Below are 57,525 nucleotides of genomic sequence, written 5' to 3' on the forward strand. Positions count from 1 at the left end.
CTCTTCCACAATTTTATGAGCATCGTTACGGTGTACTGGCACAATCTCTTCGATTTTGCGCTCCGCATCAAAAACAATGCGGGTTTCCGTGGTTTCGAAATCTATGGCGCCACGCTCTGTTCTCGCCTTACGCAGTAGCTTATATAGATCGTACAAGTTGTGCAGGTGTGGAAGTACGTCAGCATACTGAGCTGACAAGCGATAGCCCGGCTCGGAATCTGGACGCTCAAGCATATCGCTGACTTTGTTGTACGTAAGCCTCGCATGGCTACGCATAACCGCCTGATAAAAGGTGTATCCGCTGATGTTACCAGCCGCGCTAATGGTCATGTCTGCCACCATGCAGAGGCGATCCACATCGGGGTTCAATGAGCACAAACCGTTGGACAGTTTCTCCGGAAGCATAGGCACTACGTGATCGGGGAAATACACAGAGTTGCCCCGGCGCAAAGCCTCTTCATCCAGAGGTGAACCTGTACGCACATAGTGAGAGACGTCGGCTATCGCCACCACTAAGCGATACGCGCCCCGCCCTCTGGGCTCGCAATATATTGCATCATCAAAATCCCGGGCCGTCTCACCATCAATGGTAACGAGCCGCATATTGCGGATATCGACTCGGTTCTTTTTGTCCTTTTCCTCCACTTCGGCAGCAATGGCAGCCGCCTGCTCTCCAACCTCGGTTGGCCAACTATGGGGAATGTCGTAAGAACGGATAGCCACATCAATCTCCATCCCGGGGGCCATATGCTCTCCCAAAACCTCGACAATCTTGCCCGTGGGTTGGGTGCGAACCGTAGGCTGGCGCACAATATCCACGACAACATACTGCCCAGCATAGGCCTCACCCACATGCTCATCCGGTATCAGCACTTCGTGGTTGATCCGGGCATTTTCTGGCACAACAAAAGCAATTCCACTTTCTTTAAAGAAGCGCCCGACTGTTTGGTGAGTGCGATGCTCAATAACATCAACAATAACCCCTTCACGCCGACCCTTTTCATCTACCCGATCTACTCGGGCTGCAACACGGTCGCCGTGAAAAACTTGGCGCATTTGCCGCGCAGTGAGAAATAGATCCGACCCACCGTCATCCGGCACTAAAAACCCGAAACCGTCTTTGTGCCCGATAACACGACCGCTGACCAGATCAGCCTCTTCAATCGGCAGATACGCGTCACGGCGATTACAAATAAGCTGGCCATCCCGGCACATGGCAATAAGCCGACGCCTGAGTGCTTCGATACCTTCCGGGTCTATCTGACCAAGCTCGGAACACAATGTTTCGTGCGTTGCCGGCGCGCCCCGCTCTTTCAGGTGCGCAAGTATGAATTCCCGACTCTGAATCGGGTTGTCGTAATTTTGAGCCTCACGACCAGCATGAGGGTCTTTACGCTTTTTATTTCTGGAAACCATTAAAATCCTTGCTCAATGCGGCGCCACAGCGGCGCTGTTCATATTCATTTGCAATATAGTATACGTTGGTACAGGCAACCTGCCTAACAACCCACCTTTTATAGGCACAAATACCTGCCGCCTACATAAGGAAAAAATGTTTGACAGCTTAAGCGGGAATTACTAAAGTACGCGCCATCAGATGAGTCATCACTTTCATCTTTGGCAGAAGTCTCCGGTTTTCAACAAACTAAGGACAACTCTGCAAATCACCTGCCGAGGTGGTGAAATTGGTAGACACGCTAGCTTCAGGTGCTAGTGCTCGCAAGGGCGTGGAGGTTCAAGTCCTCTCCTCGGCACCATTTCTCTCCCTGAGAAATGTGAATTCCCATACTAATGAATTATCGTCGACAGACCACATCAGGCATTATTGCGTGCTTTATTTGGGCGCTTTTTTCTATGCGCAGGGTAGTTTCGCTAACCCCGCGAGGCCGCCGGTCATTCCAGCAGCTCGACAAGGTATTCCGATAGGTTTTGATAACGATAGGCTACCCGTGCAAATACGCCGGAGGGCACCCCCTCAAACTCGCGACCACAAGCACGACCGCCACCATAAGTCTTGAGGAATGCCTCTTGAATAAGATTGGGAGTGCCACCAAGAGGAGTTTCACTGGTCCTTGCGGGATAGTACAGCGCCCACTCAAACCCATTCTCAGCATCTACGTTACTAAGCTGTGACATTTGTGGCGCGAGGAATCCGTAACTGAGAGGCCGATTAAGGCCATCTCGGGTATCAAACTCGAAAGAAAGCCCAACAAACCCAACTGGCTGGGGCTCGTAGCCAGAGAATGCATACTCGTGGAACCCTGTAACTACCTGCGCTGCGTTCTCTGCATCCACTTTCTCATCAATCGTGCAGCTTTGGAGCCCGCCACTGTAGGTCATTGATTCCAGCTCACCACCGTCTTCCGTCAACTGGTAGCCGGTGAAGCCAGCAGGTGCATTGGAAAGCTCGGGTACCAAGGTTCGAATTGAAGTGCCACCTTGCGCAACCAATTCTTTCAGCTTGCCATTGTCAAAGCTCCAACTGTAGGTTACCTCCGGGTTCCCCCCCAACTCTGTCGACCCTGGCACTATGCCTTCATTCTGGTAGCAGGTGGTGACGGTTTCGAAACTGGCCGAGCGGTTAGCCCAATCAAATACCAAGCGCTCATCAACGCCGGGGTTGTCATAGGCAATTTTGCTTTGTGGCGACAAAGATGCTGAAGGTAACCACTGCGTGCTTAGTTGCGCCATATATCCATTAACGCTGACCAACCTTGCAATTTCTTGCATGGAGGGCACAAGACAACCTTCTGAAGATATGGATTGCAAGCGTCCGTCTTCGCTGTATTCAAATTCCAGCTCGGCAGAAATCAGTATGTCTGAACGGTTGGCTGGGAGCTTGTCTGAGCGGTCTGGTTGGGCATAGATTTGCTGGCTTGTTAGAAGCAGCGGATCACTCAATTCCAGCGGCACCTGAGGCAAGTCAATGAGGTCAACATCAACGTTGGCATAGTTGCCCTGAGCCGCTGAATCGACAGCGGCAATCACATCACCCGCGTTCTGTACCATCGATACGCCCAGTAAAAACGCCGCAGGGCGGGTAAGCAGGCGTTCGGTGCCATCACTATCAGGCTTGGCCAGCAGATCGTTATAGGCATCTGGAAATTGGCTGGCCATAAAGCGCGCCATAGCTCGCGCGTAAGCATGGGCCTGATCGTCTTCGGCAAGCACATAGTCTCGCAATAAGTTGATGCCTGCCAGACTGGCCAACGACGAATCTGCCGTCCCAAACAAGGACTCCAAGGCTATAAGGCGGCGGAACCGGGCAAGGGTTGTAAGCGGCGTAATATTGCGAACACCCGGCTCTGCCGAGAGCATAAACGCACGGGGAACAGCAACATCCCCGCTGCGAGTTTGTTCTACAGTTTTACCGGGAAGTGCTAGAGCATGGAGGGGAAATGCGCGCGGATCAATATCGGGCCCAATCTCCGGCTCAATCACGAGCTCTGATGTATCCAACGTAAACTGACCACCTTCGCCACTCATGGCAGTTGGCTCTCCGGAAGCCAAGACAACCTTGCGGCCGGAAGCCAGCTCATACTCCATTGGCCCAGATGTGTACTGGCTGTCGCCGTCCATATCCAGCCATACCCGAGCATTTTTCAGGTAGCCGTCTATCACCCTGCCGGTATAGGGTGCCGGATCGCTGTATTGCACACCGTCAAAGTCGCGCCCGTCTTCCGGCAGCTCATCAGACTCCTTGCCGCAACCGGCAATGGCGAGAAAAAGTACAGAAACAGGCAGGAATATAAGAGGTCTCATCACGGCAACCGTTTATCCTTGTTAGAGGTTGTGCCGTTACTTTAGGGGATGTGGCAGCCAGAGACCTTGATAGGTTTGGCAAACTGTAAAGATAGGTAACAAGAAAACCCCGGGAATGACCCCGGGGTTTCGTTTAGAGCAGCTTAAAACGCCCGCGCAACGATCTCTTTCATTATCTCGTTGGTTCCGCCGTATATACGCTGAACCCTCGAATCAGCCCAGGCGCGGGCAATCGGGTATTCCCACATATATCCGTAGCCGCCATGTAACTGAACACACTCATCCATAACCCGACACTGCAGGTCCGTTGTGTACTGCTTCAACATAGCTGCCGTAGGAATATCGAGTTTCTTATCAAGGTGAAGCTCAAGGCAACGATCGGTAAACACTCTGGCTGCGGTAATTTCTGCTTTCATCTCCGCCATTTTGAAACGCGTATTCTGAAATTTGATCACCGGCTTGCCGAAAGCTTTACGTTCTTTCACGTAATCCAGCGTCCACTGCCAAGCGGCTTCTGCGGCAGCAATAGCTGTTAGACCGATTTGCAAACGCTCGGCAGGCAACTCCTGCATCAACTGAATAAAGCCCTGCCCTTCTCTGGAGCCCAACAGGTGAGTAACCGGAACTTTTACATCCTGGAAAAACAGCTCGGATGTATCTTGTGCCTTCATGCCCACTTTATTCAGGTTCTGGCCTTTTTCAAACCCCTCCCAGGCGGACTCAACCAGCAGCAAGCTGATACCTTTAGCGCCTTCTTTGGGGTCGGTTTTGGTAACAACAATCACTAGGTCAGCCATCTGGCCGTTGGTGATAAAGGTTTTGGAGCCATTCAAAATATAGTGGTCGCCATCCTTTAAAGCAGTCGTTTTTACGCCCTGCAAATCGGAACCGGCACCCGGCTCACTCATAGCGATAGCGGTAATGATTTCGCCAGAGGCCATCTTCGGCAGGTAGTGTTTTTTCTGTTCTTCCGAGCCGTGATTCAGAATGTAGGGGGCAACGATATCGGAATGCAATGTCCAGCCAATGCCAGAAAGACCCGCGCGGGAGACTTCTTCCATAATCACCGCACTGTAGCGGAAGTCTGCACCTACACCGCCGTATTCTTCAGGCATGGTTGGGCACAAGAATCCCAACTCACCGGCTTTCTGCCATAATTCGCGGCTAACCTGACCATCTTTTTCCCACTGCTCGTGGTATGGCGCAGCCTCTTGCTCAAGAAATTTCCGCACAGAATCACGGAAGCCGTCAAGGTCTGCGTCGAAGAGCGTACGTGGAATCATGTTGAACCTCGGTCAGTGAACAGTGTTGTAATTAACGTTCACCAAGTCTCTTCTGGCAGCCACAATTGCTCAATGGTTAAAACCATCAATCCTGCTGACCAAAACCATCGTTGCGATCCACTTTGGCATTAACCCTAGCTTCGCCCCAACGGGGCATTAACCCTAGCTTCGCCCCAACGGGGCATTAAGTCCTGAGGTAAGTCGAGGTGGTCGAGAATACGGGCCACAATAAAGTCCACGAGATCCTCCACAGATTCCGGCCTATGATAGAACCCCGGGCTGGCGGGCATGATGACAGCACCCATTTGGGTAAGCCTCAGCATGTTTTCCAGATGCACTTGCGAGTACGGAGATTCGCGGGTCACTAGAATAAGTTGGCGCCGCTCTTTAAGAGCTACATCACCCGCACGCTCGATCAGGTTGTTGCTAGCTCCTGTGGCCAATGCGGACAAGGTTCCAGTGCTGCAGGGGCAGACCACCAAAGGTGCCTTTTCGCCAGACCCGGAAGCAGGTGGCGAAAACCAGTCTTCGCGCCCAAACACCAATATTTGCCCGGACTGGGCGGATGTGTATTCCGATAACACTTTCTGCATAGCTGACGGACTTCCCGGCAGCTTTAGTTCCGTTTCAGTCGCGATAACAATCTGTGCTGCCTTGCTCACCATTACGTGAACCCTGCAGCCTGCTGCCACCAGACACTGGAGCAGGCGCAACCCATACTGGGCGCCGGATGCTCCGGTGAACGCCAGATTTATAGTGCGAGCGTTCGGCAGACTATCGGGCGTATTTTGAGTCAACGATAAACCTCCTTGCGAGCCGGTTTAGCCATGAATACGTTCAAGCTCGGCTATAAGCTTACCGTGAATGCCACCAAAACCACCGTTGCTCATGATAACGATGTGGCAGGGGCTCGGCAGATCGGCCATTACACGCTCGATCAGCCCTTCTACACTAGTCTCTACAAGGTGCTTTCCGGAGTCCGGGTTATCAGCCTGCCATGCAGTGACCAACTCCGGTAGCCAGTCCATGTTGTTCAGATTGGCCCAATAGACTTTATCTGCCAACGCGGCACTCGGCAGTAACGTATGCTGGTGAATACCCTGTTTCATCGTATTAGAGCGAGGCTCGACAAGAGCAATAACCGGCTCCTCGCCCACCTGATTGCGCAACCCATCCAGCGTTGTCTCTATGGCCGTTGGGTGATGGGCAAAGTCGTCATAGACCTTCACGCCGCCAACATCTGCAAGCAGTTCCATACGGCGCTTCACACCGGAAAAACGACACAGTGCCGCCACCGCATGATCTGGCGTTACGCCCACATGCTTTGCCGCCGCAATAGCTGCGAGAGCGTTGCGAACATTATGCAGGCCCGTTTGGCTCCACTTCACCACGGCAACGGGCTGCTCATGGTGAACAACCATAAACCGACTGCCGTCCTCGGATAACAGCTCCGCACGCCAATCAATCGAAGCGGCCGTTTCACTACCGACGGCCATATCCTGCACCGGGCTCCAGCACCCCATAGCAAGTGCTTTGTCCAGATGCTCATCCAAACTCGGGCGAATAATCAATCCTTGGGAAGGAACCGTGCGAACCAGATGGTGGAACTGGCGTTCAATCGCCTCAACATTATCGAAAATGTCAGCGTGATCAAATTCAAGGTTATTCAGGATAAGAGTATGGGGGCGGTAATGAACAAACTTGGAACGCTTATCAAAAAAAGCACTGTCGTATTCATCGGCTTCGATAACAAAAAAGTCGCTATCACCGAGGCTGGCCGAGACCGGAAAATCCTTGGGCACACCGCCCACCAAATACCCCGGAGCAAGCCCTGCCTGATCTAAAATCCAGAGCAGCATGGCGGTGGTGGTGGTTTTTCCATGGGTACCGGCAACGGCCATAACCCAACGGTGCCGAAGCACTTCGCGGGCGAGCCACTCGGGGCCAGACATGTAATCAATGTTGCGATTGAGTACGGCCTCCACTTCGGGGTTGCCCCGAGACATCGCATTGCCAATCAACACCACATCAGGCTTTGGTTTTAGATGCTCCGCACTAAAGCCATCCATCAGGCTGATACCCTGCGCTTCTAACTGGGTACTCATGGGCGGATAAACGCCCTGATCAGAACCGGTAACCCTGTGGCCAAGCTCCCTCGCTAGAACAGCCAAGCTGCCCATGAATGTGCCACAAATCCCCAGTATATGAATATGCATTCGCCGACTGTCCTCTGCGTTGAAACCCGACAAGCCTCCCGTATCCGCCCCATCCCGTCAAGAGCATCGCTATCCGCATTTCCAGCCATGAAAATCGTCAGCATTTGACGTATCATCTGCGCCATTGTCGAACCAGCAGGAGGTTCCATCCCGAGATGGCCATCAAGAACGCATTCTACGCTCAGTCTGGCGGTGTTACCGCCGTCATCAACGCCAGTGCCTGCGGGGTCATCCAGACCGCACGCAAGCATCCGGACAAAATCGGCAAAGTGTTTGCCGGGCGCAACGGTATACTGGGTGCACTTTACGAGGAGCTGATTGATACCAGCCTCGAGAGTGATGAGGCCATTCAGGAGTTGATCCACACTCCCGGCGGTGCTTTTGGGTCCTGCCGTCACAAGCTGAAAAACTTCTCGGAAAATCGCCGGGAATACGAGCGTCTTATTGAAGTATTCCGTGCCCACGATATCGGCTACTTCTTCTACAACGGTGGTGGCGACTCTCAGGATACAGCCTATAAAGTCTCTCAGATGGGCGATAAAATGGGTTACCCCATTACCTGCATCGGCGTTCCCAAAACCGTTGATAACGACCTACCGTTTACCGACTGCTGCCCGGGCTTTGGCTCCGTCGCCAAGTACATTGCGACCTCCACTTTGGAAGCCAGTCTAGACATCAAGTCCATGTGCGAGACTTCAACAAAGGTGTTCGTTTTAGAAGTGATGGGCCGTCATGCAGGCTGGATTGCGGCCTCTGGCGGGCTTGCGGGTCAGGGCGAAGGCCAGCCGCCTCACATTATTTTATTCCCGGAAATTCCGTTTGATCGCGAGGCGTTTCTAGCGCGAGTCGATTTCTGCGTGAAGGAATATGGCTACTGTGTGGTTGTAGCATCTGAAGGCGCCCAGTACGACGATGGCCGCTTTCTGGCGGATGCTGGCGCGAAAGATGCCTTTGGGCACACGCAGTTGGGTGGCGTAGCACCCGCTTTGGCGAATATGGTTCGGCAGGCACTTGGGCACAAATACCACTGGGCCGTTGCAGACTACCTGCAGCGTAGCGCGAGGCACATTGCCTCAGCCACCGACGTTGAGCAGGCATACGCCGTTGGCAAGGCAGCGGTAGAAATGGCACTGGCAGGAAAGCAAGCGATCATGCCCACTATTGTTCGCGAAAAAACAAAGCCTTACGTCTGGTCAATTGGTGAAGCCCCGCTAAGCGAAGTGGCAAATCAGGAAAAGAAAATGCCTATTCACTACATCACAGATGACGGCTTTGGCATTACAGGAGAGTGCAGGGACTATCTCGAACCGCTCATTGCTGGCGAGAACTTTCCGCCATTCGAAAATGGCCTGCCTAAGGTTGCAAAACTCAAGAACACCCTGACAGAAAAGAAGCTGAAGACCAATTTTCAGCTCTGATTAGGCTCGCTTTACGTTACGTACCAGAAGGCCTTGTATTTATCTACAAGGCCTTTCATATTCATTTCAAGGTGAGCCTTAGTTGGCCTTCCCCGCCTCCAGTTCACGCACATAGCTAGAAAACTCGTCGTAGCCACCGATGTACCTGTCACCCACTAAGATCTGAGGAACCGTATAAACCGGGCGACCAACCTTGTCTGCAATGTCTTCTTTGGTCATGTCATGCTCGATCATATCGACCCAGGTGTACGGCATGCTGCGAGACTCGCACAAACTTCTTGCACGCACACAAAACCCGCAGCTTGAACGACCGTAAATTGTTACCTGCTCCATAAAACTCTCCGGAATACTTAGCCCGAGACACATCTTGGGCTATAAAAAAGGGTGTTAAAACTCTTAAAATCATGATGACATGATTGAGCAAGATTGAAAATTGAAGCTTTGAATGCCCACTATAGTATCGGAACATACGTAGGCGGCTTTAGCTGAAAAAAAGAGGAACACCCCATCACCGCTAGGAGAACTCTGTGGTTTACCTGACATTATTTCTGACCTCGTTTGCGGCGGCCACACTGCTGCCGGCCTATTCGGAAATACTGACAGGCACACTGGTTGTTCAGGGCTACCCTATGCTGTGGCTATGGGTTTGGGCCACGTTGGGCAACACCTTGGGGTCCGTGGTTAACGGTATTATTGGCAGGCAAATTGACCGTCTAAAGCACAAACGTTGGTTTCCGATTAGCGAGACCCAACTGCACAAAGCGAGAAACAGCTTTAACCGTTACGGCCAATGGTCTTTGCTTTTAGGCTGGTTGCCCATAGGCGGCGACGCGCTAACGCTGGTAGGGGGAGTAATGCGCGTGCCTTGGCTGAACTTTATTGTGCTAGTGGGCATTGGTAAGGGAATACGTTACGCCTTTGTGATCTGGCTGGTTGCCGAAGCATCGGGCCTATCATCTCCCTCGCCGTAGAGGTATTTGCGTAACACGGATTCACCATTGAACTCCGAATGCAGCACGGCAATAAAGGTATACACCCCAATAAGTTTACGGTTTAGAAATACAAACTCACTGGGCGGCACTCGAAAGTAACGACTTATGGCTGACCGTGCTGCCTGACGGGCAACCCTAGAAGGCAGATCGCTTTGCTTCCAGCGGTATTGGCCTTTGCTGTTAACAGCGTAGTCTGGCCAGCTTTCATGATCATGGGATAGCGGCTCCAGAACCGACATACAAACCTGACCAAACTTCTCTAGCACCTCTGTAGGCCAATCGGTACTCATAAAGCGCAACTTTACGCCACCATCGATCACTGCCTCTAAATCGTTTTCGTATGAGGCACGGATCATCTGGATAACCGGGTCGAGAAACTCTCGCGAATACGACTGTACCGCACCGAAATCCAGCAACACTATGCGATCGTGCTCAACGTCTTTGCCTTCCTCTCCGGCAATGCGAATGCGGTAATTGCCGAAATTGGGATCCGTTTGGATTTCGCCCCACTCAAACAACTCACGAAAGAAGAGCTCCAGCGCAGCTTTTCCTAGTGCGCTTCGGCGTTCTAGCGATAATTCCCGAACTACCTCAGCGCTGACGGAATGACCATGTTCGTAGGTAGACGCAATCACCTGCCCGCCGGAATACTCTGTTAGCACCCGGGGAACCACAAACCGAGGGTCATCTTTAAGCATCTGCCGGAATTTCTCGGTGGTGCGGGCCTCAAGGCGGTAGTCTACTTCCCGGTGCATCATCTGCCGCACCTCTTCCAGCCAATCCTCAAACTCAGGCCCAAAGCTTACCAATCGAGCTACTCTAAGTAGCTGAGCTACCGCGTTTAAATCGCTGTCTACCGCATCGGCAACGCCGGGATACTGAATTTTCAGCACCAACTCCAGACCATCGCTACGCCGTTTTGCACGGTGCACTTGTCCCAACGAAGCAGCACCAATCGGTTCGGGGTCTATATCCAGTTCGGCAAGTTGCTCACTGCCAATTTCGGCTTTGAGCACACGTTCAATGGCCGACCACTCCAGCGAAGTGGTCTGGTCTTCCAGAGTATGCAAGGCTTCGGTGACCTCTTCAGGCAAGAAGTGCTCACCATACAGCGCCATCACCTGACCGATTTTAACCACACTGCCTTTGAGTTTGCCCAACTCATCAACCAAAAGGTGGGCCTGCCTGGATAGCATGGCGCGGTGACGCTCATCCCGTTTATCTTTGCTGCTGAACCAATTGGTCGCCATGTGCGATGCTACACGCGTACCGGCAAAGAGCCCCGCGCGAGTAAGGCTCAGCCGGCGTTCGAAGCTGCCTGTTTTGATGCGGGAGACTGAATTACCTGAGCGTTTGGATGACATGTATGACCTGTCCGAATCTGAGAATTTAAAAACCCTGACTTAATCTCTGATTTGATCTCTTAACCTAACAGCTGCGGGTGACCACTGTCATTATACGGATACGACAGTGAACTGACCTCTCCAATTCGACTCAGATACTGCGGCGTGGCGGCCATTGTTCGCCGAGGCCCACCGGTTTATACCTGTTCGCCTGACCACAAGCCCTACTCACAAGTCAGGTCATTTACTGGCATTCGGCAGGTTCTAGCCCATGCTTTTACGTTTTGACACAACACTTGCATTGAATAGGGTCTATTGTTCAAAGAGCAATCAAAATACTGATTATTATCAAAAGAACCGGCTCACTCTATGCCAGACATCGCACCAAAGGTTCCAGCTAAGAAGCTGTCTCAGTATCGGGTATCAGGCGAAATACCGGTCCCGGTCCTGATCAACTGGCTGAGCATTGCCGCCGTGCCATTGCTGGCATTTTTTGCCTTCCGCTCTATGGGTCGGGGGGAGCATATTACATCGGCTCTGCTCATATTGTTTGCCACACTGATGCTCAGTAACCTGCTGGTATACGTTGCATGTGGCCATCAGACCTTTCAGCGCAGAGCATTTATAGTCCTAACAACCATTATGTTCTGCTATCTGGCAATTTTCGCCTTGGAGGATGGTTCAGCCATTATTTGGCTCTTTGCCTATCCACCTATCGTATTTTATATAAGCGAGGCACGAGTTGGCGTCGGCACCTGTGTCATGGGTTTTACGGGAGTCATTCTGTTGTTTAGCCCACTTGCCGAACAATCACTGGACTTGCCCTACAGCCCCAGTTTTCGGATAACTATGGTGGTGGCGCTAGGTTTTGAGATGGTCACATGCTACATCCTTGACCGGAGCCGGCGGCGCAGTAAGCTCGGCCTTCTGGCGATGGCCAAGGAGTTCGAATATGCCGCCAAGCATGACGCGCTTACCGGGCTGGCAAACCGGCGCGAAGCTTTGGACCAACTGGATGCAGAGTATGAGCGCTATCTGCGTAGTGAGAGGCCATTCTCAGTGCTATTGGCAGATATTGATCTGTTCAAGAGTGTAAATGACACTTACGGACACCACGTAGGTGATGAACTAATTGTTTTGGTAGCGGATACATTGCGCGAGGAGTGCCGTAAGGTAGACACCATTGCTCGCTGGGGCGGTGAGGAGTATCTGGTGCTACTCCCGGAAACCGAAGAAGATGAAGCGGTGCAGATTGCCAATCGAGTCCGTGAAGCGATTGCTAAAAAGGCCATCGTAGTTGAACAAAGCGCTGTGCACTGTACAGCGAGTCTCGGAGTAGCAAGCATCAAAGGCGCTGAGTCTATCGACAAGCTTCTTCAGCGTTCCGACGAAGCCCTCTACCGTGCCAAGACTCTAGGGCGTAACCGAGTTTGCGCCCATCAAGATGTAGAAACGTCTTAACCCTCTCTAATACTACGGTGACTCACCGACGAATCGCCCAACCCTGAAACCAACTGGGCTATCAGGCGTTTTTCGATATCATCCATACTTATAGGCGCCACAAAATCGCGGATTTGGCACATAGCCAGACCTGCGTAACCGCAAGGATTGATTCGCCGGAACGGCTCCATGTTCATATCAACATTCAAAGCCAAACCATGGAAGGAGCAGCCACGACGAACTCGCAACCCTAGCGAGGCAATTTTTGCGTCACCGACATAAACACCCGGCGCATCCGGTCGAGGCCTTGCTGTGATGCCAAGTTCTGCAAGCGTGCGAACCAAACCCTGCTCAATGACATCAACCAGACCTCTCACTCCTATCTTGCGACGAGTAAGGCCAATCATGAGGTAAACCACCAACTGGCCGGGGCCGTGGTAGGTTACCTGCCCTCCGCGGTCCACCTGAATCACAGGGATATCGCCCGGCGCCAATATGTGCTCTGCTTTGCCAGCCTGACCCTGAGTGTAGACTTGAGGATGCTCCAGGCACCAGAGTTCGTCGCTGGTATGCTCGTCTCTTTGCGCCGTGAAGCTTTTCATCGCCTCCCAGGTTTCCAAATAGGGCTGCCGCCCCAATGATCTGACAATCAATTCAGGCATTGCGTTTAGAGCACCATGTGTACACGGCCACTGGCCTTGAGCTCTTCAAACAGAGCCTTCAGTTGAGGCTCGCCGGTGGCCATAATGTTCAGCCGAACCGAGCAGAATCGGCCTTCCCTGCTGTCTTTAACGGAGACATCTTCGTCTTTTATTCCAGGAGCGTGCCGCTCAACAACCGTCACCACAAACTCTTTAAAGTCTGGTGCAGCATCGCCAATAACCTTGATGCCGTAATCGCAGGGAAATTCGATTTTTGGTGCTTCCGGCTCACTCATAGTTTTTCTCCCGGGCTCAACTCGCCCTTATTGGAACATCTGCACAAAAAACAGCTTGATGGAATCCCAAATGCGCTTGAACAAACCGCCCTCGGGCACTTCGGTCAGGGCGAGTACCGGCTGATCAATCAGCACCTCACCGTTAAACGAAACCTTTACCCGCCCCAGTTCGTCGCCAGCACGCACAGGTGCTTTAATCACCGAATCGAGTTCTACGCTAGACTCAAGACTGTCACGAGATCCTCGCGGAATCGTTACGTAGGCATCTTCAAGCATGCCTACAGAAAGCTTATCGGACTGACCACCCCACACTTTGGCTTCAATCAGTTCTTGACCGGCACGGAACAAGCGCTCGCTCTCATAGTAGCGAAAGCCGTAGTTGAGCATTTTCTGGATTTCTTGAGATCGAGCCTGAGAGCTGCTGGTTCCCATAACGGTGGCAATAAACCGGGTATCATTACGCTTTGCTGAAGCCACCAGACAGTATCCTGCCTCCTCGGTATGGCCCGTTTTGAGTCCATCGACACTGTCATCACGCCACAGCAAGCTGTTGCGATTTGGTTGACGAATATTGTTGTAGGTAAAGTGCTTCTCTGCGTAGATCGGGTAATTCTCCGGGTAATCATTGATGATCGCACGGGCCAAAACAGCGAGATCGTAGGCGGTGGAGAAGTGGTCGGGAGCAGGCAAGCCCGTAGCATTTTCAAAGTGCGTATCCTTCATGCCCAGCAGTTGAGCCTGCTGGTTCATAATATCAACGAACGCACCCTCGCTGCCCGCAATAAACTCCGCCAGCGCGACAGATGCGTCGTTGCCGGACTGAATAATCACCCCTTTTAAAAGATCTTCGACCGAGACGCTGGTCCCCTCTTTAACAAACGTGCGGGAACCCTCTGTTTTCCAAGCCTTCACACTAATGGGGACCATGTCAGACATACTGATCCGGCCTTCATCAAGCTCCCGCTCAACAATATACGCTGTCATCATTTTGGTCAGGCTGGCGGGTGGCAAGCGCTCATTGCTGTTGCTCTCCATGATGATGCGGCCACTTTTCGGGTCCATAAGCACATAAGAGCTACCAGCGATCTGCGGTGGAGAAGGAATCAGCACTGTCTGGGAAATTGCCTTGCCTGACACAGAGATCATCAGCATGAAAGCGAGAAATGCTGAAATAGAAGAGAGTGAGCGGAAAACTGATTTTAATGCCATGGGTCCATTCATTCGTCGTTAAGTGTGTTTTTATGTGCGATCTAACATCTAGTGCGAGTCGGTCAGCACAATTGATTGTGAAAATCCTTGGGCTTCCAGAAGGTTCTGCGTTTCTCGCGCACTTCCTTCATCCTGAAAAGGGCCTACTTGCACCCGGTGAAAGCGCCCCGACGCAGTATCTACAGAGCGCACCCGCACGGGTTCACTACTAAGTACGCCTCTGGCACGATCTTGCAGTTTCTCTGCAGGGGAGCGGCTGCCGAACGATCCAAGCTGAACAAACAGCCCACCACGCTGGTCACCATATACTGCAACATTATTTTGACTTGATCGTTTCGTTGGCTGGCCTTCAAGAGCAAAAGGCTGGCCAGCAAGGAACATGCTGCCGTCTGGCTTCACCGTAATGGCTGCCACTTCTACTCTGGCTGTTCCGTGTGACTGATAACCCAGTTTCTTGGCCGCTGCGTAGGACAAATCGATCAGTCGATCTCCGTGAAACGGCCCTCTGTCATTAACCCGAACAATCACAGATTGGCCATTGTCCAGATTGGTGACTTTTGCATAACTAGGTATTCGTAAAGACTTATGGGCAGCAGACATCTGGTACATATCGAAGGTTTCGCCATTCGATGTTTTGTGGCCGTGAAATTTTTCGCCGTACCAACTTGCCACACCGCGAGCGACATATCCGTCATTGCTATCCACTACCGAGTAGCGCTTTCCCAAAACCCTATAAGGCGACTTGTTTCCCGCCTTAACTTGGGCCTGATACATGGGTATGGCATCTGACAACCCAGACACATCGAAGTTTCCGGTGGGCGCCCTATCCTGTGAAATCGTATAGCGAGCAGAGTGGTCGGTTTCGACAGGGCCCGGCGCCGAGGCGCAGCCAGCCAGTACCAATACCGCCAATAATGCCAGCAAAAAACCTGAGCGATTTACTATCACCGTCCGAATATCCTTTAAAATGCGGGCCACAGGGTAAACACAAACACGGCTCTACCTATCATTGTAACGGGTTACCGACCTCTATCACCATTACCGGCCTGACATCAGGCGGTGATCATCCTGCGATGGGTGTGTATGGACATCAAAATGCCAAACGCCGCCATGAGTGTCACGGTTGAGGTGCCACCATAGGAAATTAGCGGTAAAGGTACCCCGACCACCGGCAGCAAACCACTTACCATGCCAACATTGACAAACACATAGATGAAAAAGGTCATCGTCAGCGCCCCCGCTACGAGTCGGCTGAAAGAGTCTTGGGCGGTCACTGAGATAAAGAGGCAACGCAAAATAATCAGGAAGTACACGCTGAGCAGAATCAAAACCCCTATAAACCCGAACTCCTCCGCCAGCACCGCAACAATGAAATCTGTGTGGCTTTCCGGCAGGAACTCAAGGTGCGACTGGGTGCCTTGTAGCCAACCTTTACCATCGACACCGCCCGAGCCAATGGCAGTCTTGGATTGAATAATATTCCACCCTGCGCCTAAAGGGTCGCTTTGGGGGTCTAACAGCGTCAACACCCTCTGCTTCTGGTACTCACGCATTCCGAAAAACCACATCAACGGCGCCGCCACAGATACCATCACCAAAAACGCACTGATCAGTTTCCAGCTCATGCCCGCGAAAAACACCACGAAGAGCCCGGCCATGCCAACAAGGAGCGAAGTTCCGAGATCGGGCTGCTTCACGATCAGCACCATGGGGAGGAGCACAATTGCCAACCCTACGCCGATGCGAGAAAGTTTTGGCGGCAAAAAATGCCGCGACAGGTACCAAGCCGCCATCATGGGCACCACCAGTTTCATCAGCTCCGAGGGCTGAAAACGGGGCAAGCCAGGCAAGGCTAACCAACGCTGGGCACCTTTCGCCCCAACGCCCACAAACAACACGGCAACCAAACCGACAAGACCAACAATATAAAGCCAAGGCGCCCAGCGTCGAAATACGGATGGATCAAGTTGGGCGAAAACCAACATCACAACAAAAGCGATCCCAAAACGCACGCCCTGGGCTTTTACCACGTCAAGGTTTCGATCGGCGCCGCTGTATAGCACAAACAAACCGCCCGAAACCAGGGCAACAAGCAGTACCAGCAGAATAGGGTCTAAATGCAGCGCTGACCATAACCCCCTCGGGCGACCAAGAGGGTTGCTGGCCGTTGAGCTGAACACTTCCCGAGTAGCCATTAAGGAGCCTCAATCGTAGGGTCGGCTTTACTGATTGAAGGGCCATCTGCAACAGCCGAAAACTCCAGTAGCCATGCGTCAAACAGTTCCCGAGCCACAGGGGCCGCAGTACTGCTGCCCCCACCGCCGTTTTCAACAATAACGGCGACAGCAATTTGTGGGTTTTTCAAAGGTGCAAAGCCAACAAAGAGCGCATGATCACGTAACCGCTCGCGCACCTCTTCAGCATCGTACTCTTCATCTTCTGCAAGACTAAACACTTGGGCCGTACCCGTTTTTCCGGCCATTCGGTATGACGCACCCCTGCCCACTCGACGGGCTGTGCCTTTAACACCGTGCATTACTTCCGCCATGGCATCCGCTATGTATTCCCAGTTGCCGGGGTCTTTCAACTTTAAAGGCTCGTGAGTTTCATCCGGAAGAAAATCATCTCGTGACCTATCTCCTTGAATGTCTTTAAGCAGTCGCGGCTCAACCCATTCGCCCCGATTAGCGATAAGTGCTGTGGCTGTGGCGAGTTGTAAGGGCGTGGACAGCATAAACCCCTGACCGATACCCAAATTAACCGTATCGCCCGGGTACCAGGGTTCATTCCGTGTCGCACGTTTCCAGTCCGGCGACGGCAAAAGACCGCTCAAGGCTCCGGATACATCCAACGTGGCATCTTCACCAAAACCGAAGCGGGATAAATAACTGACCATCGTATCTACACCCATTTCTACTGCCGCTTCATAGAAGTAGACATCACATGACTGCGCCATTGCATGGGTCAGATCAACCCAGCCATGACCGCCCCGCTTCCAGTCTCGCCAACGACGACCTGTAGAGTTAATCTGGTAGTAGCCCGGATCCCAAACAGAGTGGTCTCGTGTTACAGCACCGCTATCAAGGGCCGCAATGGCCAACATGGGCTTGAGTGTGGACCCTGGCGGGTATTGGCCTCGCAGAGCGCGGTTAAACAAGGGTTTATCTTTACTATCACTCAATTCACGATAGTCCGGAACACTGATTCCGGTTACAAACTTGTTGGCATCGAAACCGGGCACGCTGGCTAGGGCGAGTATGCCACCTGTTGCGGGCTCGATAGCTACAATAGCACCTCGGCGACCGTCGAGGAGTTCGTGGGCGCGATTCTGCAAACGCAAATCTAAATGCAGCTGAAGGTCTTCGCCGGGCACTGGGTTTTCCCGGTCAAGCACTCGGAGGGTGCGCCCTCGGGCATTGGTTTCTACATGCTGGTAACCAACTTTTCCGTGCAGCAATTCTTCGTAAAAACGTTCTACTCCAGACTTCCCGATATAATTGGTGCCTGCGTAGTTGACCGAATCAATGCGCTGCAATTCTTCGCGATTAATCCTGCCAACAAAACCAAGAGCATGGGCCGTCAGTTCACTGTGAGGGTAATACCTTACCAGCTCTGCCTCTACTTCCACGCCTGGTAGCTCATGCCTGAGCACCGCCAAGCGCGCAATCTCGTCTTCTGTTAGGTCGTATCGCAGCGGTATTTCCTGAAACGGGCGACGAGGCTCGCGCAAGCGGCGTTGAAACCGCTCCAAGTCCTCATCAGACACGTCGAGAACACTTACAAGTTGCTGCAGCGTGGCATCCACATCACCAACCCGCTCTGGCACAAGGGTTACACTAAAGACGGGGCGGTTTTCCGCCAATAAAACCTGATTGCGATCGTAAACAAGCCCACGGGGAGGCGGCACAGACTGAACTTGTACCCGGTTTCTATCGGAGAGAGTGCTGTAAATATCGTGCTCGACCACCTGCAGCTGGTACATGCGAGCCACGAGCCCTGCCAGAAGTAAGAACACGAATACCAGCGCTACGGTGGCACGGCGCTGGAACAGCCTGCGCTCGGCTGCAGTATCCTTGAATTCACCCCACGGCATGGATGCTTCCTAAGCCCGGTGATACGGGTGGTTACGGGTAATTGACCAGGCTCTGTAAAGCTGCTCTGCTAGCAGTATCCGAACCAGAGGGTGGGGCAAGGTAAGAGGGGAAAGCGACCATTGCTGATCTGCACGCTGGCGACAGGGTTCTGCCAATCCGTCGGGGCCACCCACAAGGAAGCTTACATCCCGACCGTCTTGCTGCCAGTTTTCCAACTGGCTTGCCAGCTTTTCTGTAGACCAAGGGCGGCCTGTCACTTCTAGCGCGACAACCCTGTCTTTGGCGCCAGCTGCAGCCAGTACCGCGTCACTTTCGCGCTGCATCAACCGCGCGATATCAGGATTTTTGCCACGATGGGGCATGGCAATTTCTACCAGCTCAATAGGCATTTCCGGAGGCATGCGACGCGCGTAATCGTCGTAGCCCCTGCTGACCCAGTCGGGCATCTTCTGCCCAACACAGATCAAGCGCAGCCGCATGATTACTCGCTGCCCGCAGCACCGACATCCGGTGCGTCACGCCAGAAGCGCTCCAGATCATAAAACTCTCGGGTGGCGGGTAACATTACGTGCACAATCACGTCGCCCATATCCACCAGAATCCAGTCACTGCCGCCGCCACCTTCTACGCTGCTGACACGAACGCCCTTCTCTTTGGCGTCTACGACAACCGAATCCGCAAGGGATCTAACGTGGCGGTTGGATGTTCCGGACGCCAGAACCATGAAGTCGGTAACGCTGGTGCGATCCCGTACATCAATAACGCTGATATCCTGTGCTTTCACATCTTCAAGTGCATTCACTATCAGATCTTTGAGTTGCTCTGCCTGCATAATTTCCCTGTTGTCCGGGTGCCGGCCGGAATGGCCACCCGAAAAGTCATATTCGATCGCGATTGTAACACTAAAAGTTCTTCGCAGGGCATGCCCCGTAAAGCCCCATGTGTTGAATCTCCGCCAGAACCGAATCGGGCGCTAGATAACGCGGCGATTGGCCAAGGCTGATACGGTCCCGAATACCGGTGGCAGAGATATCGAGCCAAGGCGGGTTGAGCTCTAGAACGCGTCCCGCCGCGCAGCCGTGAAGCGCGCTAGCACTATCAACAGCGCTCTTCGCTAACAATCTAGCTGGCTCGCCTTCAGGGTTGAGTATGATGCCGGGACGCTGCACCACAATGATATGGGCCAGTTCCGGAATTTGTTGCCACTCCTTCCATCGGTCAAGACCCGCAAAGGCATCGGTACCCAAAACTATCGTTAGCGGCACATCTACACCTAGCTCACTGCGCAACTGGCGCAAGGTATCCGCTGTATAGGAAGCACCTCCCCGCTGCAGTTCGCGATCATCAATGCGCAGCTCGGGCTCGCCGGCAATCGCCAGTTCCAGCAAACGCAGCCGCTGCTCAGCCGTTGCGCCTGTCTCGCCGCGATGGGGGGGAATGTGGCACGGCATCAGACTGACCGGTACATTTCCAAGGCACTCGCTGACTTCCAGCGCAAGACGCAGATGGCCATGATGCACTGGGTCAAAGGTACCGCCATAAACTACGTGCATCAGCGTCAATTCCGGATGTGGCCGTCGCCAAACACAACGTATTTTTGCGACGTTAACCCCTCAAGCCCCACCGGTCCACGAGCGTGTATTTTGTCGGTGGAGATACCAATTTCAGCACCAAGGCCATACTCGAAGCCATCAGCAAAGCGGGTAGAGGCATTCACCATTACCGAACTCGAATCCACTTCGGTAATAAATCGCCGGGCACGGGTATAGTTCTCGGTGATAATGCTGTCAGTATGTTGGGAGCTGTAACGATTAATATGTCCGATAGCCCCATCCAGCCCATCCACCACACGAATAGCCAAAACCGGCGCCAAATATTCCTCACTCCAATCTGCTTCTGTAGCAGCTGTTACATCCGCAAGAATTGCTTGAGTCTGCTCGCATCCGCGCAGTTCAACGCCTTTTTTGGCAAAAGCATCACCGAGCAGTGGCAGGATATCCGCCGCAACTTCTGCGTCTACTAACAGGGTCTCCATAGTATTACAGGTGCCGTACCGATGGGTTTTCGCATTCACCGCAACGTTTAATGCTTTTTCAGGATCGGCATGGCTGTCGATGTAAACATGGCATACGCCGTCAAGATGCTTGATAACCGGCACACGAGCATCTCGACTAATACGCTCGATCAAGCCCTTTCCACCTCTAGGCACGATGACATCCACATAGTCTGGCATGGTAATCAATTCGCCCACCGCAGCTCGGTCGGTGGTGTTAATCACTTGTACCGCAGATTCCGGTAGCCCGACCTCTGCAAGACCTCGAGCGAGACACAAAGCAATGGCCTGATTGGAGTGAATGGACTCAGAACCACCCCGCAAAATCGTTGCATTGCCGGATTTAAGACAAAGACTGGCAGCCTCAACCGTCACATTTGGGCGAGATTCGTAGATAATGCCAATAACACCCAAAGGCACACGCATTTTGCCCACTTGAATGCCGGAGGGACGGTAGGTCATATCCGTAATTGCGCCGATAGGGTCCGGCAAAGAGGCAACCTGGCGCAACCCCTCAATCATCGCGTCCACGCGCGCGGGCGTTAGCTCAAGCCGGTCCAGCATGGCAGCAGCCAAACCGCTTGCCTGCCCGCTGGCAAGATCGCGGGCATTTGCCTTTGCCAGTTCACCGCGTGCGGCGTCCAAGGCTTCGGCGGTCGCCAATAGCGCTCGATTTCGCACGTCTGTTGTAGAACGGGCAATGAGTGTCGCCGCTGCCCGGGCCTGCTGACCGACTTCGGCCATATAAGCTGCAATATCCATCCCTTTACCTTATGTATTTTCTGCCAGAATTCAGGAATCAGGCCCTAACTTTACCTTTCCCGTTTCAAGTACGCACCCCAAACAGATATTATACTGCTGTGGTACAACGGGAACTCCGGAAAAGGACGAATACCATGGCCCATACGGCCGACAAGTTTTTGCTAAACCGGTTATCACGCGCCAGCCTTGCTGTACTTGTGGGTATTGCAGCCTTGTGTGCCGTGCTAGGCGAACCCCTCACTGCGACAACCGCCGCAGTGGCGGCCGGTGTCGTTGTCAGCGGGCGTAGCTTTCACCCGGGACGAGAGCTACGCCCGTGGCCAGTGGTTCAAAAATTATTTCTCGCAACACTGATACTACTGCTGCTAACCAGCTTCTGGACCGGCCCTTGGGCGCTTAGCCACTGGCTATACGGTTTGGCACTGGTAGTGTTCGCTCTCCTACCCCGAAGCCTTGCAACTCTAATAACTGTAGTAATCGTCGTTCTTGCCATGGCAGCAGCCCATTGGGCCGAAGGTATAGCCGACCGGCACCAGATGGTCAGCGCATTGCTACTTACCATACTGCTTTCTGCTGTACTCATATTCCTGCGCGAATACAAAACCCGACAGCTTGCACCCTTAAGGCGCACAGACGAACTCACCCAAGCGGCCAGCCGGGAATACCTATCTGCCGACTTACACAAGGAAATCCAGCGAAGCGAGCGCGAGGGCACAGACATGTCCGTAATCATGATAGGCCTTGATACCCACGCCAGCGACAATGACCCGGATGAAGATATACGCTCCATTCTTCCGCGAATCGGACGCTTCCTACATTCTCAACTTAGGGACTTCGACACATACTACCGGGCGGCAGACCTGCAGTTTCTGGTAATACTTCCCGGAATCGCAACGCAAGAAGCCATCACCAGAGCCGAAACAATCCGCAAAGGGCTTGGCACCTTGCTCGAAACCCACGGCATGAACCTAACGGTTAGCACCGGTATCGCCGGGCTGAATATTGGTGACGACGCCGACAGCCTGCAACAAAGCGCCGCTAACGCATTGCGCCGTGCACAGCTGCAGGGCGGAAACCGAACTCAAGCCTATAGCACTTGGGCACCTGTTACGCCGCCCCAGCAACGTATGGAGGGGCCTGCGCCATGACAGAAACCCGCCTGAGAACCTGGACTCATAGCGCTGGCTATGGCCTTGCGACCTTGTTTATTTTTACATTGGCGCTACAAAATCTCCGCTATGGTTTCTATGACCTTTTCTACCTTGCAGCGGGCATGGCCACGCTAACACTTGGCGGCCTTGCGTATACGTTCCTTAGCCGCAGACACCAGCTTTCGGCGCCCGGCCACCTGATCATTCTAACTGGCCTGAACGCTGGTCTTATGGCGGCCATGCTGACCATGGACACGACAGGCATTACCCATTGGGCCATGCCGCTGTTAGTGCTTAACTTGCTTATTCTGCCTCTGCGCCACGCGCTAATGCTCTCATTGCTTCTGCTCTCCCCTATGGCAATTCTGCTCTTTGTAAAGCAGTCGCCAACAGATGCCATCACCGCTTTAAGCGGGCTATTCATCGTGCTAACCGTTGGGGCGCTCTATATATGGCAGTACGACCATATGGCGCAGTCGGCTGAAGACCTTGCCATTACCGATCCCGTTACGGGCGCCCACAACGCCCGGTTTCTTGACGAAACACTGCAAAAAGAAATTAGCCGTGCCATTACCACGGGTCACAGCCTATCAGTCATTAACCTCACTATCGATTATGCCGACGAAGCCGCAGATCTCCATGGGGAGTCTGGCATGCAGGCGCTATTTCACGACATGACCCAGCACCTCTTTGGACTGATTCGTGCCGGGGACACCCTTTACACCCTCAATAACTCCGAGTTTTTCCTTATCCTACCCTTCACTCCGGAGGAGGGCGTGCGGGTGATTTCAGAGCGTATCAGGCGTACCATATCCGAAAATCACTGGCCATTGATTGGCAAGGCAACTGTAAGTCTTGGTTGCACCACTAGAGGCACCAGTGACACCCGCACAGATACCCTGCGCAAGCGCGCGCATCAAGCTATGCTGGAAGCTCGCAGGCGAGGCGCGGACTCGGCCTGGTTCAGCCCAGGAGAAACTCTCCGGACATGAGCAACGCCTGGCTTACAGAACTAACTGCATGGTTGAGTGCCCATCCCGGCTGGTTGTCTCTTGCGCTATTCAGCACCGCCTTTATAGAGTCTCTGGCAATTGCCGGCATCATCGTGCCCGGCGTTGCCCTCCTTTTCGCCATTGCTGTATTGGCCGCACAAACTGGAACGCCCTTAATGGCCGTATTGCTATGGGCGGGTATGGGAGCTATTGCTGGAGACACTCTGAGTTTTGCGATCGGCAGGCTTTTTCAAGGCAGACTAAACAGCGTGTGGCCCCTGAGCCGTTATCCCAAACTCATCGTCAAAGGCGAGCGTTTTTTTCATAGGCACGGTGGCAAGAGCATCATCATTGGCCGCTTTGTGGGGCCGGTCCGGCCAGTGATCCCCTTAATTGCTGGCGCTTTAATGATGTCCTGGCGACGCTTTCTGGCCTTTAATATCGGATCAGCCATTGCCTGGGCGCCCGCCTACATTCTGCCGGGCTTTCTGGTGGGCAGCGCACTATCGAGCAAAGTTCAGCTTCCGGCCCACGCGTATCTGGTGACGGCTGTCAGCATCGCTACTCTGGCGGCCATCTACCTTGTTATGTTTCGTTTTCAGCTTGGCCTTGGCGATAACAGCCGCGTCTATATTTGGCTGAAACAGCGCATGGCGCAGTACGAAACCACCCATCGTTTCTGGCGCCTGTATTCCAATGAACGCCCTGCACAAGCGAGTGAATTCCCGCTTGCTTCGCTAATGCTTGCCCTTGGCACACTCGCGCTGTTTATTCTTTGGGGCCAATTAGCAACCATGACCGACGTTATCGAGCCTTTCGATCAACTAGTGATGCAGTGGTTCAGTGACTTACGCCAACCCTTGCTTGACGCACCTGCCATTGTCGCAACGCTTCTTGGCGACCCGCCCGTGTTGACAGCCGCCGCGGTGCTGGCGTGTCTCGCTCTGGCGTTCCGCGGCCATTATGCGGCCGCCATTCACATTTTGCTGGCAGCGGTTATAACAGCGGTGCTGGTAACGATCCTAAAAGCCGCCTTTGGCATTGATCGCCCCGATCAGGTGGTCAACCCACCATCATCGGGCTCCTTTCCCAGTGGCCACACCGCAGGCATTACTGTATTCGTGACCCTGCTCGCCAGTTTTGTGGCAGCTGAAACCCACAACAGCAAACGCTGGCAAACTTACATGCTAGTCTCGCTACCCCTAATCCCCGTCGCTCTTAGCCGACTGTATCTGGGCGTGCACTGGTTTAGCGATATTGTGGGAGGGTTACTGCTGGGACTGGCAATCACCGGCGTAACAAGAGCCAGCTTCAGCCGTTTCGACCGCGTACCCATTGCACCGGATGTTCTGACCGTTTCCGCCGCTCTAATATGGCTGGCCTTCTGTGGTGGCTACGTCTGGGTTCTGTGGCCGGAGGCCATCCAACATTACGCACTCACGTCGTAACGGCCTTCAACCTTCTTCGAGGGCCTCAAGCAGTTCTTGCAGGCGGCTGAGACGCGCCACTGGATCCTGCATTTCCAAAAGCTGCTGCTTCTCCAGCTTGTCCAAAGGTAATAGTTCAGTCAGTCTCCAACCAACATCGCGGGCATCCTCGTAATCGACAGTCATGCCCAGCTCATCGATTACCGGGTGCCGAAACAGAGCGCGCACCACAGAAGGCAGCTCGTGAAACACAGCGGGGATTTCCGCCCGCTGTTCGACCGGCAAAAACTCCACCTCGCCCATATTCAACCCGTCATCCTGCTGCCAGCTTTGGGTGATATAGACCTTGGCATCGCCTTCTACCGTAATTCCCAGCAGCCCGTTATCCAGTTGCTGAAAATCTATGATGCGCACATAGGTACCCGTCTCTTGGAACGATGCCACGCGGCCTGCTTCCGAACCGTTTTGAAGCAGGGTGATCACAAATCCTTGATCCTCCTTCAGGCAGCGAGTCAGCATATCTAGGTAACGCGGTTCGAACAGCTGTAACGGCACTCTCCCTCCCGGCAACACAACCGAGTTGAGAGGAAAAACAGGAACTTTCATCGAATCGACAACAGCTTTTGTACTTCGTCTACACGAGCCCGCGCCTCGGTCAGCACCTCAAGGCTGCGTGATGCATTCAACTCAAGGTTTCCAAGTCTACGGTAAGCCGGTACCTCGTCGAACGAGGGCAAGCCTTCGTTCTGGCTGGAGCCAATCATGGCGTGCAGTTGCGCCACAATAACTACATCAACCAGCTGAGACTCTGCTTCCCGACTTTCGTGATTCCAGTCTTCCGCATAGCGCACAGCTTCAACAAACGGCTTCGGGAACGACCAACTTTCCAGAACGGCAGTACCTACATCAGATCGCAACTCTTTGATGGCATTTTGTAAATTAGCCTCATCAGCAAACAAATTTACGTGATGCTCTGCCTGCACCAAAACCGGAACCACGCCGATATCGTGAAGCAAGCCTGCCAGAAGTGCCTCTTCCGGGTTCAGGCGGGTTGCATGGTCTGCCAACACCCAGCAAAGCGCTGCTACCTCTCTGGAGTGCCGCCAGAGGTTTTCCATTTCTTTTTGCAAGGAGGGGTGTCGACTTTTGAACACCTCCCGCATTGAAAATACGGTTACCAACTGGCGAGTCGTGCGCATACCAAGTCGCACAACCGTCTCACGAACATTGCGCACATCGCTGAAGCCTCGATACAACGGACTGTTACAGGCTCGTACCAGTTTGGCCGCCATGGCAGGGTCAGCCGACACTGCACTGGCTACCTGTTCTGCGGTGGTGTCTTCTTTATCAACCAAACGCCGAACTTTCCATGCCACATCGGGAACGCTGGGTAGCTTTAGCTGGTTGGAGCGCAACTCCGCATAAAACTCCATCAAAAGGTGGTGTTCCTCGCTTTCACCTCCCGCCTGACTTTCCCCGGCGTCCATTTCTACCTGCGCAACCGGAGCGGTGCGCAGAAGCTGGTTGAGCACATCTTGTTCAACCACAAGAAACTCGCAGGGCTTCACAGCCGTAACGTCGTACATTCTTGGCTGCAGCCTGGCGATGGGATTCAAAGCCTGTTCGGTTTCCGCCTCAATGACCGACTTGCGACCATCCACTGATTCCAACTCGACCTTTCCGGTTACCAAAAAATAATCCAGACCGTCACGCACGCCGCGCTCTAGCACGCGCTGGCCCGGCCCATGGGTCCGGCGCTCTGCACGGCTGGCCAGCACCACCAGTTGCTCATCAGTCAGCCGGTTCAACGGTTGAAACTCTTTCAGGCGGCGTAGCGGCAGGCTTTCCTGGCTAGCCATAGGCAAACTCCTTAATTGTGTCACTGCGAGGCATTGATTTATCGCATCTGTTAACTATTGTAACCACGGCACAGCAAAACAGCCATGCGCTTGATGTCTAATCTGGTAGACTTTGTCCCTTCATTAGCAATCACTAAGCACCCTTACCCAGTACCTTTACAGAGAGACCAGAACACCATGCCTCAGTATCGTTCGCGGACTTCCACCGCAGGCCGTAACATGGCTGGCGCCCGCGCCCTCTGGCGCGCCACCGGCATGAATGACGGTGATTTCGGCAAGCCGATTATAGCGGTTGCCAATTCCTTCACACAGTTTGTGCCCGGACACGTTCACCTCAAAGATCTCGGGCAACTTGTTTGTCGCGAGATCGAAGCTGCTGGCGGCGTGGCCAAAGAGTTCAACACCATTGCGGTAGACGATGGCATCGCCATGGGCCACGACGGCATGCTGTACTCCCTGCCCTCCCGTGAAATCATCGCCGACTCTGTAGAGTACATGGCCAATGCCCATTGTGCCGACGCTCTGGTGTGCATCTCGAACTGCGACAAAATCACACCGGGCATGCTGATGGCAGCCATGCGCCTGAACATCCCCGCCATTTTCGTATCCGGCGGCCCTATGGAGGCCGGCAAAACCAAACTGTCCGAGCACAAGCTGGACTTGGTAGATGCCATGGTCATTGCTGCAGACCCAACTGCAGACGATGAAATGGTTGCGGAATACGAGCGCAGCGCCTGCCCGACCTGCGGATCATGCTCCGGCATGTTCACCGCCAACTCAATGAACTGTTTGGCGGAGGCCATTGGCCTAGCCCTGCCCGGAAATGGTTCTATGCTGGCTACCCACGCCGACCGCGAGCAACTGTTCCTGAGAGCCGGCCGCCAGATTGTGGAGAATGCAAAACGGTATTACGAACAAAACGACGCCAGTGTGTTGCCCCGGAGCATCGCTTCCATGGCTGCCTTCGAGAACGCTATGGTTATGGATATCGCCATGGGCGGCTCCACCAATACCATACTGCACCTGCTCGCAGCGGCTCAGGAGGGCGGCGTTCCGTTTACTTTGAACGAGATTGACCAGCTTTCCCGCAAAGTTCCCCAGTTGTGTAAAGTGGCGCCAAACTCGCCGAAGTACCACATGGAAGACGTACACCGCGCCGGTGGCATTATGGGCATTCTTGGTGAGCTTGAACGTGGCGGCTTGATCAATACAGACCTGCCAACTGTGCACAGCAAAACCATGAAAGAGGCCCTGCAAATCTGGGATATTATGCGCTCCCCGTCCCCCGAGGTTGTGGCGTTTTATAAAGCCGGGCCAGCCGGCATCCCTACCCAGACAGCGTTCAGCCAAAGTACGCGCTGGCCTAGCCTCGACGGCGACCGCGAAGCAGGTTGCATCCGCTCTGTTGAACACGCATACAGTTCCGAGGGCGGCCTTGCCGTTCTCTACGGCAATATCGCTGTTGACGGTTGCGTGGTAAAGACTGCTGGCGTGGATGAGAGCATCTTTATTTTCGAGGGTAAAGCTAAGGTATTTGAAAGTCAGGATGCTGCAGTTGCTGGCATTCTGGATGACCAAGTCACGCCTGGCGATGTTGTCATCATCCGTTACGAAGGCCCCAAGGGCGGCCCTGGCATGCAGGAAATGCTCTACCCCACAAGCTATCTGAAATCCAAAGGGCTGGGTAAAGACTGCGCACTGTTGACCGACGGACGCTTCTCCGGCGGCACTTCCGGGCTTTCCATCGGCCACGCATCACCCGAGGCTGCCGCTGGTGGAGCAATCGGGCTGATCGAAAATGGCGATACTATCTTGATCGACATCCCCCAGCGCTCAATTAATGTGCAACTGGACCAGCAAGAGCTGGATCGCCGTCGCGAAGCACGGGACGCCAAAGGCTGGAAGCCTGAGCAACCAAGAGCGCGCGCCGTATCAGCTGCTCTAAAGGCATACGCACTGCTGGCCACTAGTGCCGACAAAGGCGCGGTAAGAGATTTGGAAAAGCTGGGCTAGCTTGGATCTTAACTAAAAAAGCCCGCGCAGATGAAGTCTGCGTGGGCTTTTCTATTATAAGGTGCTGGTTTTAGAAGAAAGACCAACCACCATCGTCCTCTTCCTCTTCCTTTTCAACTGCCTCTTCTTCAACCGGCTCCGACTTTTCAGGCGCTGCAGTTTGCGTTTTTGCAGGGCTAGCACTGGTTGTGGCGGCAGCCATATCGATACGAATCAAGCCGAGTGCGTTTTTGGTGGCCTCATCGAGAATACCGTTTGCCTGCAGTCCATTATCCTTCTGGAAACGGGTCAATTCCGACCGAGTGGCAGGGTCCATGCCGGGGTTCACGTTGGTAATGTCGTAGCCTGCACCGTAAAGGGCATTTTTAAGCGCCACAATTTCATCCGCGAAGGCGGCGGGTGCGAAACCTAGTAATGCGGCAGCGCCGAATGCGAGCGCTATGTGCCTCAAACGGGCAATGGTGTTTTTCATAATACTCACCTGCTTTACTCCTGATATCTTTTCGATATCCGTTTCTTTCTTGTTATGTGGTGCCAATCTCCACAGGCTGAGGCATCTTTAAGAAAAGACTAACATACTTTTGTCTCGTGTCGCCTTAATCGACATCATCTCCCGGCGCTTCAACCCTTTGCGATTCTTCACTGAACTCTCGAATAAATATTCCCCAGAACGCCATGAACAAAGCCGCAACAAGGGGCCCCATCACGAAGCCGTTAATGCCGAACATGGCCAAGCCCCCCAACGTTGATAGCAGCACAATGTAATCCGGTAGTTTTGTATCTCTACCTACCATAATCGGTCGCAAAATATTATCCGCCAGCCCGATCACAACTACGCCAAATACCGTTAATACCACTGCCTGAACAATGTCGCCCACAGCGGCAAGATAGATAGCGGCGGGCACCCACACCAGCGCAGCACCTACAGCGGGAAGCAACGAAAAGATAGCCATAACCACACCCCACAGCAGGGCCCCTGTAATGCCGAGAACCCAGAAAATGATGCCACCTAGAGCACCCTGAATAATGGCGATCAACAAGTTACCCTTTACCGTCGCGCGGGTCACTTCAGCGAACTTTGCGAACAGCAGCCGCTCACGCTCATCTCCCAGAGGCAGTGCTCGAATCATCAGGTCAATCAGCTTGCTGCCATCGCGCAACAGAAAGAATGCCAGATAAACCATCAGTGCCAGCCCGAGGAAAAACTGAAAGGTGTTTTGACCTATGCCCAACGCCTGCTTGGCTAGAAACTGGCTACCACCTACAAACAGGCTGACAACCCGATCACGAATTTCGCTAAAGTTAATATCAAATTGCGCAAGGAACGCCTGTATGGCCGGGAACGATTGGTTCACCTGATCGATATATTCTCCGGGCTTTATCTCTCCTTCCTGAATTTTCTGATAAATACCCAACCCTTCCGCCACCAGAGACGTAACCAGTACCAGCACAGGAATTACTACAATCAACATGCATATTGTTAGCGTGATCAACGCATTCACGTTGGGCCGGTCACCAAGTCTGCGCACCAGAAAAAGCTGCAGCGGATGAAAAATCAAGGCAATGGCGATGGCCCAGAAGATAGGGCCAATAAAAGGCTTCATAAGAAGCACGAAAGCCAAAGATACCCCTACCAGCATGGCAAGAAAGGTCCGCGTTTCGAGTTTTGCGTACATAATTCTGCTTTGTCCCTGTCAGATTCAGTCGCGCAACAGCCTACCACGACCTCATGGCCACTCATGCATGCTTCAGGTTATAGTGAAAAGTTGTTGATTAACGATTAAACAGGTCACGGCATTGGAACTGGAAACCTTTAACACGGATACGGCCCTAGAGGCCGCTGCGGAGTTGCGCCGGGTTTTGGCAGCCAGAACTCATCGCAAAAAGGTCATGGGCCAAGAAGTGCTGGTGCCGGGACAGTTGGGGGAGGCCCTGCAACTGCCGCGAATTATTAACCGCCTTCAGAGCAAGCAGCAAAAGATGCGCGATCAGGGACTGGATGATTTCCAAGAACTCTGGCCAACCCTTTCTGTCGCAACCCGTGAAAAAGTGCTCAACGCCATAGGATGGTACGACCCCAAAGACCTGAGTTGGGAGGATAAGCGCTCAAACCGGCGGCCGATAGTCGACCCGAACAATTCCTGATTCAAAGCAGCAACGCTCTGTTACGCAACTCAAACACACCAGCCTTCTAACTGATTTATCCTATTGGTTGAAGATTGTTGTACCGGTTTCAAAAAGAGAACCTACAACAATCACGCAACCAATCAGTTAGGACAGTCGATGGCATGCGTATTCTGAGGACCGACGAAGACCGCTTCGCAGACCTTCCGGGTTACCCGTTTACTCCCCACTATCTGGATGTCGAGTCTGGCCTCCGGATGCACTATGTTGACGAGGGTCCCGTTGGCGCATCGCCGGTTCTTATGCTTCATGGAGAGCCATCTTGGTCGTACCTGTACCGCCATATGATTCCAATTGTTGCTGCGGAAGGCTACCGCGTATTGGCGCCAGACCTAGTGGGCTTTGGTAAGTCTGACAAGCCTGCATCTGTTAACGACTACAGTTACGATCGGCATCTGGCATGGCTCACCCACTGGCTCAAAGCTCTTGACCTGTGGAATATCACTCTGGTCTGCCAAAACTGGGGATCACTACTAGGGCTGAGGCTTGCAACTGAGCTACCGGACCGATTCCAACGCATCATTGTTGGCAATGGCATGCTTCCAACCGGTGAAGTCCGTGCACCTGCAACATTCAGCGTATGGAAAGCCTTTGCAACACACAGCCCATGGTTTCCAGTTAGCAGGATTGTACAACTAGGTACCGAACGCACACTGAACAAATACGAGTTAGCTGCCTACGAAGCGCCCTTCCCTACCACCGAGCACAAGGCGGGCGCACGTGCATTCCCTAAATTGGTGCCAATATCACCTGAAGATCCGTCAAGCAGCGCAAACAAAGCCGCCTGGAAAGTCCTAGAAAAATGGCGCAAGCCCTTTATTACCTGTTTTAGCAGCGGCGACCCTATAACCCGCGGCGGAGACCGATACATGCAGCGCCGCATTCCGGGCGCACTTGGGCAGCCTCACATCACTTTGCGCGGCGGGCATTTTTTACAGGAAGACTCTCCAGAGGATTTTGCACGGATCATTATCGACGCACTCAAAGCTGAAATAGCGGCCTGAGTCGCCATTTCGCTAGAGAGCAACAGCGCTATTTAGCCAAAGACCGTGACCGTCTGGCGGCTGACCGCCAACAACTCCCCGCGCGAGGTCCAGACCCGGGCATTGAAATGGCAGTAGCCATCCCCAGCCTGCTCAATGCTCGCCTTGTATAACAGCCAATCGTCGGCCTTTAGAGTTGGTCTCGGATGAATGATATCCAAAGCCCAGGACAATGAACTGGCTGGCACAGCAGATTTAAAGTGCTGCAGAACAGGCGCAGGCCAAGCATCGACCAGCGCCACTATGTGTGCATCGGTCAGTGTTTCAGGCACTTCCCGGAACCGCATCCAACCACCCATTTCCCGACTGCTCCCACCGGTAAATGGCATACTGCCGTAGGCCCAACGCAATTCTATAAAACCTATGAAACCGGGGGTTACACCTTCAATAAATGGCAAGCTCTGGCATTGATCCACAGGTTTCGCATCGGGAGCGGGTTCTCCGTCAACCTGTACTATTGATTCTCTGTCGCCCGCAAAGGCACCAATACAGATCAACCGGGGTTCTCCATTCTGGATAATCCGCCCCTCGACTTGGCTCACGGACCTACCTTCGCGCAGAATTTGCACTTCGAATAAGGCTGGTACATCCGCTTCTACCGGAGCCACAAATGACACATTCATGGACCGCATAGGCCTACTATCGGCTACCGCTCGCTCCATTCGGTCAAATAGCAAGCCGGTCGCCAGACCGCCGAAGGTTGCGCGCCCCTGCGACCAAGCTGCAGGCATCACCAACTCATTGCTGGCGCGACCAGCAGTTATCAATTCATCAAAGGTCATAGTGCGTTCCTGTTAGCAACCTATCGGTGGAGGAATAAAGACTGCCCAAAACGCGATTGCAATGCAATGGCAGCGTCCCGGCAACTACCTACAGACGGCTGAGGATTTTACGTATTAAATCCAGTAAAAAGCGGTTATAATATCGCCACATAATGCATTGCCCGGCAATGCTCTACCTTCCGAATACCGAGTAAATCAATGTCTGAATTGTCCTTTGCCGAACTGGGGCTGGATCCAGCCGTACTTGAAGCTGTATCCGCTATTGGTTACGAAACCCCAACGCCCATCCAGGCCCAGTGCATTCCCGCACTGCTCGCTGGCAAACACTTACTGGGCGTTGCCCAGACCGGCACGGGTAAAACCGCTGCCTTCGCATTACCGCTGCTAAGCCGAATTGATGCCTCGATAAGCGAACCTCAAATTCTGGTTCTGGCCCCCACAAGGGAGCTGGCTATCCAGGTTGCAGAAGCGTTTACTTCTTACGCCGCTAAATACCGCAACTTCCACGTGTTGCCGATTTACGGTGGTCAGGATTTTTATCCTCAAATTAAAGGCCTCAGACGCGGCGCACAAGTTATTGTCGGTACGCCCGGCCGTATGCTCGACCATCTGCGCAAAGGCACATTGAAACTGGGCAACCTTAAAGCCTTGGTTCTGGATGAAGCCGATGAAATGCTGCGTATGGGCTTCATTGATGATGTAGAAGCCATTCTGGCCAAGACGCCGGAAAACTGTCAACGCGCGTTGTTCTCCGCCACTATGCCACCGCAAATTAAGAAGGTCGCCCAGACTTATCTTAGCGATGCGGTTGAAGTGAAAATCGAAAGCGAAACTCGTACCGTAGAGCGCATTTCCCAATTTGTTCTGCCCGTGTATGCAGAGCGTAAGCTGGATGCACTAACTCGTATTCTTGAAGTCGAGCCTATCGAGGCTGCGATTATCTTTGTGCGCACCAAAGCTGAAACCACGCTTCTGGCTGAAAAGCTCAGTGCCCGCGGGCACGCAGTTGCGCCGCTGAATGGCGACCTGAACCAACGCCAGCGTGAACAGACGGTAGAAGACCTAAAACGCAGTAAGAAAGATATCATTGTCGCTACCGATGTAGCCGCCCGTGGTTTGGACGTCCCCAGAATTACTCACGTTATCAACTATGACGTGCCCTACGATACGGAAGCCTATATCCACCGGGTTGGCCGCACAGGGCGCGCCGGGCGCACAGGCAAAGCTATTTTGCTGGTAACTCCCCGTGAGCGGAGCTGGCTGCGTACTCTTGAGCGTGCTACCAACTCGCCCATGGTTGCTTATGAGTTGCCGTCGCCGGTTGAGCTGAAGAAAATGCGCGAAGAGCAGTTCGAGAGCCAGTTACTGGGCTTTTCCGAGGACAAAAAACTCGCAAAATCCATGGCATTGCTGGATGAAATCGCCGAGCGCAACGAAATGGACATTGCCATGGTTGCTGGCGCTTTGGCCTGCTGGATGGAAGCTATGCAGCCGGGATCATTGCCGCTGGAGCAGCCAGAAGCGCTGCCGGTAGTCTCTGCGTCTGCACCCGCACGCCGTGACCGCAAGGGTGGCGGCCGTTCAGGCGAGTTTCGCAAGGGGCCACCGAAAGGTGGCTACAAAGGGCGCGGTGGCTCAGGTGCTCGTGGCAAGCCTTCTGGCAAAGGCGGCAAGCCTGCAGGCAAGCGGCCTCCTCGTCAGTCAGACGCCAAGCGCTGATAGACGACAAAGCTATAGTCGTAAGGATTGTTATCGGACGCGGAGAAATCCTCCCGTCCGATTTCTTCCCACTCATCCCAGTTCACTTCCGGAAAATACGCATCGCCATCCACCTCGGCGTGCACTTGAGTGATATAAATGCGGTCTACCATGGGTAGCGCTTCTGTATAGATTTGCCCTCCCCCGATAATCATTACTTCGTCACCCCCATCAAGTTCAGCCTGTGCTTCAGCTTTAATTACTGCCTCTTCCAATGATGTTGCGCTAACGGTTCCTGCGGGGGCCTCCCGGTCTGCATTTCGGGAGATAACGACGTTCATCCGGCCCGGCAGTGGTCTGCCAATGGAATCCCAGGTTTTGCGGCCCATAATGATGGGTTTGCCTATGGTGGCTTGTTTGAAGTACTTGAGATCGCCTGGCAGGTACCATGGCAGCTTGTTATTTTTGCCAATAACGCGGTTTCGCGACATGGCGACGATTAGTGCTTTACGCATGCTTGGGTTCCTCTGATTCGGGGGATGCAAGAATGCGGGAAGGGCTCTCCAAAAACCGCTGCAAGTACGTCCGTGTACGCTTGGCTCTGCCATCCATGGCTCCGAACATTTTTGGAGAGCCCTTCCCGCATCCTTGCGATCGAGCTTTGGATGAATCCTGCCGGTTTTATATTGCTATAGGAGCTTTTATGCCGGGGTAAGGGTCGTAGCCTTCAAACTCGAAATCTTCCAGTTCATAGTCAAAGATTGAGTTCGGCTTACGCTTAATAACTAGTTTAGGGAGCGCCTTTGGTTCGCGTTTTAGTTGCTCAAATACAATGTTGTCTGTCAGATGGTTTTGGTACAGGTGACAGTCACCAAAGGTATGAACGAACTCCCCAACTTCCAGATCACATTGTTGAGCTATCATGTGAGTCAGCAGTGCATAGGATGCAATGTTGAATGGCACTCCAAGGAACAGATCAGCACTACGCTGGTAAAGCTGGCAGGAGAGCTTGCCGTCGATTACGTAGAACTGGAACAGGCAGTGGCAAGGTGCCAGCGCCATCAAACCTTTCTCGGCGTTTTCCTGAGGACCAATCGATTCATCAGGAAGCTCGGCCAGGTTCCAGGCGGATACGATCAAGCGGCGAGAGTTTGGTTTACTGCGAATCTGGTCGATCACTTCGCTGATCTGGTCTACCACGCGGCCATCCGGGCACTCCCAGCTTCGCCATTGTTTGCCATAAATAGGGCCGAGGTCGCCATTTTCCAGCGCCCACTCGTTCCAGATGGAGACTTTACGCTCCTTCAGCCAGTTGTTGTCTGTGGAGCCTTTCAAAAACCAGAGCAATTCATAGATTATGCTACGCAGGTGTACCTTTTTAGTGGTTAACAGAGGGAAGCCATCTTGAAGGTTGAAGCGAATCTGGCGTCCGAAAACTGAGCGGGTACCAACGCCGGTGCGGTCGCCTTTGTCGTAACCGTTATCCACCACATCGCGCATCAGGTCGAGATAGGCTTTCATTCTGCGTTTCTCCGGTAAGCAATGGACATCAGAACCACGCCAGCCAAAATCATCGGGAAGGAAAGCACCTGCCCCATGGTGAGCCAGTCGAAGGCCAAATAGCCAAGTTGGGCGTCAGGTTGGCGCACGAACTCCACCATAAAACGGAAGACTCCGTAACAAATCAAGAACAAGCCAGCCACGGCCATTTTAGGGCGCGGCTTGGATGAGAACCACCAGAGGATAATGAAAAAAACCACGCCTTCGAGTGCAAACTGGTAGAGTTGCGATGGGTGGCGAGCTAAGGCGTCCGGCGCTTGGCGAAACACCATTCCCCATGGCACATCCGTGGGTTTGCCCCAGAGTTCGCCGTTGATGAAGTTGCCAATTCGCCCCGCACCAAGACCAACGGGCACCAAGGGTGCAACAAAGTCAGCAAGGCGCCAGAAGCCCGTTCCGACTTTGCGACCGTACCACCACATGGCGAACATGACCCCTAGTAAGCCACCGTGGAAGGACATGCCGCCTTCCCATACCCGCAGTAGCCATAGGGGGTCGGCCAGAAAACTGTCGAAGTTGTAGAAGATCACATAGCCGAAGCGGCCACCAATAATGACCCCAAGGGCAAGGTAAAACAGAAGATCGCCCATTTGCTCTTCGTTGATCGGCGCCCAAGGCTTGCGTGTACGCAGCCTGCCCAGCCACCAGCCTGCGAGAAAGCCGACTAGGTAGGTAAGTCCGTACCAATGGATTTTTAATGGACCTATGGCGATGGCAACCGGATCTATCTGTGGATGCTGAAGCATCAATAACCTCTTAGCTCAGTAAAAAACGAAGGCCAACCAGCAGAAGCAGGATGGCAAACACGCGCCTCAGGACTTTGGCGTTAAGCCGGTGCGCCAAATTCGCTCCCACACGTGCAAACAGCACGCTGGTAAGAATAATTCCGATCAAAGCCGGCAGATAGATATAGCCAAAGCTATATTCAGGCAGGGCTGGCTCGCTCCACCCCGTCCAAACATTGCCTATAGCACCCGCAATCGCAATCGGCAGCCCGCAGGCCGCAGAGGTGCCTACCGCCTGCTGCATACGAACGTTGCTCCAGCTCAAATAAGGCACCGTAAGCGTTCCGCCGCCTATCCCAAAAATAGCTGAGGCCCACCCAATGCCTGCACCGGCACCTGCAAGGCCAGTGTTACCTGCAACATTTCTGCTTGGCGAAGGGTTTACCTCGAACAGCATTTTCAGCCCGACGAGAATGACAAACACACCAATAATAAGTTCCAGCATGGCTCCGCTTAATAGCGCCGCAGTCCAAGCGCCTATAAACGCGCCCGCGACAATGCCAAAAGCCATTGGCCGGAATACATCCCAGCGAATAGCCCCATGACCGTGGTGCGAGCGAATGGAACTAAGGGAGGTGAACACAATGGTCGCAAGCGAGGTTCCAACGGCCATATGTGCCGCAATTTCCAAGCTAAAGCCCTGAGCCCCGAAACTGAAAATCAGCACCGGCACAATAATAAGACCGCCACCAATCCCGAAAAGGCCTGCAAGAGTGCCGGCGAACGCACCGAGCATCATATAGATGGCAAATACGGATAATAGGGACATACACTCTCACACATCCGAGAAAACAAGGCTGGTATGATACACACCGACCGTGGCAACTTCACCACACGCAACACCCATTTCACCCACCGGAGAGCAACGTCGCATGTGCCTAATCGCATTTTCTCTTGGCCAGAGTGACCGTTTTCCCTTGGTGGTTGCCGCCAATAGAGATGAGTTTTTTCGCCGGCCTACAGCACCGTTAGACTGGTGGACAACTCAAGCGGGTAACCGGGTGCTTTCAGGAAAGGATTTGAAATCCGGCGGCACTTGGCTGGCGGTGTCCCCTGAAGGCTCAATAAGCGCCGTCACCAACGTTCGCGAAGGCTCACCAGAAGCTGGCGATATCAGTCGTGGCGAGCTTCCACTTCGGGCTCTCGCGGAACCGGAGGAACAGTTGCAAGAAAGTCTGGCGATTACCTCCACACGCTACGCAGGTTTCAATCTTGTTCGCCTCGGTCATACCGAGGGTTGGCGCTCTGACCAGAACTCTGGCTGGTACTACAGCAACCGCGACGCTCACCCCGGGCGCAGCATTTACCGAGGGGTCTATGGCCTGAGCAATCACCTACTCCAAACTCCTTGGCCAAAACTACTGCGCTTGAGAGAAGCGGTTGGTCACACAGTAAAGTCTGCCCGGGAGAATGCAGAAATGCTGCACAAAGACCTTACCCGGCTCCTACACGACACGACACCAGCGCCAGACCACCTGCTCCCCAACACCGGCGTACACCGCGACACCGAGCGCTTTCTGTCATCACCGTTTATAACCGGCACCGAGTACGGCACCCGCGCTACGACTATAGTCAGCGTATCAAGCTCCGGTGAGATTTATGTTACCGAACAGAGCTGGGCGCCTGAAGGGCAGCCCGAGGAATACCGTGAGTTCCACTGGCAGCGATAGCGCTCAGCCTCTGATATAATCCACAAAATTCCTGCACCCAATCGGAGGGCCACCGATGGCCGGTCAACAAGACGCTACATCTATTGCCGACTTTGAAAAGTCCCTTGACGAGCTGGAAACCCTGGTTCGCAATCTTGAGCAGGGGGAGCTTTCTCTTGAACAGTCCCTGACGGCCTTCGAACGCGGTGTAAAACTAACTCGCACGTGTCAGCAGGCCCTAAAAAATGCCGAACAGCGGGTTGAAAAACTGGTACAAAACGACGATGGCAGTCTCGAAACGCGACCCTTCTCTCCGGATGACGCCGACTAATGCATAACGGAACTCTGTCTACCATGGATTATCTGGAAACCTGCCGCAGCCGTGTGGATGCAGAGCTGGATAGGCGTATTGCGTCTGGCTCTACCTCTGAACGGCTTCAGGCAGCTATGCGATACAGCGTTCTGGGGGGCGGAAAACGAATTCGGCCAGCACTAAGTCTGGCCGCTGCAAGCGCTTTGGGGCAACCTATGGAGGCCGCATTGGTGCCCGCCTGTGCGGTCGAACTGATCCATGCCTATTCACTTGTACATGACGACCTTCCGGCCATGGATAACGACGAACTACGCCGGGGGCGGCCCACCGCCCATATCGCCTTTGATGAAGCCACAGCGATTCTTGCAGGTGATGCCCTGCAGGCATTGGCCTTTGAATGGCTAGCTGAGGCTCCCGAAATAGAGGCGCCTGCGCGCCTCGCAATGATTCGGGAGCTGGCTCATGCAAGCGGCCACAGCGGTATGGTTGGCGGTCAGGCCATTGACTTGGAGTCCGTAGGGAAAAGCCTGACTCTGGCACAGCTCGAGAGCATGCACAGACATAAAACCGGCGCGCTAATTGAGGCCAGCGTTCGCATTGGCGCGCTGACCGCACCCGGAGTCTCCAAACAATCTCTGGATGCACTGACGGCTTACGCCAAGGCCCTTGGTCTGGCTTTTCAGGTCCAGGATGACCTTCTAGACATTGAAGGCGATACAGAAACCATAGGGAAACCCCAAGGCTCAGACATCGCCCGTGCAAAGCCTACCTACCCCGCTCTTCTGGGGTTGGCAGGCGCACGGGAACACCTTTCATCATTGCTCAGCAGCGCGCTTGAGAGCTTGCAGGATTTCGGACCGGTGGCCGACCCTCTCAGAGCCATGGCGGACTATGTGGTGGCGAGAACCCATTAAGCCTTCTGTTGGCCAAGTACAATTTCGTAACTTAAGGGACAGGGTGTGAAATAGCTGCCACTGTTCCCCTATAATGCCAGTCAGTTACCGAACATTCCGGAAAAGACCCGATTAAATGCAGGACACTTATATTTTCAAGGAAATCCCGTCCCAGCGACCTAATACGCCGCTGCTAGATCGGATTGAGGTACCCGCCCAACTACGGGAGGTGCCGCCTGACCAGCTTGTTCAATTTGCCAGAGAACTGCGGGCATTCCTACTGTGGTCTGTTGGGCAGACTGGTGGTCATTTCGGGGCAGGACTTGGTGTACTCGAACTCACCGTGGCGCTGCACTACGTTTTCAATACACCGAAAGACCGTCTGGTATGGGATGTGGGCCATCAGGCTTACCCGCATAAAATTCTCACAGGCCGTCGTGACCGCATGGGCAGCATTCGTCGCAAAGACGGTCTGGCAGGCTTCCCCAAGCGCGCTGAAAGCGAGTACGACACCTTTGGCGTGGGCCACTCCAGCACCTCTATTAGTGCCGCTCTAGGCATGGCGATAGCCGCTCGGCAGCAGGAAACTGGCCGCAAGAGCATTGCTGTTATCGGCGATGGCGCCATGACAGCCGGAATGGCTTTTGAGGCACTGAACCACGCAGGTCACTTGCGCGCAGACATGCTAGTCATTCTGAACGATAACGACATGTCGATTTCACGCAATGTTGGCGGTCTGTCCAATTATTTCGCCAAACTGCTATCAAGTCGCACCTACAATCAAGTTCGCGATAGCAGCAAAAAGGTTCTTCAGGGCGCACCGCAGCTGATGGCGCTAGCAAAGAAAACCGAAGAGCACTTCAAAGGCATGATTGTGCCGGGCACCCTGTTTGAAGAACTGGGGTTCAATTACATTGGCCCCATTGATGGGCACGACCTGCCTTTGCTCATTGAAACTCTGGAAAACATCCGTGAACTCGACGGACCTCAGTTCCTCCATGTGGTGACCACCAAAGGCAAGGGATTCGCTCCGGCTGAAGCCGATCCCATTGGCTACCACGCCATCAACAAGATTGAACCTGTACCCGCCAGCAAGCCCGAGCCGGTCAAGCCTGTTGCGACGAAACAAAAGTACGCGAACGTATTCGGCCAGTGGTTGTGTGACGCTGCTGAACTGGATGATCGTGTGAGTGGCATCACCCCCGCCATGTGCGAAGGCTCGGATTTGCTGGCATTTTCTGAGCGCTTCCCGGATCGTTATTTCGATGTAGCCATTGCGGAACAGCACGCCGTGACGCTTGCAGCGGGCATGGCATGTGATGGAGCCAAGCCGGTAGTTGCTATCTACTCGACGTTTTTACAACGCGGTTACGATCAGCTGATTCACGACGTAGCCATCCAGAACTTGGACGTGCTATTCGCAATCGACCGTGCAGGACTGGTCGGTGAGGACGGTCCTACCCATGCCGGCGCTTTCGATATCAGTTACCTGCGCTGCATCCCGAACATGGTGCTAATGACGCCATCAGATGAAAATGAAACCCGCCAACTACTTCATACTGGCCTTATGTTTAAAGGGCCAGCAGCGGTGCGCTATCCACGTGGGACCGGGCCGGGCGCGGACATTCAAAAAGAACTGACCCCGGTGATAATCGGCAAGGGGCGCAAGATTCGTGAAGGCAGCAGCATCGCCATTCTCAATTTTGGCACCCTACTCACACCAGCGCTGGAAGCCGCTGAAAAGCTTGGCGCAACGGTGGCCGATATGCGCTTCGTTAAGCCTCTGGATGAAGCACTGGTTCTCGAACTCGCAGAACAGCACGATCTGCTGGTAACGCTGGAAGAGAACACCATTGCAGGTGGCGCAGGAAGCGCCGTCACGGAGTTCCTGAACAGACAAGAGGTTTCCATGCCCGTACTGCAACTTGGGTTGCCAGATACCTTCATTGATCATGGCAAACACGAAGAACTACTCAAAGACTGCGGGCTAGATGCTCAGGGGCTATTCGCAGCCATCAACGCCAGAATGGAACGTTTGCAGCACCAGCGCCTGAAAGCGGTCAAATAAGGCGTCTCTCAGACGGAACCCGGTGGTTCATAAACAAAAAGCCCGCTCAGTTTGTTCCTGAGGCGGGCTTCTTTATATCTGTATGCGCGTTCAAGGCTGAGGCTACTGCTGGGGGTCATCATCCTGATGAGTTTCCAACCAGTGCCCGAGCTTGCTCTGTTTGGTATCGAGATATTGCTCATTGTGCGGGTTGCGGCCTACATGCAGCGGCACTCTCTCGGTTATTTCGATGCCGTAAGAGGTCAACGCTTTAACCTTGCGAGGATTATTTGTCATCAAGCGTAAGCTTTTGATACCTAGATGCGCGAGCATATCCTTACACATGCTGTAATCACGCAGGTCTGCCGCAAACCCCAAGCGCTCGTTGGCTTCAACGGTGTCAGCCCCCTGATCTTGCAGGTGGTAGGCACGGATTTTATTGAGGAGGCCAATACCCCGGCCTTCCTGACGCAGATACATCAAAATGCCACGACCCTCACGAGCTATGCTGCGCAAAGCCTCTTCCAGCTGGTAACCACAATCACAACGCATGCTATAAAGCGCGTCGCCAGTAAGGCACTCGGAGTGTGTGCGGGCCAACATGGGTTCGTCACCGTCCAACGACCCCAGAGTTAGAGCAATATGCTCCTTTCCCGTGTCCGGTTCCTCAAAGCCATGCATATCGAACACCCCGAAAGGGGTCGGCAACCGGCAGGTCTCGATGTAACGAACAGCCACAGTCTTTCCTCGTGGTTCAATAAAACGGGGCGCGTATTCTATCACGGGCGCGCTCATCAGGCATCAGCGGTCGCCGGCAACCCAATGCCCGCTGCGACCGCCTTTCTTCTCGAGCAGACGCACATTGCCAATCTCCATGCCCTTATCAACGGCCTTGCACATATCGTAAAGCGTTAGAGCTGCAATGCTGGCCGCTGTCAAAGCTTCCATCTCAACACCGGTTTGACCGGAAAGTTTGCAGCGGGTAAGTATATGCACCGACGCACCGTCCGCACCCGCTGAAAGCTCCACCTTCACCGAGGTGAGGCTCAGAGCGTGGCACAATGGAATCAGGTCGTGGGTTCGTTTGGCCGCCATTATTCCGGCAATACGAGCGACGGCCAACACATCACCCTTGGGGTGCTCGCCATCAATGATCATCCTCAGAGTTTCCTCTGCCATGTGGATCGTCGCTTCAGCGCGCGCCTCGCGTTCTGTTACGGCTTTCTCCGTAACATCCACCATGCGGGCTTCACCCTTGTCGTCAAGATGGGTCAATTTACTCACGGCGTCTCCCGAGGGTTAGAATCAATAAATTATTGATACGTTACTTTATGAAAAAGGATCAAGCGGGCCGAGCATATCAGAGATATTCTTCTATGCGGCGAATTCGGGCCACCAATAACGAATACCGGCCACGCCCTGACCACCCGCCTGCCACACTGCGTCGAGATCAGCCACGTCCAACCCACCGAGCCCGAAAACCGGTATGGTCGAACGTGCTACCAGATCATGAAATTTCGCCCACCCCAGAGAAGGAGTCCCGGGGTGCGTCGCCGTCGGTTTTACCGGACCTAGGGTTACATAATCAGCACCGATGGCCGCAGCATGCTCTATTTCATCAGCATCATGGCAAGAAACGCCAAGCCACACCCCATCAGGTACTGGCCTAGCCTTCAGTTTTTCGGCTTCCCGCCAGGGCATATGCAAACCGACTGCATCCGGGTTGCCATCAAATACTTCAGCCGACCCATGCAGCACAAGGCCAACGCCCGCTGCATCGCAAAGCTCCATAGCTTTCTCAGCTAGACATTCATAGTTATGCATGGTCATATTCGGCGCACGCAGTACGACCAGCACTGAAGGATCTTGCTTTGGCAGTCCTGAAAGCGCGCGCTGAAAATGCTGGGCGCCCTCATCGCCGGAACAACTATCGCCCATTATCGCCAATAGAGAAGGCAACTTCAGAGCCCGTATAATCGGCCGGTTCGCAGCAGGGAAATCGTTATCCCGCAAGCTTTCAGGGCTCACCCAGTCTATGGATTGCCCTTCGCGGCCAAGGGCTTCACCCTGCGCCCTCTCCGTTCTCCAGACATCCAAAAAAACACGCTTGTCGCCATAATCGTGACGAATGCCAATTAACGGGCGCAGAGCCTCCCGCGGGATCTCTAAGCCGGTCTCTTCGGCAATCTCGCGCACCAAGGCTGCCTGCACCGATTCCCCCGACTCAACTTTTCCACCGGGAAACTCTAATAAGCCACCCTGATGAACATGATCCGGACGGCGGGCAATAAGCACCCGCCCCTCGCGAACGATAACGCCGACCGCGACATGAACCTCCTGGGTATTGTGTTCTGCTGTACCCATATTTAGCTACGGTAGTCAGCGTTGATAGTGACATATTCGTGAGAAAAGTCGCAGGTCCAGACGGTCTCACTAACCTCGCCACGTTTAAGATCGATGGCGATCGTGATCTCTTCCTGATTCATCACCGCTTGCCCTCGCTCCTCGGAATAGTCCTCAGCACGACCTCCACCTCTCACCAGGCATACGTCTCCGAGATGGATTTCCAGAGCACTCACATCCAGATCTACAACACCAGCCCGACCAACTGCCGCCAGAATCCGGCCCCAATTCGGGTCCGATGCAAACAGGGCAGTCTTCACCAGAGGCGAGTGGGCTACGGTATAAGCTACATCCAGCGCTTCTTGCTGGGCTGCAGCACCACTAACGCGGATGGTTATAAACTTGGTTGCGCCTTCACCGTCGCGCACTATGGCGTGAGCGAGATCTAGATAAACTTGCTTTAAGGCGTTGCGCAATGCCGGGAGTTGCGGGCTATCGAGAGTGATTTCCGGGCCGGTATACTGGCCACTGGCAATCAGCGTGCAGGCGTCGTTAGTGGAAGTATCGCCATCAATCGTAATTCGGTTAAATGACTGCTCGCCCAATTCCGATGCCAATGTCTGTAGCACATCCGGCGCAATACGGGCGTCGGTAGCGATAAAGCCGAGCATGGTTGCCATATTAGGGCGAATCATGCCTGCGCCCTTACTGATTCCAGAAATAGTAACCGTATGGCCACCCAAATCGACTTGGACCGATGCACCCTTGGGCCGAGTATCTGTCGTCATTATGCCGCTTGCGGCCTCTGCCCAGCGGTTATCCGCAGTGCTAGCTAGGGCTTCCGGCAATGCGCCCACAATTTTCTGGACAGGCAAAGGTTCGCCAATAACCCCCGTTGAGTATGGCAGTACTTCAGCGACACTAACTCCAGCTTGCTGTGCCAGAGCTTGGCAACAGGCAAGTGCATCATCCATACCACGTTTGCCTGTTCCTGCGTTCGCGTTACCTGTATTAATCAAAAGATAACGCGGCGCCTTCTCAGCCAGATGCTTGCGGCTGAGGGTAACCGGCGCAGCGCAGAACTGGTTGCGAGTGAACAGACCAGCGACGCGACTTCCCGGTGCTAGTTCAAACACCACTACGTCCTTGCGGCCGGGCTTTTTAATGCCAGCACTGGCAATGCCCAGTTTGACACCTGCTACCGGGAAAAACTCGGGTAAGGCTCCTGGTCCAACTGCCATCCTGTCGCTCCTCTTGTTGTCTTGCTAGTTTCTATATTAATGAATCGAGTCGGTCTAAAAACGAAAAACCCGCAGTCTTCCAGTCAGCTGGTCGATTGCGGGCTCCGTTCTCTATACTTAATGTCAGTGCGGTATGGTCAACTTACCTTGCCACAGCACTGCTTGAACTTTTTGCCGGATCCGCATGGGCAGGGTTCATTTCGGCCCACTTTGCGATCCTGTCGCACGAAGGTTTCAGGTGCTGCCTGACCTTCATCCCCTTGCCCACTTTCGCCTTGCGCAGTCGCGCTGGTCTCATCGTGGCGCAGACGCGCTTTGGCAAGTTCTTGCTCCAGCTCTTCTTTACGACGACGCTCAACCTCTTCCATCTCTTCCCGGCTTTGAACCCGAACGTGACAGAGAACACGCGTTACATCACGCTTCATGGTTTCAAGCATGGTTTCAAACAGGTTAAACGCTTCACGCTTGTATTCCTGCTTCGGGTTCTTTTGGGCGTAGCCGCGCAAATGGATGCCACGACGCAGGTGGTCCATATTGGAAAGGTGCTCTTTCCACAAAGTATCAAGAACCTGCAGGAATACCTGCTTTTCAAACTTACGCATGGACTCGGCACCAGCTACCTCTTCCTTGGCCCGATATGCCGTCACAATTTCATCAAGAATTTTTTGGCGTAAGTTATCTTCGTATAGCTTTTTATCCTCTTCCAACCAAGACTGAACTGGCAGGTCGACGGCCATTTCTGATTGCAGTTGAGATTCCAAACCGGCCACATCCCACTGCTCAGGCATGCTCTGGGGTGGAATGTGTTCGCTAACAAGCGTATCAACAACATCCTCACGGATGGTATCAACCATCTCGGAGACGTCTTCCGAAGACATTACTTCATTTCGCTGATCGTAAATAACTGTTCGCTGGTCGTTGGCTACGTCATCGTATTCAAGCAGCGTTTTACGCATGTCGAAGTTGCGGCCCTCGACCTTACGCTGGGATTTTTCAATGGCATTCGTGACCATTCTGTGTTCGATGGCCTCGCCTTTCTTCATCCCCATGGCCTGCATCAGGCTCTTTACCCGATCCGGCGCGAAGATGCGCATTAGGTTATCTTCAAGCGACAAGAAGAAACGGGAAGAGCCTGGATCACCCTGCCGTCCGGCACGACCACGCAGTTGATTATCTATACGGCGGGACTCATGGCGCTCGGTACCAACAATGTGCAAACCACCGGCTTCTAAAATCTGATTGTGGCGCTCTGTCCACTCGGCCTTGAGGCGCGCAATTTCTTCCTCTGTGGGGTTTTCCAGCGCAGCAGCTTCGTGCTCCCAGTTACCGCCAAGTACGATATCTGTACCCCGGCCGGCCATGTTGGTAGCGATAGTCACCGCGCCAGGGCGACCGGCCTGAGCGATAATTTGTGCTTCAGACTCGTGCTGTTTGGCGTTAAGAATCTTATGCTCGATGCGTGCCTTTTTGAGCAGCATAGACAGTAACTCGGAGGCTTCGATGGAAGCCGTGCCCACCAAGATCGGTCGCCCTTCGCCAGTCACATCCTTGATTTCGTCAATGATGGCGTGGAACTTCTCTTCTTGTGTCAAATAAACAAGGTCATTGTAGTCAATGCGCTGAATCGACTTATTAGGCGGTATCACCACCACGTCCAGACCATAAATCTGGCGGAATTCGAAGGCTTCGGTATCCGCCGTGCCCGTCATGCCTGCGAGCTTGTCGTAAAGCCGGAAATAGTTCTGGAAGGTGGTCGACGCCAGTGTTTGGCTTTCGGCTTGAATCTTGAGGCCCTCTTTGGCCTCCATAGCCTGATGCAGACCCTCACTCCAGCGACGACCTGGCATTGTACGCCCGGTATGCTCGTCAACAATGACAACCTGACCACCCTGAACAATGTAATCAACATCCTTCTGGAACAGATGGTGGGCACGGAGTGCTGAGTGGACATGGTGCAGCAAACTGAGGTTGGCAGCGGAATAAAGACTTTCACCCTCTTCCAGCAACTGACGGCCCAAAAGCAGCTCTTCAACCCTCTCATGGCCCGCTTCAGTCAATTCTACCTGACGGGACTTTTCGTCGATGGTGAAGTCACCGGAAGATTCACCCTCCTCACTAACCTCTCCCTTTTCTAAGCTGGGAATCAGTTCGTTAATAGCGAGATAGGCTTTGGAGCTGTCTTCAGCAGCGCCAGAAATGATCAGTGGTGTGCGGGCTTCGTCAATAAGAATGGAGTCAACTTCGTCGACAATCGCGTAGTGGAGACCACGCTGCACCTTATCTTCGGTGCTGAATGCCATGTTATCCCGCAGGTAATCAAAGCCGAATTCGTTGTTCGTACCGTAAGTGATATCCGCTTGATATGCAGCGCGCTTCTCTTCGGCCGGTTGGCCAGATACAACAACACCCACCTGCAACCCTAGGAAGCGGTACAGCTTACCCATCCACTCGGCGTCACGGCTCGCTAGGTAGTCGTTCACGGTTACTACGTGCACGCCCTTGCCGGGCAATGCATTCAAGTACACAGCAACGGTCGCGACCAGCGTTTTACCTTCGCCAGTCTTCATCTCCGCAATCCGACCCTCGTGCAGAGTGATACCGCCAATCAACTGCACATCGTAATGCCGCATACCCATAACCCGACGCCCTGCTTCACGAACAGTGGCAAAGGCTTCAGGCAGCAATGCATCCAAGCTCTCGCCTTCGTCGAGCCGGCGACGGAACTCGGCCGTCTTACCTTGCAACTCAGAATCCGCAAGATTGCCAAACTGCTCTTCAAGTTCGTTAACTCGCAAAGCGAGCTTGCGCATTCTCTTGATTTCTCTGGCATTTTTACTGCCAAACATCTTGGTTGCAAACTTTGAGAACATAGACTACAGCTTCTTTGATTGAACGGAGGAAGCCAGCATTCTAACCTTATTTTGCAGGAGTACAAAAGGCAGAGCTCACATACCCGGCCTTAAGGAGCTATCCTACTCAAAATAAGGGGCCTGATACGGCTGGCGGGGCTTGAAGGAAGGCCTGATAACATCTAAACAATTAACGGCTGGCTCTTTTAATGTAGGTTTCAGGGTTTTCACTTTTTCCGTTACGGATAACTTCAAAGTGTACGTGAGGCCCAGTAGAGCGGCCTGTGCTTCCCATAAGCGCCAGCACTTGCCCTTTCTGGATAACATCACCTACTTGCACTTCAATAGTCTTGCAGTGGGCATAGCGGGTCACCAGACCGTCGCCATGATCTACTTCAACCAGATTTCCATAACCGTTGCGCTCGGAAGCGTAGGTAACTACGCCGCCCGCCACCGAAATAATGTCGCTGCCTTCTTTACCCGCAAGGTCAACGCCTCCGTGCCAGGTACGCTTGCCGGTAAATGGGTCGGAACGATAACCGTAACGCGAGGACAACCACCCCCAAGTAATCGGACGACCCTCCAAATACAGCTCATCTTCAAGCTTTTGGCGGGAAGAAACCTGATCCAAAAGGCGCAACTGTTGTTCGCGATCCAGCATCTTTCGTTCTAGCTCATCAATCATCCGAGTCAACTCGGGCGCAGAGAAAGAGTCGGCAGGAAGGGAGTCTTCAGGGCCACCCACCGCCGCTGGCTGGTTGAAATCGAACTCATCGCTGGCAACCAGACCGGACTCAACAAAGCGCTGACCTAAAGCATCTAAGCGCAACAATCGGCCCTGAATTTGACCAAGGCGTAACGTGAGCGCATCCACCTGATCCTGAACATTCTGTTGAAGGCTGACCAACTCCGTTTTCTGCTTGCCCAACTCATTTTGCCAATAGGCTACGAGCTCGGAATCCGTTGGCTGTTCAGGGGCTTTCGTCTGGCCTATTGCAGCACTGTATCCCGCCCAGCTAGCCGCGGCTATTAGCGCAAGCAAAACAGAGCAACAGGCAGCAACAGTCATGGCATTAAGTGCCAGCACACGGGACTTGCCGTGGCTCTTGCCAACAAGAATGATATTCATAATGTTGTCTGACTTCATTTAAGAACCGCAACCATCTCCCGTAGTGTCGCAGCCCGGAAAGTTCCGAGTGGGTTTGCCATCCTTAGCAACAACTACGTACCAATAAATCGTAGCGCCCGGTAGACATACTTATTTACAACAAGGTAAAACAAGATCAGCTATGGTGCTACGCACGAAACGTGCCGAAGTGTAACCAATCGTTAAGCGGATCGTCGAGAAGAAAACGCCCTATGAAGCGAAAAAGTGATCAAAAACTAACCTTCGACAACCTAGGCAAAACGCCCGGATTGCGGGAACTCGTCGCAAAAGCCCACACCCACAGTAAAGCGGAAAAAGAAGTTATGGCTTCATTACCCCCAGCTTTAATGGAAGGCACCCGCTTTGTATGCTGTTTGGAGGGTGAACTCACCCTCTCTGCGGAAAACGCTGGCAAGGCAAGCCAACTTCGCTTCCGTCAGCACGAAATCATGGAAAAATTGCGAGAAAACGAGCTGTTCCGCTTTGTGTGGAAGCTCAAGGTAAACGTTTCACCGCCCCGGTTTAGCGAAAAACCACCGATTAAAAAGTTAGCGCTCAGTAAAGAAAATGCCCGACTCCTCAAAGAGGAAGCCGGGCACACGAAGGACAAAAAATTACGCGAGGTTCTCGAAAAACTCGCAAGCCACGTCCGGGATTAAGGCATCCTGCCTTAAGCTGGTACGGCTAGCACAGGCTTCATGTAAGAGATGGGCGCAGTTTCTTTGTCATCAAAGGTAACCACTTCCCATGCATCCTCTTCTGCCCTGAGCTTGCGCAGTAGCTTATTGTTCAGATCGTGACCGGACTTGATGCCGCGGAATTCACCAATCAGGCTATTGCCCAACAGGTACAAATCCCCAATCGCATCCAGTACTTTATGTTTGACGAACTCGTCCTCGTAACGAAGACCGTCTTCGTTCAGGATTTTGTAGTCGTCTACTACAATGGCGTTGTCTACACTGCCACCCAGCGCTAGATTCATTGCCCGCAGCTTTTCAATATCACGCATAAACCCGAAAGTTCTTGCGCGACTGACTTCCTTCACGAAAGACGTGCTTGAAAAATCTACAGTCGCGGTCTGGGCACGACCTTTGAACACTGGGTGATCAAAGTCGATGCCGAAGCTCACTTTGAAGCCTTCAAACGGCAGGAAGGTAGCCTTCTTGTCGCCTTCTTCAAGGGTCACTTCCCGCTTGATGCGAATGAACCGCTTGGCAGCTTCCTGCTCGGCAATGCCGGCAGACTGCAGCAGAAAAACGAACGGGCCAGCGGAGCCGTCCATGATCGGCACTTCAGCAGCGCTCAGTTCCACATAGCAGTTATCGATACCGAGACCAGCCATGGCCGACAACAAATGTTCTATTGTCGCCACACGGACACCGTCTTTTACCAGCGTCGTGGACAGCATGGTCTCACCCACATTTTCAGCGCAGGCCAGAATTTCGACCACAGGGTCGAGATCGGTGCGGCGGAAAATGATTCCCGAATCTATCGGCGCGGGCTTGAGGGTAAGGTAAACCTTTTCCCCTGAGTGCAGCCCAACCCCGGTAGCACGGATCGTGTTTTTAAGTGTCCGTTGTCTGATCATCGGTTCGTTATTCCGTAAAAAATTGGCGATATTCTAAACAAAAACTTGCGCGCAGAATATCAAAAAATACGACTGAGCACCATTTACGCGACTTGATATTGCGTAAACTATACGCAATCAAGCCGTTGGCAGTCAGCCGAACTCGATAATCAGTCAGCCTGTCTGCGAAGGAATGCGGGAATATCGAGGTAATCGACACCCTGCTCTTCGCTTTCTTTGCTCTGATCGATCGCTACATTCCCGCTTGATACCGCACGACGACGCAGGATTGCGGGGCGATCCAGCTGATTGTAATCAGTCTTGCCATCCAGAGTGCGAGTGTTATCAACCACTTTAGTCGGCTTTTCGCGATCTCCGCCAAGACCTGTGGCAACAACCGTTACTTTCAACTCTTCAGTCATTTCGGGATCAATTACGGTACCCACAACAACCGTTGCAGAGTCCGATGCAAACTCACGCACAATATCGCCAACCTCGGAGAATTCCCCCAAGTTGAGGTCCATACCGGCAGTGATATTGACCAGAATACCCTTGGCGCCTTGCAAGTTGACGTCTTCCAACAGCGGGCTGCGAATAGCCGCTTCGGCCGCTTCCCGTGCACGGTTTTCGCCGGTGGCACGCGCGGTACCCATCATCGCCATACCCATCTCGGACATAACCGTTTTAACATCAGCAAAGTCGACGTTGATCATACCGTTTCGGGTGATCAGATCGGCAATACCTTGAACGGCACCAAGCAGAACGTCATTCGCGGCAGCAAAAGCATCCAGCAGACTGGTCTTTTTACCCAGAACCGCTAGCAACTTCTCGTTAGGAATGGTGATCAGCGAATCAACACACTCTTCCAATTCCCTAAGCCCCTCTTCGGCCAAGCTCATGCGCTTGCCGCCTTCAAAGGTGAAAGGCTTGGTCACCACGGCAACAGTCAGGATTCCCATTTCCCGGGCCACTTCAGCAACAACAGGCGCTGCCCCAGTACCCGTACCGCCGCCCATGCCAGCAGTGATGAACACCATGTCTGCGCCTTTAATGGCTTCGGCGATGCGGTCGCGATCTTCAAGAGCTGATTGGCGGCCAATTTCAGGGTTAGCCCCTGCGCCCAAACCTTTCGTGATGTTGCCACCCAATTGGATGATCTGGCGCGCGTCCAAATCGGTCAGCGCCTGAGCATCTGTATTGGCGCAGATAAACTCTACACCCTCAATGTCACTGTTCAGCATGTGACGCACGGCGTTACCACCACCACCGCCAACACCGACTACTTTAATGACAGCGTTTTGTTGGACATTATCGACAAGTTCAAACATTCCCCTTCTCCTTCGTGCTGTTTCAGTCTTGTTCCAGACTGTTTATTCGAGATTGTATTTTCGAGATACCTTCGTTTACTGCTTGCCCGGAACCGTCAGAAATGACCGGTAAACCAAGCTTTCATGCGCTCTAACAGCGAGGGTGCATCTTCACCCTTGAGCACCGGTGCCCGACCAAGATCCATTTGCCGGAAACCGTGAATCAACAACCCGACGCCAGTGGCGTAGATGGGGTTATTAACGACTTCTGTCATACCAGAGACTGCGTGTGGGCACGCCAACCGTACCGGCATGTGGAAGATTTCTTCAGCTAACTCGACCACACCTTCCATGGTTGAAGACCCGCCAGTTATCACGATGCCAGCAGGAATCAGATCTTCGAACCCGGAGCGACGCAGTTCTGATTGCACGAGGGTAAACAGCTCCTCGTAGCGCGGCTCAACAACCTCTGCCAGCGCCTGTCTTGAAAGATCACGTGGTGCACGATCACCTACACTCGGCACCTTGATGGTTTCATCAGCACCCGCCAGTTGCGTTAAAGCGCAGGCGTATTTGATTTTGATTTCTTCCGCATTCTGCGTGGGTGTACGCAACGCCATCGCGATGTCGTTGGTAACTTGATCACCCGCAATCGGGATTACAGCTGTGTGGCGTATGGCGCCGCCGGTAAACACGGCGATGTCGGTGGTACCTCCACCCATGTCCACAACGCATACACCGAGCTCTTTTTCGTCGTCTGTAAGGATGGCGTGGCTGGAAGCCAGCTGCTCCAAGATAATATCGTCGGCCTCTAAGCCGCAGCGGCCAATACACTTTTCAATATTTTGGGCAGCATTGACGGCACAGGTTACGAGATGCACCTTTGCCTCAAGACGGACACCCGACATACCCATGGGCTCTTTGATGCCCTCTTGGTTATCAATCACGAATTCCTGCGGCAAGATGTGCAGGATTTTCTGATCCGCCGGAATGGCAACCGCCTGGGCCGCATCAATCACTCTGTCGATATCGGCCTGAGTTACTTCCCTATCGCGAATGGCGACAATGCCGTGAGAGTTAAGGCTCTTTATATGGCTGCCCGCAATCCCTGCATACACAGAGTGAATACGGCAACCGGCCATCAATTCGGCCTCCTCGACTGCCCGCTGTATTGCCTGAACCGTGGTTTCGATGTTCACCACCACACCCCGTTTGAGCCCACGGGACGGGTGGGAACCTATACCCACCACTTCAATGGTTCCGTCCATCTTGCGTTTGCCGACGATCGCAACCACCTTCGAGGTTCCGATATCGAGGCCGACAATCATGTTTTCCGTTTCAACCGATGACATGTGTTCCACCAAACCGTAGGTCTGAATTTACTGTTTCTATGTTTTTGGGCCGGAAGCGGCCTGAACCTGCTTCCACTGAACGGCTACACCATTGGTGTAGCGCGCATCTACCCGGCTAACTTCGTCCGACCGAGATATCAATCGGTTTTCATAAACTGTGATAAAACGCTCAAAGCGCTTTGCAACTTGATCCCGACCGAGTACCACCTCAATTCCGTTTGAGAGGCGAAGAGTCCAAGCTCCACGCCGCTCCAACTCCAGCCCGGAAAAGCCCAAACCGTGGGCCACCAGTTTGTCGCTCATGGTGCGAGCCATATTGATCACATCGCGCACGCGCTCATCCGGCCCTGCAAGTTGCGGCAATCTCCCTGCCACATCCGGGTTGGGTGGCATAAACAACTCCCCGGTGCGACTGACCAAACGTCCATCCGTCCAATACGCTAGAGGCTTTTTTTCCCGTATGTTGATTTCCAGACGATCGGGCCACACACGGCGCACCGCGACTGAGTCAATCCATGGCCGCTTTTCAAGATTGGTCTTGATGTCCGAAAGGTCCGTCGAAAAATAGCTCTTGCCGATCCAGTTTCCGGCTTGGCGTTCAAAAGCAACGCGGCTATCCCCGACAAACTCACCATTCACATCAATGGCCAGAATCTGCTGGTCCATAGCGCCCAGTACCTTTCCGGTTGCCCAAGGTACAAGGCCCGCCGCAAGCAGAATCGCTATGCCCATACCAGCTTGCAGCCAAGGCACTGCTGCCAGCACCGCCTTCAACACACCAAACCGGTCCTTCTCCGGCCCGAGAGTCGTTGCTCCTCGGCGCCGGGGAGGCTCGGACGGTATCGCCCGACTCCGGATCAGCAGTGTTTCAAGCATTAGCGCCCTCCAGTGTGTCTAGAAGGATTCGTACAACCAGCTCTTCAAAGCTAATACCTGCGGCTTTAGCAGACATAGGCACCAAGCTGTGATCAGTCATGCCTGGCACGGTATTCACTTCCAGCAGCCAGAACTCGCCGTCTCCATCCTGCATAATGTCAACTCTGCCCCAGGTGCGGCAGCCCACGACTCGAAACGCCTCTAAAGCAAGGTTCTGCAGCCTCGCTTCATCCTCGGGCGCTAGGCCACAGGGAATTCGGTAACGGGTATCGTCCGCGAGGTATTTCGCGTCATAATCGTAGAACACATGATCTGTGCTCAGCCCGATGGCTGGCAAAGCCCGGTCCTGCAACAAACTGACCGTGAATTCCGGCCCTTCTATCCACTCTTCGACCAGCACTGAACTATCTAGTGCGGCAGCCGCCTCGAAGGCTTCAGCGAGCTCAACTGCGGTATGCACTTTACGAATGCCAATGCTGGAACCTTCTCGGGACGGCTTTACACTCAAAGGCGAGCGCAGCTCCTGAACAATTTGTTCGGCTTCACCTGCTGCCGACATAGTTTTAAACTGTGGTGTTGGTAAACCACAGCCAGCAAACACGTACTTGGTGCGCAACTTGTCCATCGCCAAAGACGACGCCATCACTTCGCTTCCGGTGTAAGGAATACCGGCCTGAGACAAAATGGCTTGCAGTGTTCCGTCTTCTCCACCGCGGCCATGCAATGCAATGAAAACCCGATCGAATTCAGGGTTTTCAACTGTTTTCAGCAAACAGCCTTGAACATCGAGAGCAAAGGCATCTACACCCGCAGACACCAAAGCTGCCAGAACCGCCTTGCCACTTTTAAGAGACACTTCTCGCTCAGCTGAGTCTCCACCCATAAAAACAGCCACACGCCCCAGTGCCCGAACAACGTCTGGTTCGGCTTGATACGCCGGGACTGCGGGATGCTGCATATCACTCACCTGAAAAGACTCCTTGTTCCGCCAGCCGGATCGCTATACCACCGATATCTCCGGCACCCTGAGTAATCAACAGATCGCCGTCTTGCAGAACGCTGGACAGCAAGCTTTCAATTTCTCGATTGTCTTCCACAAACAAAGGCTCGACCTTGCCTCGCTGCCTTATGCTGCGACATAGCGCTCTTCCGTCCGCACCAGGCACGGCAGCTTCACCGGCGGAATAAACATCCATAAGCAATAGGCTGTCGACCTCTGATAGAACCCGTACAAAATCTTCATACAAATCACGGGTACGACTAAACCTGTGAGGCTGATACAGCATCACCAATCGGCGACCCGGCCAGGCATCGTGAGCGGCCTGAATGACGGCTTCCACTTCCGTGGGGTGATGGCCATAGTCATCCACCAGCGTGACGGTGCCGTTTGGCGTTTGATAATCCCCGTAAACCTGAAACCGGCGTCCAACCCCTGCAAAAACAGCTAGCCCACGACAAATTGCTTCATCTGCAACGCCTTCATCCGTGGCGACAGCGATCACCGCGAGGGCGTTCAAAACGTTGTGACGGCCCGGCATTTTTAGTTCGACGTTAAGGTCACTTCGCCCGCCCGGTCGCTTAACCACAAAGTGTGTTTTAAGGCCGTCTGTCACTATGCGTTCAGCGCGATAATCTGCATCTGGATTGCTAATGCCATAAGTGATGATGGCGCGGGAGATCCGGGGGATGATTTCGTTCACGTAGTCATCATCCACACACATCACCGCCAACCCGTAGAACGGCAGATTGTGGAGAAAATCCACAAACGTCTGCTTGAGCTTTTCTACGTCGCCGTCATAGGTGTCCATATGATCGGCTTCGATGTTAGTCACTACCGACACAGTCGGCGTTAAATGCAGAAACGAGGCATCGCTCTCATCCGCCTCGGCAACCAAATAGCGGGACCCGCCCAACTTGGCATTGGTGCCTGCACTGTTCAACTTGCCACCGATTACAAACGTCGGATCAAGCCCAGCTTCGCCGAGCACCGATGCAATCAAACTGGTGGTCGTTGTCTTACCGTGGGTTCCAGCGACAGCAATACCGTGGCGATAACGCATAATTTCGGCCAGCATTTCAGCTCTGGGTACAATGGGCACCCGTCGGCTTCGGGCTGAAACCATTTCCGGGTTATCCGATGCAACAGCGGAAGACACAACAACCACATCAGCTTTGGCGCTGTTCTCCGCTCTATGACCGATGTGAATTTCAATATCCATGGCTTTAAGGCGATGAGTGACCACACCTTCTTTCAGGTCTGAACCAGACACCTCGTAGCCTTGGTTTTTTAGTACCTCGGCAATACCGCTCATGCCCGCACCACCGATACCCACGAAGTGAATGTGGCGTATCCGGCGCATTTCCGGTACTTGAAACGCAAGCGGCGGATTGGTTGTATCAGCCATTAGCGGCCTCCAGGCAATAATTCACGACCCGCTCCGTTGCGTCAGGGCGGGCCAAAGTATGTGCAGCCTTGGCCATGTCCAAGACTCGAGCTCGATCCTTGGAAAGGTCTCTCAAGGTTTCTGCCAGCACGGCTGGGGTCAGCCGCGACTGAGGTATCAATACAGCTGCTTTCGCATTGACCATTTGCTGGCCATTTTTTGTTTGATGATCATCCACCGCATGGGGGAACGGCACCAGCACCGCCCCAATACCCGCTGCACAAAGCTCCGAAATTGTCAGTGCACCCGCGCGACATAGCACGATGTCTGCCCAGCTGTAGGCTTCCGCCATGTCCTTAATAAATGGCTCAACATCTGCATCAACCCCATGCTGCTCATAGGAAGCGCGCGCAGCGTCAAGATGGTTTTCACCGCACTGATGCCTTACCTGAGGCCGCTCCTGTTGCGGCAACATTGCCAAAGCTTCCGGCAACTGCTGATTAAACACTTGCGCTCCAAGACTGCCGCCGACCACCAGAATGCGCAGCGCATTA

The 57,525-nt window shown here is 53.5% G+C and carries 53 protein-coding genes, 1 tRNA gene and 1 pseudogene (2 of these 55 cut by a window edge); 16 read left to right on the forward strand and 39 right to left on the reverse strand.

Annotation, left to right across the window (positions count from 1 at the left end):
• Nucleotides 1-1,416, reverse strand: partial view of a ribonuclease R gene (gene rnr, locus KO508_RS18330; RefSeq protein WP_216009695.1) — the 5' portion only. The gene continues 1,068 nt to the left of window position 1, outside the view; the window shows 1,416 of its 2,484 coding nt (coding positions 1-1,416); its start codon is at nt 1,414-1,416; its stop codon lies off the left edge, out of view.
• Nucleotides 1,417-1,670: 254 nt separating this feature from the next.
• On the opposite strand from rnr, the gene KO508_RS18335 reads away from it, so the two are divergent.
• Nucleotides 1,671-1,757: transfer RNA gene (locus KO508_RS18335), tRNA-Leu, on the forward strand.
• Nucleotides 1,758-1,893: 136 nt separating this feature from the next.
• On the opposite strand, the gene KO508_RS18340 is transcribed toward KO508_RS18335, so the two are convergent.
• The 4 genes from KO508_RS18340 to mpl all read right to left on the reverse strand — a co-directional run bounded on the left by KO508_RS18340 (nt 1,894) and on the right by mpl (nt 7,261).
• Nucleotides 1,894-3,762 (reverse strand): hypothetical protein, encoded by a 1,869-nt coding sequence (locus tag KO508_RS18340; RefSeq protein WP_216009818.1) that lies wholly within the window; start codon nt 3,760-3,762, stop codon nt 1,894-1,896.
• A gap of 143 nt (nt 3,763-3,905) precedes the next feature.
• Nucleotides 3,906-5,045 carry an acyl-CoA dehydrogenase family protein gene (locus KO508_RS18345; RefSeq protein ID WP_216009696.1) on the reverse strand — a complete coding sequence of 380 codons (1,140 nt, stop codon included), beginning with the start codon at nt 5,043-5,045 and terminating at the stop codon, nt 3,906-3,908.
• Between the two features lie 134 nt (nt 5,046-5,179).
• On the reverse strand, nt 5,180-5,842 hold the full coding sequence (locus KO508_RS18350) for a flavin prenyltransferase UbiX (protein ID WP_436836626.1): 663 nt from the start codon (nt 5,840-5,842) through the stop codon (nt 5,180-5,182).
• Nucleotides 5,843-5,866: 24 nt separating this feature from the next.
• Nucleotides 5,867-7,261: a UDP-N-acetylmuramate:L-alanyl-gamma-D-glutamyl-meso-diaminopimelate ligase gene (mpl, locus tag KO508_RS18355; protein WP_216009697.1), complete on the reverse strand. Its 1,395-nt coding sequence runs from the start codon at nt 7,259-7,261 to the stop codon at nt 5,867-5,869.
• A gap of 155 nt (nt 7,262-7,416) precedes the next feature.
• Between mpl and KO508_RS18360 the strand changes: the two genes are divergently transcribed.
• Complete coding sequence (locus KO508_RS18360; protein WP_216009698.1) at nt 7,417-8,679, forward strand: 6-phosphofructokinase; 1,263 nt, start codon at nt 7,417-7,419, stop codon at nt 8,677-8,679.
• A gap of 78 nt (nt 8,680-8,757) precedes the next feature.
• Here KO508_RS18360 and KO508_RS18365 read toward each other — a convergent pair whose 3' ends face one another.
• Complete coding sequence (locus KO508_RS18365) at nt 8,758-9,012, reverse strand: GrxA family glutaredoxin (protein ID WP_216009699.1); 255 nt, start codon at nt 9,010-9,012, stop codon at nt 8,758-8,760.
• Nucleotides 9,013-9,206: 194 nt separating this feature from the next.
• On the opposite strand from KO508_RS18365, the gene KO508_RS18370 reads away from it, so the two are divergent.
• The gene (locus KO508_RS18370; protein WP_200367569.1) at nt 9,207-9,650 is read left to right on the forward strand and encodes a YqaA family protein; all 444 of its coding nucleotides are present in this window, start codon (nt 9,207-9,209) and stop codon (nt 9,648-9,650) included.
• Here KO508_RS18370 and KO508_RS18375 read toward each other — a convergent pair.
• Nucleotides 9,590-11,035: an ABC1 kinase family protein gene (locus KO508_RS18375; RefSeq protein ID WP_216009700.1), complete on the reverse strand. Its 1,446-nt coding sequence runs from the start codon at nt 11,033-11,035 to the stop codon at nt 9,590-9,592. The genes KO508_RS18370 and KO508_RS18375 overlap by 61 nt on opposite strands.
• 348 nt (nt 11,036-11,383) lie before the next feature.
• Here KO508_RS18375 and KO508_RS18380 point away from each other — a divergent pair, with 348 nt between their 5' ends.
• The gene (locus tag KO508_RS18380) at nt 11,384-12,475 is read left to right on the forward strand and encodes a GGDEF domain-containing protein (RefSeq protein WP_216009701.1); all 1,092 of its coding nucleotides are present in this window, start codon (nt 11,384-11,386) and stop codon (nt 12,473-12,475) included.
• On the opposite strand, the gene lipB is transcribed toward KO508_RS18380, so the two are convergent.
• The 10 genes from lipB to KO508_RS18430 form a co-directional block, all read right to left on the reverse strand.
• Nucleotides 12,472-13,116: a lipoyl(octanoyl) transferase LipB gene (gene lipB, locus KO508_RS18385; protein ID WP_216009702.1), complete on the reverse strand. Its 645-nt coding sequence runs from the start codon at nt 13,114-13,116 to the stop codon at nt 12,472-12,474. The two genes, KO508_RS18380 and lipB, sit on opposite strands and share 4 nt — an antisense overlap.
• 5 nt (nt 13,117-13,121) lie before the next feature.
• Nucleotides 13,122-13,391 (reverse strand): HP0495 family protein, encoded by a 270-nt coding sequence (locus KO508_RS18390; RefSeq protein ID WP_216009703.1) that lies wholly within the window; start codon nt 13,389-13,391, stop codon nt 13,122-13,124.
• 27 nt (nt 13,392-13,418) lie between these two features.
• Nucleotides 13,419-14,600 (reverse strand): D-alanyl-D-alanine carboxypeptidase family protein, encoded by a 1,182-nt coding sequence (locus KO508_RS18395; protein ID WP_216009704.1) that lies wholly within the window; start codon nt 14,598-14,600, stop codon nt 13,419-13,421.
• Between the two features lie 48 nt (nt 14,601-14,648).
• Nucleotides 14,649-15,548, reverse strand: coding sequence for a septal ring lytic transglycosylase RlpA family protein (locus tag KO508_RS18400; RefSeq protein WP_216009705.1), 900 nt, complete (start codon nt 15,546-15,548; stop codon nt 14,649-14,651).
• A 104-nt stretch (nt 15,549-15,652) separates the two neighbouring features.
• Nucleotides 15,653-16,795 (reverse strand): rod shape-determining protein RodA, encoded by a 1,143-nt coding sequence (rodA, locus tag KO508_RS18405; protein ID WP_216009706.1) that lies wholly within the window; start codon nt 16,793-16,795, stop codon nt 15,653-15,655.
• The gene (mrdA, locus tag KO508_RS18410; RefSeq protein WP_216009707.1) at nt 16,795-18,693 is read right to left on the reverse strand and encodes a penicillin-binding protein 2; all 1,899 of its coding nucleotides are present in this window, start codon (nt 18,691-18,693) and stop codon (nt 16,795-16,797) included. Before mrdA ends, rodA begins: the two co-directional genes overlap by 1 nt.
• Nucleotides 18,694-18,702: 9 nt before the next feature.
• Nucleotides 18,703-19,173 (reverse strand): 23S rRNA (pseudouridine(1915)-N(3))-methyltransferase RlmH, encoded by a 471-nt coding sequence (gene rlmH, locus KO508_RS18415; RefSeq protein ID WP_216009708.1) that lies wholly within the window; start codon nt 19,171-19,173, stop codon nt 18,703-18,705.
• 2 nt (nt 19,174-19,175) lie between these two features.
• Nucleotides 19,176-19,526, reverse strand: coding sequence for a ribosome silencing factor (gene rsfS, locus KO508_RS18420; protein ID WP_216009709.1), 351 nt, complete (start codon nt 19,524-19,526; stop codon nt 19,176-19,178).
• Between the two features lie 70 nt (nt 19,527-19,596).
• Entirely contained in the window at nt 19,597-20,247 is a 651-nt protein-coding gene (nadD, locus tag KO508_RS18425; protein WP_216009710.1) for a nicotinate-nucleotide adenylyltransferase, read from the reverse strand.
• 5 nt (nt 20,248-20,252) lie between these two features.
• The gene (locus KO508_RS18430; RefSeq protein WP_216009711.1) at nt 20,253-21,509 is read right to left on the reverse strand and encodes a glutamate-5-semialdehyde dehydrogenase; all 1,257 of its coding nucleotides are present in this window, start codon (nt 21,507-21,509) and stop codon (nt 20,253-20,255) included.
• Between the two features lie 134 nt (nt 21,510-21,643).
• Here KO508_RS18430 and KO508_RS18435 point away from each other — a divergent pair, with 134 nt between their 5' ends.
• From KO508_RS18435 to KO508_RS18445, 3 genes are read left to right on the forward strand one after another with little or no spacing between them, the layout of a single operon-like run.
• A complete protein-coding gene (locus tag KO508_RS18435) occupies nt 21,644-22,657 on the forward strand; it encodes a GGDEF domain-containing protein (RefSeq protein ID WP_216009712.1) in 1,014 nt (337 codons plus the stop codon).
• Nucleotides 22,654-23,652, forward strand: coding sequence for a GGDEF domain-containing protein (locus KO508_RS18440; RefSeq protein WP_216009713.1), 999 nt, complete (start codon nt 22,654-22,656; stop codon nt 23,650-23,652). Before KO508_RS18435 ends, KO508_RS18440 begins: the two co-directional genes overlap by 4 nt.
• Nucleotides 23,649-25,100, forward strand: coding sequence for a bifunctional DedA family/phosphatase PAP2 family protein (locus KO508_RS18445; protein WP_216009714.1), 1,452 nt, complete (start codon nt 23,649-23,651; stop codon nt 25,098-25,100). The genes KO508_RS18440 and KO508_RS18445 overlap by 4 nt, the downstream gene beginning before the upstream one ends.
• A gap of 6 nt (nt 25,101-25,106) precedes the next feature.
• Here KO508_RS18445 and KO508_RS18450 read toward each other — a convergent pair whose 3' ends face one another.
• Nucleotides 25,107-25,685 carry an LON peptidase substrate-binding domain-containing protein gene (locus KO508_RS18450; protein ID WP_216009715.1) on the reverse strand — a complete coding sequence of 193 codons (579 nt, stop codon included), beginning with the start codon at nt 25,683-25,685 and terminating at the stop codon, nt 25,107-25,109.
• Complete coding sequence (locus tag KO508_RS18455) at nt 25,682-26,938, reverse strand: HDOD domain-containing protein (RefSeq protein WP_216009716.1); 1,257 nt, start codon at nt 26,936-26,938, stop codon at nt 25,682-25,684. The genes KO508_RS18450 and KO508_RS18455 overlap by 4 nt, the downstream gene beginning before the upstream one ends.
• A gap of 177 nt (nt 26,939-27,115) precedes the next feature.
• Here KO508_RS18455 and ilvD point away from each other — a divergent pair, with 177 nt between their 5' ends.
• Nucleotides 27,116-28,951 (forward strand): dihydroxy-acid dehydratase, encoded by a 1,836-nt coding sequence (ilvD, locus tag KO508_RS18460; protein WP_216009717.1) that lies wholly within the window; start codon nt 27,116-27,118, stop codon nt 28,949-28,951.
• A gap of 70 nt (nt 28,952-29,021) precedes the next feature.
• Here ilvD and KO508_RS18465 read toward each other — a convergent pair whose 3' ends face one another.
• Together KO508_RS18465 and KO508_RS18470 are read right to left on the reverse strand one after the other, a co-directional pair.
• Nucleotides 29,022-29,423 (reverse strand): peptidoglycan-binding domain-containing protein, encoded by a 402-nt coding sequence (locus tag KO508_RS18465; RefSeq protein ID WP_216009820.1) that lies wholly within the window; start codon nt 29,421-29,423, stop codon nt 29,022-29,024.
• A gap of 124 nt (nt 29,424-29,547) precedes the next feature.
• Nucleotides 29,548-30,627 (reverse strand): AI-2E family transporter, encoded by a 1,080-nt coding sequence (locus KO508_RS18470; RefSeq protein WP_216009718.1) that lies wholly within the window; start codon nt 30,625-30,627, stop codon nt 29,548-29,550.
• A gap of 121 nt (nt 30,628-30,748) precedes the next feature.
• On the opposite strand from KO508_RS18470, the gene KO508_RS18475 reads away from it, so the two are divergent.
• Both KO508_RS18475 and KO508_RS18480 read left to right on the forward strand, forming a co-directional pair.
• Nucleotides 30,749-31,096, forward strand: a complete 348-nt coding sequence (locus KO508_RS18475; protein ID WP_216009719.1) for a hypothetical protein — start codon at nt 30,749-30,751, stop codon at nt 31,094-31,096.
• 143 nt (nt 31,097-31,239) lie between these two features.
• Entirely contained in the window at nt 31,240-32,139 is a 900-nt protein-coding gene (locus KO508_RS18480; protein ID WP_216009720.1) for a haloalkane dehalogenase, read from the forward strand.
• Nucleotides 32,140-32,171: 32 nt separating this feature from the next.
• On the opposite strand, the gene KO508_RS18485 is transcribed toward KO508_RS18480, so the two are convergent.
• Nucleotides 32,172-32,960, reverse strand: coding sequence for an acyl-CoA thioesterase (locus KO508_RS18485; RefSeq protein ID WP_216009721.1), 789 nt, complete (start codon nt 32,958-32,960; stop codon nt 32,172-32,174).
• 198 nt (nt 32,961-33,158) lie between these two features.
• Here KO508_RS18485 and KO508_RS18490 point away from each other — a divergent pair, with 198 nt between their 5' ends.
• A complete protein-coding gene (locus KO508_RS18490; RefSeq protein WP_216009722.1) occupies nt 33,159-34,679 on the forward strand; it encodes a DEAD/DEAH box helicase in 1,521 nt (506 codons plus the stop codon).
• Here the strand turns inward: KO508_RS18490 and KO508_RS18495 are convergent.
• The 4 genes from KO508_RS18495 to KO508_RS18510 all read right to left on the reverse strand — a co-directional run bounded on the left by KO508_RS18495 (nt 34,658) and on the right by KO508_RS18510 (nt 37,772).
• Nucleotides 34,658-35,173, reverse strand: coding sequence for a dihydrofolate reductase (locus KO508_RS18495; protein WP_216009723.1), 516 nt, complete (start codon nt 35,171-35,173; stop codon nt 34,658-34,660). The two genes, KO508_RS18490 and KO508_RS18495, sit on opposite strands and share 22 nt — an antisense overlap.
• 166 nt (nt 35,174-35,339) lie before the next feature.
• Nucleotides 35,340-36,179, reverse strand: a complete 840-nt coding sequence (locus KO508_RS18500; RefSeq protein WP_216009724.1) for a thymidylate synthase — start codon at nt 36,177-36,179, stop codon at nt 35,340-35,342.
• Entirely contained in the window at nt 36,176-36,964 is a 789-nt protein-coding gene (gene lgt, locus KO508_RS18505; RefSeq protein WP_216009725.1) for a prolipoprotein diacylglyceryl transferase, read from the reverse strand. The genes KO508_RS18500 and lgt overlap by 4 nt, the downstream gene beginning before the upstream one ends.
• Before the next feature lie 10 nt (nt 36,965-36,974).
• Entirely contained in the window at nt 36,975-37,772 is a 798-nt protein-coding gene (locus tag KO508_RS18510) for a sulfite exporter TauE/SafE family protein (protein ID WP_216009726.1), read from the reverse strand.
• 103 nt (nt 37,773-37,875) lie between these two features.
• On the opposite strand from KO508_RS18510, the gene KO508_RS18515 reads away from it, so the two are divergent.
• From KO508_RS18515 to dxs, 4 genes are all read left to right on the forward strand, one after another.
• Nucleotides 37,876-38,673 carry an NRDE family protein gene (locus KO508_RS18515; RefSeq protein WP_216009821.1) on the forward strand — a complete coding sequence of 266 codons (798 nt, stop codon included), beginning with the start codon at nt 37,876-37,878 and terminating at the stop codon, nt 38,671-38,673.
• A gap of 55 nt (nt 38,674-38,728) precedes the next feature.
• Entirely contained in the window at nt 38,729-38,983 is a 255-nt protein-coding gene (locus tag KO508_RS18520; protein ID WP_216009727.1) for an exodeoxyribonuclease VII small subunit, read from the forward strand.
• Complete coding sequence (locus KO508_RS18525) at nt 38,983-39,879, forward strand: polyprenyl synthetase family protein (RefSeq protein ID WP_216009728.1); 897 nt, start codon at nt 38,983-38,985, stop codon at nt 39,877-39,879. The genes KO508_RS18520 and KO508_RS18525 overlap by 1 nt, the downstream gene beginning before the upstream one ends.
• Nucleotides 39,880-39,994: 115 nt before the next feature.
• Nucleotides 39,995-41,926, forward strand: a complete 1,932-nt coding sequence (gene dxs / locus KO508_RS18530; protein WP_216009729.1) for a 1-deoxy-D-xylulose-5-phosphate synthase — start codon at nt 39,995-39,997, stop codon at nt 41,924-41,926.
• Between the two features lie 102 nt (nt 41,927-42,028).
• Here dxs and ribA read toward each other — a convergent pair whose 3' ends face one another.
• From ribA to KO508_RS18560, 6 genes are all read right to left on the reverse strand, one after another.
• Nucleotides 42,029-42,643 (reverse strand): GTP cyclohydrolase II, encoded by a 615-nt coding sequence (ribA, locus tag KO508_RS18535; RefSeq protein ID WP_200367647.1) that lies wholly within the window; start codon nt 42,641-42,643, stop codon nt 42,029-42,031.
• A gap of 63 nt (nt 42,644-42,706) precedes the next feature.
• Nucleotides 42,707-43,189 carry a cyclic pyranopterin monophosphate synthase MoaC gene (moaC, locus tag KO508_RS18540; RefSeq protein WP_216009730.1) on the reverse strand — a complete coding sequence of 161 codons (483 nt, stop codon included), beginning with the start codon at nt 43,187-43,189 and terminating at the stop codon, nt 42,707-42,709.
• Nucleotides 43,190-43,279: 90 nt separating this feature from the next.
• On the reverse strand, nt 43,280-44,269 hold the full coding sequence (locus KO508_RS18545) for a Nudix family hydrolase (RefSeq protein WP_216009731.1): 990 nt from the start codon (nt 44,267-44,269) through the stop codon (nt 43,280-43,282).
• A 2-nt stretch (nt 44,270-44,271) separates the two neighbouring features.
• Entirely contained in the window at nt 44,272-45,489 is a 1,218-nt protein-coding gene (argJ, locus tag KO508_RS18550) for a bifunctional glutamate N-acetyltransferase/amino-acid acetyltransferase ArgJ (protein WP_216009732.1), read from the reverse strand.
• Nucleotides 45,490-45,626: 137 nt separating this feature from the next.
• Nucleotides 45,627-48,359 carry a preprotein translocase subunit SecA gene (secA, locus tag KO508_RS18555; RefSeq protein ID WP_216009733.1) on the reverse strand — a complete coding sequence of 911 codons (2,733 nt, stop codon included), beginning with the start codon at nt 48,357-48,359 and terminating at the stop codon, nt 45,627-45,629.
• Nucleotides 48,360-48,528: 169 nt separating this feature from the next.
• Nucleotides 48,529-49,485: a M23 family metallopeptidase gene (locus KO508_RS18560; RefSeq protein WP_216009734.1), complete on the reverse strand. Its 957-nt coding sequence runs from the start codon at nt 49,483-49,485 to the stop codon at nt 48,529-48,531.
• 212 nt (nt 49,486-49,697) lie between these two features.
• Here KO508_RS18560 and KO508_RS18565 point away from each other — a divergent pair, with 212 nt between their 5' ends.
• Nucleotides 49,698-50,144 carry a DciA family protein gene (locus tag KO508_RS18565; RefSeq protein ID WP_216009735.1) on the forward strand — a complete coding sequence of 149 codons (447 nt, stop codon included), beginning with the start codon at nt 49,698-49,700 and terminating at the stop codon, nt 50,142-50,144.
• 11 nt (nt 50,145-50,155) lie between these two features.
• Here KO508_RS18565 and lpxC read toward each other — a convergent pair whose 3' ends face one another.
• From lpxC to murG, 7 genes and pseudogenes are all read right to left on the reverse strand, one after another.
• A complete protein-coding gene (gene lpxC, locus KO508_RS18570) occupies nt 50,156-51,073 on the reverse strand; it encodes a UDP-3-O-acyl-N-acetylglucosamine deacetylase (RefSeq protein WP_216009736.1) in 918 nt (305 codons plus the stop codon).
• Nucleotides 51,074-51,338: 265 nt separating this feature from the next.
• Nucleotides 51,339-52,380: pseudogene (gene ftsZ / locus KO508_RS18575) on the reverse strand (cell division protein FtsZ); the annotation flags it as partial.
• Nucleotides 52,381-52,475: 95 nt separating this feature from the next.
• The gene (ftsA, locus tag KO508_RS18580) at nt 52,476-53,711 is read right to left on the reverse strand and encodes a cell division protein FtsA (RefSeq protein WP_200367668.1); all 1,236 of its coding nucleotides are present in this window, start codon (nt 53,709-53,711) and stop codon (nt 52,476-52,478) included.
• Between the two features lie 36 nt (nt 53,712-53,747).
• Nucleotides 53,748-54,587, reverse strand: coding sequence for a cell division protein FtsQ/DivIB (locus tag KO508_RS18585; RefSeq protein WP_216009738.1), 840 nt, complete (start codon nt 54,585-54,587; stop codon nt 53,748-53,750).
• Nucleotides 54,580-55,545, reverse strand: a complete 966-nt coding sequence (locus KO508_RS18590; protein ID WP_216009739.1) for a D-alanine--D-alanine ligase — start codon at nt 55,543-55,545, stop codon at nt 54,580-54,582. The genes KO508_RS18585 and KO508_RS18590 overlap by 8 nt, the downstream gene beginning before the upstream one ends.
• 1 nt (nt 55,546) lies before the next feature.
• Nucleotides 55,547-56,992: a UDP-N-acetylmuramate--L-alanine ligase gene (gene murC / locus KO508_RS18595; RefSeq protein WP_216009740.1), complete on the reverse strand. Its 1,446-nt coding sequence runs from the start codon at nt 56,990-56,992 to the stop codon at nt 55,547-55,549.
• Nucleotides 56,985-57,525: the end of an undecaprenyldiphospho-muramoylpentapeptide beta-N-acetylglucosaminyltransferase gene (gene murG / locus KO508_RS18600; protein ID WP_216009741.1), read on the reverse strand. The gene runs 566 nt beyond the window's last position; only the last 541 of its 1,107 coding nucleotides appear in the window; the start codon falls outside the window, past its right edge — the gene reads right to left on this strand; it ends in the stop codon at nt 56,985-56,987. The genes murC and murG overlap by 8 nt, the downstream gene beginning before the upstream one ends.

This window comes from Marinobacter salexigens (genome assembly GCF_018860765.1).
GTDB classification, from domain to species: Bacteria; Pseudomonadota; Gammaproteobacteria; order Pseudomonadales; family Oleiphilaceae; genus Marinobacter; species Marinobacter salexigens_A.

What these genes read in the sequence shown, in the direction of transcription:
- KO508_RS18440 (WP_216009713.1), top strand. Translation starts at nt 22,654, where the DNA reads ATGACAGAAACCCGCCTGAGAACCTGGACTCATAGCGCTGGCTATGGC.
- ilvD (WP_216009717.1), top strand. Translation starts at nt 27,116, where the DNA reads ATGCCTCAGTATCGTTCGCGGACTTCCACCGCAGGCCGTAACATGGCT.
- mrdA (WP_216009707.1), bottom strand. Translation starts at nt 18,693, where the DNA reads ATGCCGTGGGGTGAATTCAAGGATACTGCAGCCGAGCGCAGGCTGTTC.
- KO508_RS18480 (WP_216009720.1), top strand. Translation starts at nt 31,240, where the DNA reads ATGCGTATTCTGAGGACCGACGAAGACCGCTTCGCAGACCTTCCGGGT.
- KO508_RS18545 (WP_216009731.1), bottom strand. Translation starts at nt 44,269, where the DNA reads ATGGGTACAGCAGAACACAATACCCAGGAGGTTCATGTCGCGGTCGGC.
- KO508_RS18340 (WP_216009818.1), bottom strand. Translation starts at nt 3,762, where the DNA reads ATGAGACCTCTTATATTCCTGCCTGTTTCTGTACTTTTTCTCGCCATT.
- argJ (WP_216009732.1), bottom strand. Translation starts at nt 45,489, where the DNA reads ATGGCAGTTGGACCAGGAGCCTTACCCGAGTTTTTCCCGGTAGCAGGT.
- dxs (WP_216009729.1), top strand. Translation starts at nt 39,995, where the DNA reads ATGCAGGACACTTATATTTTCAAGGAAATCCCGTCCCAGCGACCTAAT.
- KO508_RS18435 (WP_216009712.1), top strand. Translation starts at nt 21,644, where the DNA reads ATGGCCCATACGGCCGACAAGTTTTTGCTAAACCGGTTATCACGCGCC.
- lpxC (WP_216009736.1), bottom strand. Translation starts at nt 51,073, where the DNA reads ATGATCAGACAACGGACACTTAAAAACACGATCCGTGCTACCGGGGTT.
- nadD (WP_216009710.1), bottom strand. Translation starts at nt 20,247, where the DNA reads ATGCACGTAGTTTATGGCGGTACCTTTGACCCAGTGCATCATGGCCAT.
- KO508_RS18585 (WP_216009738.1), bottom strand. Translation starts at nt 54,587, where the DNA reads ATGCTTGAAACACTGCTGATCCGGAGTCGGGCGATACCGTCCGAGCCT.
- KO508_RS18485 (WP_216009721.1), bottom strand. Translation starts at nt 32,960, where the DNA reads ATGACCTTTGATGAATTGATAACTGCTGGTCGCGCCAGCAATGAGTTG.
- lipB (WP_216009702.1), bottom strand. Translation starts at nt 13,116, where the DNA reads ATGCCTGAATTGATTGTCAGATCATTGGGGCGGCAGCCCTATTTGGAA.
- KO508_RS18495 (WP_216009723.1), bottom strand. Translation starts at nt 35,173, where the DNA reads ATGCGTAAAGCACTAATCGTCGCCATGTCGCGAAACCGCGTTATTGGC.
- KO508_RS18470 (WP_216009718.1), bottom strand. Translation starts at nt 30,627, where the DNA reads ATGTACGCAAAACTCGAAACGCGGACCTTTCTTGCCATGCTGGTAGGG.
- KO508_RS18390 (WP_216009703.1), bottom strand. Translation starts at nt 13,391, where the DNA reads ATGAGTGAGCCGGAAGCACCAAAAATCGAATTTCCCTGCGATTACGGC.
- KO508_RS18445 (WP_216009714.1), top strand. Translation starts at nt 23,649, where the DNA reads ATGAGCAACGCCTGGCTTACAGAACTAACTGCATGGTTGAGTGCCCAT.
- KO508_RS18510 (WP_216009726.1), bottom strand. Translation starts at nt 37,772, where the DNA reads ATGTCCCTATTATCCGTATTTGCCATCTATATGATGCTCGGTGCGTTC.
- KO508_RS18395 (WP_216009704.1), bottom strand. Translation starts at nt 14,600, where the DNA reads ATGGCATTAAAATCAGTTTTCCGCTCACTCTCTTCTATTTCAGCATTT.
- KO508_RS18525 (WP_216009728.1), top strand. Translation starts at nt 38,983, where the DNA reads ATGCATAACGGAACTCTGTCTACCATGGATTATCTGGAAACCTGCCGC.
- KO508_RS18450 (WP_216009715.1), bottom strand. Translation starts at nt 25,685, where the DNA reads ATGAAAGTTCCTGTTTTTCCTCTCAACTCGGTTGTGTTGCCGGGAGGG.
- KO508_RS18500 (WP_216009724.1), bottom strand. Translation starts at nt 36,179, where the DNA reads ATGAAAGCCTATCTCGACCTGATGCGCGATGTGGTGGATAACGGTTAC.
- KO508_RS18430 (WP_216009711.1), bottom strand. Translation starts at nt 21,509, where the DNA reads ATGGATATTGCAGCTTATATGGCCGAAGTCGGTCAGCAGGCCCGGGCA.
- KO508_RS18360 (WP_216009698.1), top strand. Translation starts at nt 7,417, where the DNA reads ATGGCCATCAAGAACGCATTCTACGCTCAGTCTGGCGGTGTTACCGCC.
- secA (WP_216009733.1), bottom strand. Translation starts at nt 48,359, where the DNA reads ATGTTCTCAAAGTTTGCAACCAAGATGTTTGGCAGTAAAAATGCCAGA.
- KO508_RS18565 (WP_216009735.1), top strand. Translation starts at nt 49,698, where the DNA reads ATGAAGCGAAAAAGTGATCAAAAACTAACCTTCGACAACCTAGGCAAA.
- KO508_RS18380 (WP_216009701.1), top strand. Translation starts at nt 11,384, where the DNA reads ATGCCAGACATCGCACCAAAGGTTCCAGCTAAGAAGCTGTCTCAGTAT.
- KO508_RS18345 (WP_216009696.1), bottom strand. Translation starts at nt 5,045, where the DNA reads ATGATTCCACGTACGCTCTTCGACGCAGACCTTGACGGCTTCCGTGAT.
- ftsA (WP_200367668.1), bottom strand. Translation starts at nt 53,711, where the DNA reads ATGTCATCGGTTGAAACGGAAAACATGATTGTCGGCCTCGATATCGGA.
- KO508_RS18455 (WP_216009716.1), bottom strand. Translation starts at nt 26,938, where the DNA reads ATGGCTAGCCAGGAAAGCCTGCCGCTACGCCGCCTGAAAGAGTTTCAA.
- rlmH (WP_216009708.1), bottom strand. Translation starts at nt 19,173, where the DNA reads ATGCGGCTGCGCTTGATCTGTGTTGGGCAGAAGATGCCCGACTGGGTC.
- rsfS (WP_216009709.1), bottom strand. Translation starts at nt 19,526, where the DNA reads ATGCAGGCAGAGCAACTCAAAGATCTGATAGTGAATGCACTTGAAGAT.
- rodA (WP_216009706.1), bottom strand. Translation starts at nt 16,795, where the DNA reads ATGGCTACTCGGGAAGTGTTCAGCTCAACGGCCAGCAACCCTCTTGGT.
- mpl (WP_216009697.1), bottom strand. Translation starts at nt 7,261, where the DNA reads ATGCATATTCATATACTGGGGATTTGTGGCACATTCATGGGCAGCTTG.
- murC (WP_216009740.1), bottom strand. Translation starts at nt 56,992, where the DNA reads ATGGCTGATACAACCAATCCGCCGCTTGCGTTTCAAGTACCGGAAATG.
- KO508_RS18515 (WP_216009821.1), top strand. Translation starts at nt 37,876, where the DNA reads ATGTGCCTAATCGCATTTTCTCTTGGCCAGAGTGACCGTTTTCCCTTG.
- KO508_RS18590 (WP_216009739.1), bottom strand. Translation starts at nt 55,545, where the DNA reads ATGCAGCATCCCGCAGTCCCGGCGTATCAAGCCGAACCAGACGTTGTT.
- KO508_RS18520 (WP_216009727.1), top strand. Translation starts at nt 38,729, where the DNA reads ATGGCCGGTCAACAAGACGCTACATCTATTGCCGACTTTGAAAAGTCC.
- KO508_RS18465 (WP_216009820.1), bottom strand. Translation starts at nt 29,423, where the DNA reads ATGAAAAACACCATTGCCCGTTTGAGGCACATAGCGCTCGCATTCGGC.
- KO508_RS18490 (WP_216009722.1), top strand. Translation starts at nt 33,159, where the DNA reads ATGTCTGAATTGTCCTTTGCCGAACTGGGGCTGGATCCAGCCGTACTT.
- KO508_RS18560 (WP_216009734.1), bottom strand. Translation starts at nt 49,485, where the DNA reads ATGAAGTCAGACAACATTATGAATATCATTCTTGTTGGCAAGAGCCAC.
- KO508_RS18365 (WP_216009699.1), bottom strand. Translation starts at nt 9,012, where the DNA reads ATGGAGCAGGTAACAATTTACGGTCGTTCAAGCTGCGGGTTTTGTGTG.
- lgt (WP_216009725.1), bottom strand. Translation starts at nt 36,964, where the DNA reads ATGCTTCAGCATCCACAGATAGATCCGGTTGCCATCGCCATAGGTCCA.
- KO508_RS18375 (WP_216009700.1), bottom strand. Translation starts at nt 11,035, where the DNA reads ATGTCATCCAAACGCTCAGGTAATTCAGTCTCCCGCATCAAAACAGGC.